The sequence below is a fragment of the Corynebacterium sp. HMSC056F09 genome (genome assembly GCF_001815785.1).
Lineage (GTDB): Bacteria > Actinomycetota > Actinomycetes > Mycobacteriales > Mycobacteriaceae > Corynebacterium > Corynebacterium hiratae.
In genome coordinates this window covers 116212-164910 of record NZ_KV821930.1, presented here as the reverse complement: position 1 = coordinate 164910, position 48699 = coordinate 116212, and the positions used below count along the sequence as shown (strand labels likewise).

43 protein-coding genes (1 of these 43 only partly in view) are annotated in these 48699 nt (G+C 63.0%); 20 read left to right on the top strand and 23 right to left on the bottom strand.

Going from position 1 to position 48699, the window contains the following annotated elements:
• Both HMPREF3056_RS13470 and HMPREF3056_RS06695 read left to right on the top strand, forming a co-directional pair.
• Positions 1-442 (top strand): hypothetical protein (locus HMPREF3056_RS13470; protein ID WP_210401780.1); only part of this gene is annotated, 442 nt, incomplete at its 5' end.
• Between the two features lie 209 nt (positions 443-651).
• Positions 652-1512, top strand: a complete 861-nt coding sequence (locus HMPREF3056_RS06695) for a class F sortase (protein WP_070754376.1) — start codon at positions 652-654, stop codon at positions 1510-1512.
• A gap of 47 nt (positions 1513-1559) precedes the next feature.
• Here HMPREF3056_RS06695 and HMPREF3056_RS06690 read toward each other — a convergent pair whose 3' ends face one another.
• Both HMPREF3056_RS06690 and HMPREF3056_RS06685 read right to left on the bottom strand, forming a co-directional pair.
• Complete coding sequence (locus tag HMPREF3056_RS06690; protein WP_070754375.1) at positions 1560-2387, bottom strand: PRD domain-containing protein; 828 nt, start codon at positions 2385-2387, stop codon at positions 1560-1562.
• Positions 2388-2502: 115 nt separating this feature from the next.
• Positions 2503-4608, bottom strand: coding sequence for a glucose PTS transporter subunit IIA (locus HMPREF3056_RS06685; RefSeq protein WP_070754374.1), 2106 nt, complete (start codon positions 4606-4608; stop codon positions 2503-2505).
• A gap of 353 nt (positions 4609-4961) precedes the next feature.
• Here HMPREF3056_RS06685 and pta point away from each other — a divergent pair, with 353 nt between their 5' ends.
• On the top strand, positions 4962-6326 hold the full coding sequence (gene pta / locus HMPREF3056_RS06680) for a phosphate acetyltransferase (protein ID WP_070754373.1): 1365 nt from the start codon (positions 4962-4964) through the stop codon (positions 6324-6326).
• The gene (locus tag HMPREF3056_RS06675) at positions 6327-7547 is read left to right on the top strand and encodes an acetate kinase (RefSeq protein WP_070680012.1); all 1221 of its coding nucleotides are present in this window, start codon (positions 6327-6329) and stop codon (positions 7545-7547) included.
• A gap of 40 nt (positions 7548-7587) precedes the next feature.
• On the opposite strand, the gene HMPREF3056_RS06670 is transcribed toward HMPREF3056_RS06675, so the two are convergent.
• From HMPREF3056_RS06670 to HMPREF3056_RS06660, 3 genes are read right to left on the bottom strand one after another with little or no spacing between them, the layout of a single operon-like run.
• Entirely contained in the window at positions 7588-10236 is a 2649-nt protein-coding gene (locus tag HMPREF3056_RS06670; protein ID WP_070754372.1) for a serine/threonine protein kinase, read from the bottom strand.
• Entirely contained in the window at positions 10236-11327 is a 1092-nt protein-coding gene (locus HMPREF3056_RS06665; RefSeq protein WP_070754371.1) for a glutamate ABC transporter substrate-binding protein, read from the bottom strand. Before HMPREF3056_RS06665 ends, HMPREF3056_RS06670 begins: the two co-directional genes overlap by 1 nt.
• Positions 11327-12763: a hypothetical protein gene (locus tag HMPREF3056_RS06660; protein WP_046647166.1), complete on the bottom strand. Its 1437-nt coding sequence runs from the start codon at positions 12761-12763 to the stop codon at positions 11327-11329. Before HMPREF3056_RS06660 ends, HMPREF3056_RS06665 begins: the two co-directional genes overlap by 1 nt.
• Positions 12764-12847: 84 nt before the next feature.
• Between HMPREF3056_RS06660 and HMPREF3056_RS06655 the strand changes: the two genes are divergently transcribed.
• From HMPREF3056_RS06655 to HMPREF3056_RS06630, 6 genes are read left to right on the top strand one after another with little or no spacing between them, the layout of a single operon-like run.
• Positions 12848-13336 carry an NUDIX domain-containing protein gene (locus HMPREF3056_RS06655; protein ID WP_070511178.1) on the top strand — a complete coding sequence of 163 codons (489 nt, stop codon included), beginning with the start codon at positions 12848-12850 and terminating at the stop codon, positions 13334-13336.
• A gap of 39 nt (positions 13337-13375) precedes the next feature.
• Positions 13376-14314, top strand: a complete 939-nt coding sequence (locus HMPREF3056_RS06650; RefSeq protein WP_070511176.1) for an ABC transporter ATP-binding protein — start codon at positions 13376-13378, stop codon at positions 14312-14314.
• Positions 14314-15078, top strand: coding sequence for an ABC transporter permease (locus tag HMPREF3056_RS06645; protein ID WP_070511174.1), 765 nt, complete (start codon positions 14314-14316; stop codon positions 15076-15078). The genes HMPREF3056_RS06650 and HMPREF3056_RS06645 overlap by 1 nt, the downstream gene beginning before the upstream one ends.
• Positions 15075-16250: a multidrug effflux MFS transporter gene (locus HMPREF3056_RS06640; RefSeq protein ID WP_070511172.1), complete on the top strand. Its 1176-nt coding sequence runs from the start codon at positions 15075-15077 to the stop codon at positions 16248-16250. The genes HMPREF3056_RS06645 and HMPREF3056_RS06640 overlap by 4 nt, the downstream gene beginning before the upstream one ends.
• Before the next feature lie 34 nt (positions 16251-16284).
• Positions 16285-17652, top strand: a complete 1368-nt coding sequence (locus HMPREF3056_RS06635; protein ID WP_168167373.1) for an AAA family ATPase — start codon at positions 16285-16287, stop codon at positions 17650-17652.
• Positions 17652-18116 (top strand): hypothetical protein, encoded by a 465-nt coding sequence (locus HMPREF3056_RS06630; protein WP_070754370.1) that lies wholly within the window; start codon positions 17652-17654, stop codon positions 18114-18116. Before HMPREF3056_RS06635 ends, HMPREF3056_RS06630 begins: the two co-directional genes overlap by 1 nt.
• 47 nt (positions 18117-18163) lie before the next feature.
• Here HMPREF3056_RS06630 and HMPREF3056_RS06625 read toward each other — a convergent pair whose 3' ends face one another.
• Genes HMPREF3056_RS06625 through HMPREF3056_RS06610 form a run of 4 tightly spaced genes read right to left on the bottom strand, consistent with a single transcriptional unit; the run spans position 18164 to position 22061 of the window.
• Positions 18164-19627 (bottom strand): phospholipase D-like domain-containing protein, encoded by a 1464-nt coding sequence (locus HMPREF3056_RS06625; RefSeq protein ID WP_070754369.1) that lies wholly within the window; start codon positions 19625-19627, stop codon positions 18164-18166.
• Between the two features lie 6 nt (positions 19628-19633).
• Entirely contained in the window at positions 19634-20443 is an 810-nt protein-coding gene (locus HMPREF3056_RS06620) for an exodeoxyribonuclease III (protein ID WP_070754368.1), read from the bottom strand.
• Positions 20444-20448: 5 nt separating this feature from the next.
• Entirely contained in the window at positions 20449-21447 is a 999-nt protein-coding gene (locus tag HMPREF3056_RS06615; protein ID WP_070754367.1) for an N-acetylglutamate synthase, CG3035 family, read from the bottom strand.
• Positions 21447-22061, bottom strand: coding sequence for a peptide deformylase (locus HMPREF3056_RS06610; protein WP_070754366.1), 615 nt, complete (start codon positions 22059-22061; stop codon positions 21447-21449). The genes HMPREF3056_RS06615 and HMPREF3056_RS06610 overlap by 1 nt, the downstream gene beginning before the upstream one ends.
• Positions 22062-22077: 16 nt before the next feature.
• Between HMPREF3056_RS06610 and HMPREF3056_RS06605 the strand changes: the two genes are divergently transcribed.
• The 3 genes from HMPREF3056_RS06605 to HMPREF3056_RS06595 are packed head-to-tail and all read left to right on the top strand — an operon-like array spanning position 22078 to position 24314.
• The gene (locus tag HMPREF3056_RS06605; protein WP_070511158.1) at positions 22078-22332 is read left to right on the top strand and encodes a DUF3263 domain-containing protein; all 255 of its coding nucleotides are present in this window, start codon (positions 22078-22080) and stop codon (positions 22330-22332) included.
• A gap of 26 nt (positions 22333-22358) precedes the next feature.
• Positions 22359-23129, top strand: coding sequence for a LytR C-terminal domain-containing protein (locus HMPREF3056_RS06600; RefSeq protein ID WP_141759849.1), 771 nt, complete (start codon positions 22359-22361; stop codon positions 23127-23129).
• Positions 23130-23177: 48 nt separating this feature from the next.
• Positions 23178-24314 (top strand): glutamate--cysteine ligase, encoded by a 1137-nt coding sequence (locus HMPREF3056_RS06595; RefSeq protein ID WP_070754364.1) that lies wholly within the window; start codon positions 23178-23180, stop codon positions 24312-24314.
• 163 nt (positions 24315-24477) lie between these two features.
• On the opposite strand, the gene HMPREF3056_RS06590 is transcribed toward HMPREF3056_RS06595, so the two are convergent.
• The 8 genes from HMPREF3056_RS06590 to HMPREF3056_RS06555 form a co-directional block, all read right to left on the bottom strand.
• The gene (locus HMPREF3056_RS06590) at positions 24478-25701 is read right to left on the bottom strand and encodes a glycosyltransferase 87 family protein (RefSeq protein WP_070754363.1); all 1224 of its coding nucleotides are present in this window, start codon (positions 25699-25701) and stop codon (positions 24478-24480) included.
• A gap of 88 nt (positions 25702-25789) precedes the next feature.
• A complete protein-coding gene (locus HMPREF3056_RS06585; protein ID WP_070754362.1) occupies positions 25790-26170 on the bottom strand; it encodes a monovalent cation/H(+) antiporter subunit G in 381 nt (126 codons plus the stop codon).
• Positions 26167-26439: a monovalent cation/H+ antiporter complex subunit F gene (locus HMPREF3056_RS06580; protein WP_046647179.1), complete on the bottom strand. Its 273-nt coding sequence runs from the start codon at positions 26437-26439 to the stop codon at positions 26167-26169. The genes HMPREF3056_RS06585 and HMPREF3056_RS06580 overlap by 4 nt, the downstream gene beginning before the upstream one ends.
• Entirely contained in the window at positions 26439-26957 is a 519-nt protein-coding gene (locus tag HMPREF3056_RS06575) for a Na+/H+ antiporter subunit E (protein ID WP_070754361.1), read from the bottom strand. The genes HMPREF3056_RS06580 and HMPREF3056_RS06575 overlap by 1 nt, the downstream gene beginning before the upstream one ends.
• Positions 26954-28750 carry a Na+/H+ antiporter subunit D gene (locus HMPREF3056_RS06570; protein ID WP_070754360.1) on the bottom strand — a complete coding sequence of 599 codons (1797 nt, stop codon included), beginning with the start codon at positions 28748-28750 and terminating at the stop codon, positions 26954-26956. The genes HMPREF3056_RS06575 and HMPREF3056_RS06570 overlap by 4 nt, the downstream gene beginning before the upstream one ends.
• Positions 28743-29243, bottom strand: a complete 501-nt coding sequence (locus HMPREF3056_RS06565; RefSeq protein ID WP_046647182.1) for a Na(+)/H(+) antiporter subunit C — start codon at positions 29241-29243, stop codon at positions 28743-28745. Before HMPREF3056_RS06565 ends, HMPREF3056_RS06570 begins: the two co-directional genes overlap by 8 nt.
• On the bottom strand, positions 29243-32158 hold the full coding sequence (locus HMPREF3056_RS06560) for a Na+/H+ antiporter subunit A (protein ID WP_070754359.1): 2916 nt from the start codon (positions 32156-32158) through the stop codon (positions 29243-29245). Before HMPREF3056_RS06560 ends, HMPREF3056_RS06565 begins: the two co-directional genes overlap by 1 nt.
• Positions 32159-32397: 239 nt before the next feature.
• Positions 32398-33765 carry a dipeptidase gene (locus HMPREF3056_RS06555; RefSeq protein ID WP_070516186.1) on the bottom strand — a complete coding sequence of 456 codons (1368 nt, stop codon included), beginning with the start codon at positions 33763-33765 and terminating at the stop codon, positions 32398-32400.
• A gap of 109 nt (positions 33766-33874) precedes the next feature.
• Here HMPREF3056_RS06555 and HMPREF3056_RS06550 point away from each other — a divergent pair, with 109 nt between their 5' ends.
• The 4 genes from HMPREF3056_RS06550 (at position 33875) to ppk2 (ending at position 39884) form a co-directional block, all read left to right on the top strand.
• Entirely contained in the window at positions 33875-35848 is a 1974-nt protein-coding gene (locus HMPREF3056_RS06550) for an OPT family oligopeptide transporter (protein WP_049154698.1), read from the top strand.
• A gap of 292 nt (positions 35849-36140) precedes the next feature.
• Positions 36141-37787, top strand: a complete 1647-nt coding sequence (groL, locus tag HMPREF3056_RS06545) for a chaperonin GroEL (protein ID WP_046647185.1) — start codon at positions 36141-36143, stop codon at positions 37785-37787.
• A gap of 495 nt (positions 37788-38282) precedes the next feature.
• The gene (locus tag HMPREF3056_RS06540) at positions 38283-38462 is read left to right on the top strand and encodes a PorH family porin (RefSeq protein WP_046647186.1); all 180 of its coding nucleotides are present in this window, start codon (positions 38283-38285) and stop codon (positions 38460-38462) included.
• A 522-nt stretch (positions 38463-38984) separates the two neighbouring features.
• Entirely contained in the window at positions 38985-39884 is a 900-nt protein-coding gene (ppk2, locus tag HMPREF3056_RS06535; protein ID WP_046647187.1) for a polyphosphate kinase 2, read from the top strand.
• Between the two features lie 98 nt (positions 39885-39982).
• Here the strand turns inward: ppk2 and HMPREF3056_RS06530 are convergent, their stop codons facing one another.
• The 4 genes from HMPREF3056_RS06530 to HMPREF3056_RS06515 all read right to left on the bottom strand — a co-directional run bounded on the left by HMPREF3056_RS06530 (position 39983) and on the right by HMPREF3056_RS06515 (position 45256).
• A complete protein-coding gene (locus HMPREF3056_RS06530; RefSeq protein ID WP_070754358.1) occupies positions 39983-43951 on the bottom strand; it encodes a Pls/PosA family non-ribosomal peptide synthetase in 3969 nt (1322 codons plus the stop codon).
• A complete protein-coding gene (locus HMPREF3056_RS06525; RefSeq protein ID WP_049154701.1) occupies positions 43952-44428 on the bottom strand; it encodes a MarR family winged helix-turn-helix transcriptional regulator in 477 nt (158 codons plus the stop codon).
• 60 nt (positions 44429-44488) lie between these two features.
• Positions 44489-44818 (bottom strand): type II toxin-antitoxin system HicB family antitoxin, encoded by a 330-nt coding sequence (locus HMPREF3056_RS06520; protein WP_070511139.1) that lies wholly within the window; start codon positions 44816-44818, stop codon positions 44489-44491.
• Between the two features lie 135 nt (positions 44819-44953).
• Entirely contained in the window at positions 44954-45256 is a 303-nt protein-coding gene (locus HMPREF3056_RS06515) for a rhodanese-like domain-containing protein (protein ID WP_070511137.1), read from the bottom strand.
• 92 nt (positions 45257-45348) lie between these two features.
• Between HMPREF3056_RS06515 and HMPREF3056_RS06510 the strand changes: the two genes are divergently transcribed.
• A complete protein-coding gene (locus tag HMPREF3056_RS06510) occupies positions 45349-46161 on the top strand; it encodes an endonuclease domain-containing protein (protein WP_070511135.1) in 813 nt (270 codons plus the stop codon).
• A 149-nt stretch (positions 46162-46310) separates the two neighbouring features.
• Here HMPREF3056_RS06510 and HMPREF3056_RS06505 read toward each other — a convergent pair whose 3' ends face one another.
• A complete protein-coding gene (locus HMPREF3056_RS06505; protein ID WP_070754357.1) occupies positions 46311-46967 on the bottom strand; it encodes a LuxR C-terminal-related transcriptional regulator in 657 nt (218 codons plus the stop codon).
• 4 nt (positions 46968-46971) lie between these two features.
• Positions 46972-47664, bottom strand: a complete 693-nt coding sequence (locus HMPREF3056_RS06500) for a sensor histidine kinase (protein WP_070754356.1) — start codon at positions 47662-47664, stop codon at positions 46972-46974.
• A gap of 109 nt (positions 47665-47773) precedes the next feature.
• On the opposite strand from HMPREF3056_RS06500, the gene HMPREF3056_RS06495 reads away from it, so the two are divergent.
• Positions 47774-48460, top strand: coding sequence for an ABC transporter ATP-binding protein (locus HMPREF3056_RS06495; RefSeq protein ID WP_070754355.1), 687 nt, complete (start codon positions 47774-47776; stop codon positions 48458-48460).
• Positions 48457-48699 carry the start of an FtsX-like permease family protein gene (locus HMPREF3056_RS06490; protein ID WP_070511129.1) on the top strand. Its footprint extends 1158 nt past the window's final position, so 243 of the gene's 1401 nt are visible here — the first part of the coding sequence; its start codon is at positions 48457-48459; the stop codon falls past the right edge of the window. The genes HMPREF3056_RS06495 and HMPREF3056_RS06490 overlap by 4 nt, the downstream gene beginning before the upstream one ends.

Sequence of the window (48699 nt, the reverse complement as noted above, 5' to 3'; positions counted from 1 at the left end):
GACTGAGCCGACCAAGCCGACTGAGCCGACCAAGCCGACTGAGACTCCGGATGATGGCGACGGTAAGGACGAGGACGACAACGATGGCAGCTCGAAGAAGTCTGACCTTCCGTGGTGGCTGCTGCTCATCCCGGGTCTGGGCCTCATCAAGCTCATCATCGATGGTGGCAACGGCGGTGACGGTGGACATGATGGTGGCCACGATGGCGACCACAACACTGAGGTCACCGAGGATGGCGGCCGTGGCAACAACCACGGTGAGCCGACCGAGGAGACCGGTGACAACACCGGCCGCGATGACCGCGAGGTCACTGTCCTGGACGCAACTCCGCCGGAGGACTCCGGTCAGCCGCTGCCGTCCAACGCAGAGCGCGTGGAGATCAAGCACGTACCTTCTGGTGCGACGAAGCTTGACCCAGGCATGAAGGACTTCATCAAGTAGTCCAGACCGCAACACCATCCCAGCCCTCACGGGTTGGGATTGGTAGGGGCAGAGAACAATGAGGACAATCCCCTCCAGGGTGTAAAACGCTGGAGGGGATTCGTCGTCTGATTTTTAGTCTATTGTTTAGAACGAATAACTAGAGCCAATATTTTTATAAGCTAAATCTCAGAAGCTAGAACGTAGAAGCTAGGAGCGAGGAATAGAAAATGACTGATGATGGTGAAAAGAACGGTATCCCGGAGTATCCCGGTGAGTCCTCTGCACCTGAACACCGCGCCAGCGAAGCGCAGCCGGTAGGTGAAGAGAGGAAGAGCAACAAGAAGCTGCTCATCGGTATTGCAGCGCTCATCGCGATTATCTTGGTTGTCGTACAGCTAGTGCTCTATGCGGGCCGCAGTGAAGACGATTCCGCGGAGACGAATGCGGCTGAGGAACAGACGTCAACCTCGCAGAGCGTTGAAGCTGAAGCGCCGACAACGAACAATGATCCCTTCGTGGATGACTCTGGCGAGCAGGAACACGAGGTAGAACCGGCGCCGGGTGAGTTTCGGGGTTTTGGCGCGATGTCCTTGGGCATTAACGATGAGTTCGCGGCCGTGGACCCGATTCAGGTCACTGATACCGGCATGCTGATTCCCCCGCACGATGTACAGCGCTTGGGCTGGTACTCCGCGTCGGCAGTGCCGGGCGAGGCTGGTCCGGTGGGCTCCAGTGTTATTACCGGCCACATCAACTACCAAGGTCAGGGCACGGGCTTCGCGGAGAAGTTCACCACTATGGAGTTAGGCCAGGAATTTACCGTCTTCATCGATGGTGGGGAGCGTCGATTCCGCGTGACCGAGGCGCCGTACCGACTGCAGAAGGGGGCGGGTTTCCCGGACGTGGTCAATGACACGCAGGGAGACAACCGCTTGGTCCTGATTACCTGTGGCGGCAAGTTTGTGGGTGGTCAGCTTGGCTACGAAGACAACATCATCACCGTGGCGGAGCCGGTGGCACCGGTGGAGGGTGCTGAGGCACCGGTAGATGGTGGCGTCGAGGCGCCTGCTGAGGCACCGGCGGCTTAAGCTGTCCCAGCGGCCTAAGCAGGTGTACTGCTTACGCCGCAGACTGCTTAGGTGGAGGCCTCCTGCAGGCGGGCGATATGCAGCGTCAGATAGGAGATCTCATCGGGGGTTAGGGCGCTGTCGAGGCGCAGCTCAATAAGGTTGGCCACCATCTGGGCGGTCTCGACGGCATCGGGGTAGCGCGCGGAGATGGCGGTGGCTACTTGGCGGTCGTCAGAGTCGAGCTGCTGGTGCTCCGCCATGCGTACAAACAGGTAGCGCAGGTGCGTGATGAAGCGGGCGACGGAGATGTCCTCGCTGTTGAGTTCCGTGCCGTTGTGGGAGCCGATGACGGCCAGGATCTGTTGAATCAACCCCGTCATGCGGTAGGTGCCGGAAAGGTCTCCTACCGCGAAGCCGGCGTTGACCAGGTGCAGGGTAATGGCCACGGCTTCGTCGGCAGCCAGTGGTGTGTGTAGGCCACTGTTGATGGCGGTGAGTAACTTCTGCGCGAGGCTAAAGTCCTCGGCGTAGAGGTGGCGGACCTCAGCCTCGAGGGGATAAGACACCGTGTTGCCACGGCTGACAGCGCCGTGGATGTGGTCCGCAATCGCCACGACCAGCGTGAGCTTGCTGCGTAGAGCCTCAGACATGTCCACGGAGTGCATGGCGTCGATGATCAGTTGCACGTACTCGCCGGGGATGCCGGCGATCATGGCGGCGAGGTGATCCGGGTCGCGGCCAGAGTCAGGAACGAAGACCTTCACTACCTTGGTCGGGTCAACCTCAGTGCCAGGCTTTGCCTGGAAGCCGATGCCACGGCCGGTGACAATGACGTCCTCCGCGCCGCGCCGTGCGAGCACGACGTTGTTATTGAACACTCGCAACAGTTGCACAAGGCACCTTTCTGGTTGAGGTTAAAACGACTAAAGCCGGCCACGATGGTGGATACATCGAGCCAGCTTAGTCAGGGTGTGTTAAACGGGGGCTAAAGGTTCCCTAGCGGGTGCTTTAGCGGGTCGTGGTGATGACCGTATCGCCGGCGGAGGCGTGGTTGAGGCCAGCCGGGGTGACGGCGGACAGCGCCTTGGTGTTGGTTACGGCCAGGACGATGGTGGTGTCGTAGCCAGCTTCCTTGACCTTGTCGAAGTCAACGGTGGCCAGCAGCTCACCCTGCTTGACGGTGTCGCCCTTCTTGACGGCCGGAGCGAAACCTTCGCCCTTCATCTTCACGGTGTTGATGCCGATGTGGACGAGGACCTCCACGCCGTCTTCGGTCTTGATGCCGTAGGCGTGGCCGGACTTCATGGCGCTGACGATCGTGCCGCTTACCGGGGAGTAGACGTCGTTGCCCTCAGGGACGATGCCGACGCCATCGCCGAGCGTTCCAGCGGAGAAGACCGGGTCATCGATTTCTGCCATCGGGACGACCTTGCCGGCGGCCGGCGAGGCGATGTCGGTGGTGGTGCCAGCAGCAGGCTCAGCGGCCTGGGCCGGTGCGTCTGCCTTGGTGGCGGTTGCGGTGGCAGCGCCAGCGCCGGCGCCGGCAGCAGCGGTGCCTGCGGATGCGGGGGCGTCGGCAAGCGTGGCGTTGTTGGCGTTGTCGAGCTCGGCCTTCTCGGCGGCTTCGCGGGCGGCCTTGGCCTCAGCGCGCTCCTCCGGGGTGCGGTAGTCGGTGAAAAGGATGAGCAGGAATGCCACGAAGAAAGCCACTGCGATGGAAATGGCGTACTTGGCCATCGGGGTGAAGACCGGGATGGTCAGCAGTGAGGTGAAGACGAAGGCATTCGTCGTAATACCGTTGGAGCCCAGGGTCAGCAGGGCGACGGTCAGGCCACCGGCGAAGCAGCCCACCAGCATGCGCGGGTAGATGCGCTTGTAGCGCAGGTGGATACCGTAAAGGGAAGGCTCGGAAATACCGCCCAGCAGGCCAGCCAGAAGTGCAGAGCCGGAGGTCTGGCGCATTACGGTGTCGCGGTCACGGATGGACAGGGCCAGCACACCGGCGGTAGCGCCGAAGCAGGCAAAGTTCCATGCGCCCATCGGGCCCTGGATGAAGTCGTAGCCCAAGGTCTGGATGTTGACCAGCATGAGGGCGTTGAGCGGCCAGTGCAGACCCAGCGGGACCAGGAACGGGTAGAGCATCGGGATGGCCAGAGCGAAGACGAAAGGAGCGTTGTCATTGAGCCAGGACAGGCCAGCGCCAATGCCGTTACCGGCCCATACGCCGAAGGGGCCAATGATGAAGGCCGTTAGCGGGATGAGGAAAATCAGGGTCAGGAAGGGGACGAAGACCATGTGGACCGCGGATGGGATGAGCTTCTGGAAACCCTTGTAGAAGAGCGCTGCGACGGCGGCCATGATGAGCGGGACGAAGACATTTCCGCCGTAGTCCTGCAGCTGCATTGGCAGGCCGAAGATATCGATGGAGCACTGCTCAGCAGACAGCGTCTCGTTGGTCACGCATTGGACGGCTGGGTTGTCGGCGAGGCCGGTGAACTCCGGGGTGAACATCGCGAGCATGACCGCAGCGGGGACCCAGGGGTCGATGCGCAGCTTCTTGCCGGCGTTATAGGCCACCATCACCGGCAGGAAGAAGAAGACGGAACGCCACATGGCGTCGACGAAAAGCCAGGAGGCTGGCTTATCCTCAGCGCGGAAGTCGACGACGCCTAGCGCATCCAGCACTGCGGCGAAGGCAATAACCAGGGAGGCGCCCAGCAGCACGCCCAGGATGGGGCGGAAAGAATCCGAGAGGTACTCGAAGAAGGTATCCATCCACGGCAGCTTGCCCTTGGCCTTGGAACGGGCAGCAGCCTTGACGTCATCGTTGGAGCGGCCGGCAGACGCGCCGGCGTTCTTCATCTGTGGGAGAGCGTTGATCTCGTCATAGACCGTGGCCACGTCGCCGCCGATGACGACCTGGTAGTTGCGGCCACCCTGGGGCACAGCGCCCATGACCTTGGGGATAGATTCGAGTGCTTCCTTATCGGCTTTGGAGGCATCAGCCAGCTCGAAGCGCAGGCGCGTGGCACAGTGCGTGAAAGAGGTGATGTTCTCTGCTCCGCCGATGCCATCCAAGATGGCTTCGGCTGCCGAGCGAGTCTCTGTCGACATGAGAATCCTTTCGAGAGTAGACAGGCACTGTGGCTAAAAACCACAAAAGACCTAGGCCACAATGGTTCATAGCGAACCATCCCCACGCGGCTAAGAGTGGGGAGCCTAGGTCTTGCCCGAAGTAACAATCCTGGTTAGGACCCTACTCCGAAGTGGTCACGAGGGGCAAGTTTCTGTGGGATACCGCACTCTATGGCGGTGTGGGGAGTTGTTGGCCTGCAACGTTGGGGATATGAAGCCTCACTTTGGCGGCGCGAAGGGGTGCGTTCCCGTACTGTGAAAGTGTCGTAGTGTCACTGTGTGCCCAGTTTGTGAGCCCGGGTACACGCTTTCTAAGCAGAGAAAGGTTTCTCATGACCGCCAAGTCCTCACGGAATTCCGCCTTTATTAGCGTCATTGGGCGCGGCTTCGACGGATTGGACGTTGCTGCTGTGGCTCAGGAACTGGGGGCCACCTTCGCCCAGGTCGATGACCTGGGTACCACGCTCAGCGAGGTCCTGGAAAATGCCCCCGCGGGCAACCTGGTCCTTCAGGGCACAGGCGTTATGGATTTTGATGCCAAGGCCGCGGCCGCCCTGGGCCTGCCCTTTGTCCTGATTTCTAACGCGCCCGCCCGCGCGGCGGAGTTGGCGCTGGGCCACGCGCGCTCTGTGGGCGCTACGGTGGTCGGTGCGTTGACCGACGTTTCCTCGGTTCCCGGTGCGATTTCTTCCCTGGAGGAGATCGAGCCCTATATGTCCGCCGAGCTCTTCCAGAAGCAGCTGCTGGACCAGGCCCGCGAGGTCGGAGCGCACATCGTTTTGCCGGAGGGCGAGGATGACCGCATCCTTCAGGCTGCGGGTGAGCTCATCAAGGGCAAGGTGGCGAAGCTGACGATTCTGGGTGATGGGAACGTCGAGAAGCGCGCCCAGGAGCTCGGGATCGACCTGTCCGGTGTGGAAATCATCAACCACCTGGAATCCCCACTGGTGGAGGAGTTCGCCGCGGACTTCGCGGAGCTGCGCAAGAAGAAGGGCGTGACGCTGGAGCAGGCGCGCGAGACCATGCAGGACGTGTCCTACTTCGCCACGATGATGGTGCACAAGGGCTTGGCTGATGGCATGGTCTCCGGCGCGGCGCACACCACGGCGCACACCATTAAGCCTTCCTTCCAGATCATTAAGACCAAGCCGGAAGCCTCCGTGGTTTCCTCCATCTTCCTCATGGTGATGCCGGGCCGCTTGTGGGCCTTCGGCGACTGCGCGGTGAACCCGAACCCCACCCCGGAGCAGCTCGGCGAGATCGCTATTGTCTCCGCGCAGACCGCCGCGCAGTTTGGGCTGGACCCGCGCGTGGCGCTGCTGTCCTACTCCACGGGTACGTCGGGCGCTGGGCCGGATGTGGAGAAGGTGGCGCAGGCCGTTGAGGTGGCCCGCGGTATCGATTCTTCCGTGGCGGTGGATGGTCCGCTGCAGTTCGACGCTGCCTGCGACCCAGGCGTGGCCGCCAAGAAGGCGCCTGACTCCGACGTTGCGGGTAAGGCCACGGTCTTCGTCTTCCCGGACTTGGAGGCCGGCAACATTGGCTACAAGACGGCGCAGCGCACCGGTGGTGCATTGGCGGTGGGCCCGATTCTGCAGGGCCTGAACAAGCCGGTCAATGATCTTTCGCGTGGCGCGACCGTTCCGGACATCATCAACACGGTGGCTATTACCGCAATTCAGGCAGGGGTGAAGTAGATGGCGTACGTACTCGTTCTCAACTCGGGTTCCTCCTCGGTTAAATTCCAGCTGGTGGACCCGGAAAGCTCGGCCACGGATACCCCGCTGGTCTCCGGCTTGGTGGAGCAGGTCGGCGAGCCGCAGGGTGCGGTGACCGTCAAGACGGGCGGTGAGGAATACAAGGAAGAGCTGGAGATTCCTACCCACTCCTTCGGCCTTGACCGCGCCTTCGGCATCATGCACGAGCACGGCGTAGGCCCGACGGATGTCGAGGTCATCGCCGTGGGCCACCGCGTTGTGCACGGCGGGCGCTTGTTCAGCGAGCCGCAGCTCATCGTGGACCAGATTGAGTCCATGATCGAGGACCTCATCCCGCTCGCACCGCTGCACAACCCGGCGAACCTGGACGGCATCCGCGTGGCGCGCAAGCTGCTGCCGGACATCCCGCACGTGGCGGTCTTCGATACGGCCTTCTTCAACCACATGCCGCCGGCGGCAGCACTGTACGCCATCAACAACGATGTGGCCTCGCAGTATGACATCCGCCGTTACGGTTTCCACGGAACCTCCCACGAGTTCGTCTCGCAGCAGGTGCCGAAGCTGCTGGACATGGACCCGGGGCACGTCCACCAGATCACGCTGCACTTGGGCAACGGTGCTTCGGCGGCGGCGATTCGCAACGGCCGCCCGATCGATACCTCGATGGGCCTGACCCCGCTGGCAGGTCTGGCCATGGGCACGCGATCGGGCGATATTGACCCGGGAATCATCTTCCACCTCTCGCGTGAGGCAGGGATGTCCATCGATGAGATTGATGACTTGCTGAACAAGCGCTCCGGTGTGAAGGGCATTGCGGGTGTGAACGATTTCCGCGTGCTGCGCGAGCGCATTAACAACGAGGACCAGGACGCCTGGCTGGCCTACAACATCTACATTCACCAGCTGCGCCGCTTCATTGGTGCGTACATGATTGCGCTGGGCCGTGTGGATGCGATTACGTTTACCGCCGGCGTGGGTGAGAACGATACCGAGGTCCGCCAGGATTCGCTGTACAACCTGGACATGTACGGCATTGACTTCGACAAGGAAGCCAACCTGGTGCGCTCCAAGGAGCCGCGCATGATTTCGACCGCGGATTCCCAGGTCAAGGTCTTCGTGGTGCCGACGAATGAGGAGCTGGCCATCGCGCAGAAGTCCGCGGAGGTTGCCGCCATGGCCCGGGAGGCGGGGCTGTACTAAGCCGAGCGTCGGCTATGCCGCCGGCCGGTAGCGCTGGCGGCTAGAACATCGTGACTGGGCGGACCTTGTTGGCTAGGTCCACCAGTGCATAGCGGTGGCGGGCGAACGGCGCCTGGCGCGCCAGTGCCCGCAGGGTATCCGCCAGGCCGTAGCGCAGGCCGCGCTGGGTGAAGGGGAACTCGAAGAGATCGTTGGGGGAGGCCGCAGCATTGAGGTCTGATTCGCGCAGGAAGGTCAGCCCGGCGGAGATGACCGCAATCTTGATCTGCAAGAAGCGCGGCTCGTTCTGCGGAATCTCCTCCAAACGGCGGGCGGCACGCCGGATGCGGGACTCGGAAAGATCGTGGACGATGAGCTGTAAAACCGTGGTCAAGCGGGCCATGCGGTGGTGGCGCGAGGCGTTGGGGACTTTATCCAAGGTGGCCACGGCGAGCTCAACTTGGTGCTCAGCGCGCAGCTGGCGGGCCAAGCCGAAGGCGGAGGAGACAGTCGTCGGGTTCGTCGCCCACACGATGCCGTAGAGGCGCAGCGAGTTGAAACGCAGGTGGGCGGGGTCATCGGTGACGTGGTCCCAGATGCCGGGCTGATCCTCAAAAGCGTCGTTGGGCAGATCCGCGAGCGAGGTGGTGAGGTTGGCGCAGGCGCGGGCAACGGAGGCGTCGATCAGCGCGGCCTCCGAAAAACCTAGCTGCTGCAGGATGAGCTCATTGACCGCGCCGATGGCCAGCTTGGGGGCGGCCTCACCAGGCAGCACGTCGAGGACGTGGGCGAAGTGGGCTTGGGCCTCGCAGTACTTATCCAAAAGCAGCTCGGTCACGCCCGAGTACCAGTGGAAACGCCAGTCCCTCCCCAGGCGGTCTTCGATTGAATTCAGCCACTCGCGGGCCTGGCCGATGTAGCCCAAGTCAATCATGGCGCGCACTACGCCGAGTGGAATCTCCGCGGATTCCTCATACTCCGGGGCCTGCATGGCCTGGCGCAGGGTTTCCAGCGCTTCTTGTGGCTCGGTATAGGAGGAACCTTGCAGCAGTGGGGCGCCGATGTCGGAGCGGACGATCAGCGGGATGGGCAGCGCGGAAACTACCTCGGGGGCGGTGATGCGGACGGTGCGGTCGATGCCGTCGATGAGCTGATCCGTGCGGAAGACCAGGTGCTTCGTGCCGAAGGTCGTACGCTGCGGGGAGAACACCGAGTGCTGGGCCGGGTGCTGGATGCCATCGCGCAGCGCGATGACCTCGCGCAGGACGCCGAAGAGCTGGTCGCGCAGCTCGGAGACCGACGCAAAGCGCTGCTGTGGGTCCGGATCTGTGGCGCGCAAGAGCAGGCGGTAGAAGGAGAGGTAGCGGCGCAGCAGCGGCTCCTCCGTGGGGGAAGGCAGGCCGGGCTTGTAGACGCCATCCTCCACCGGCAGCTTCAGCGTCAGGCAGGCCAGTGTGCGGCCGATGGTGTAAATATCACTGGCCACCGAGGGGCCCTGCGTGGCGATCTCGGGGGCCTGGAAACCCTGCGTGCCGTAGATGTGGCCGAAGGCGCCGATGCCGGAGACCGCGCCTAGGTCGATGAGCTTGACCTGGTCCTCGGTGACGATGATGTTGGAGGGCTTCAAATCGTTGTAGACCACGCCGCGGGCATGGAGGTAGTCCAGGGCGGGCAGGATTTCGAGGATATAGGCAATCGCCGTGTCGACCGGGAAGCGGTCAGTGGCCTGGTCGTTGCGGCGCTGCTTGAGTGAGGGGCCGCCGACGTACTCCATGACGATGAAGCCACCGGGCACGCGGGGGTCATCGATGAAGTTGAAAATCTTCACGATATTCGGGTGCGTGATGTCCGCGAGGAACTCACGCTCCGCCTCCGCGGTGGCGGTCTCCTCGGCGGAGTTGGTGGATTGCATGCCCTTGAGCACCACGATGCGCCCGGAGACGAAGTGGTCGTTGGCCAGGTAAATCCAGCCCAGCCCGCCATGCGCGAGCACGCCCAAGATCTCGTACTGGCCGGCCATCATGTCGCCCGGCTTGAGCTGCGGTGGGGCGGCGCGGGGCGCATCCTTGGGATCGATGAGCGCGTCGCGCGGGTTGCCCGGGACAACGAAGGGCAAGGTGGCCATGCCATCGGCCACTTCGCGGTCGGTGCGCTTGGTGCTGCGGCGCTGGCGGAAGGTATCGAGCGCGCGGCGCCGCGAGGCTTGCGAGGGGTCCTCTGCTTTGCGGCGATCACGCAGCTGCCCCAGCTCCTCGATGAGCGCGGCGATATTGTCCGAGTCGACGTATTCGCCATCGTCGGGTTGGCCCGTCGCCGTGCCGCTCGTGCCCACGCGATTCGCGGGGGAGAGGCGGGCGCCGGTGGCGGCCTCGTAGTCATCGTCATCGTCGTCCGCGAAGGGATCAAAGGGCACGGCGGCGGTGCGGTCGGAGGCTTCGGCGTCGGCGGCGCCGGCAGCTGTTGTTCCCGCGCTGTGCGAATCTGTTGGGGAGACGCTGAGGTGGTGGTCCTCCGAATAGTCGTCATCGTCATCCGCGAAGGGATCGAAGCGCACGGCTTGGGTGGCGTCGTTAGTGGCGTCGGTGGCGGCGTCGTTAGTGACGTCGTGGGCGGCGGGGTGGTTAGCGGTCGTGGCGGCGTCGGGCTGAGCGTCCTCGTGCTCTTCGGGCGTGAGGTGATCGAGCTCATCCTCGGTGAAGCGGTGCGACATTACTGGCCCTCCTTCTTCTCGCCGGGCTGGTCCTTGGCTGTGGAGCTCGGCTGTGATTCCTCGGCAGGCGGAGTCTCGTTGAGGTACTTCGGTTCCGGGAGCACGGGCTGCTCCATGTAATTCCCCAGCCAGGTGTTAAAGAGCTCCTGCCAGGTGCCGTCGCGGCGGATGCGCTCCAGCGTGGAGTTGATCTGGCGGATGAGGGGGCGCGAGTCATAGGAGGCATCGGGTTTGCGCACGGCCACGCCGTAGCTCTGGCTTTCCAAGGGATCGCCGACGATCTCGGTGTATTTATCCTGCGCCAGCATGCCGGACAGCAGGGCGTCATCCACGACGATGCCATCCGTCTGTCCCAGCTGCAGCGCCATGAGGCAATCGCCCCAGGCGCGGGTCTCCAAAATATCGGAAGACGGCGAGTGTTTGCGTATCGCGTCCACCATGGTGGATCCTTTCGCCGCGCACAACGTTAGCCCGGCGGCCTCCGCGATGGAATGGATGCCCGAATTCTTCAGCACCAGCAACCGCGCATCCGTCTGCATATACGGAATGGAGAAGGCCACTTCGCGTTGGCGCTCGGGGCTAATCGTCATGGTGCGGATGACCATGTCCACCGTGCGGTCATTCAGTGCACGAGCGCGGTCGGAGGCCTCCACGAAGCGGAAGTCCACCTTGTCGGGATCCCCGAAGATATCGCGGGCGATTTCGCGGGCGATATCGACCTCGAATCCGCGGACCTCGCCGCTGGCGGTATCGCGGTAGCTGAGCAGGTTATTAGAGCGGTCCACACCCACGATGAGCCGGCCGCGCGCCAGGATGTTGGGCACGCGCTCCTCCGGCTTCTTATCGTCCGGGCGGTAGGAGCCGTAAACGTCCGCGGTGCTTTGCTTGGACACCTCTCCCGTGCCGGCGGGTTCGATGATGGCGTCCTCCGGCAGCGGCGGCCCCGGGGTGGAGTTGAGATCCGCGCTGGAGGGCAGGATCGGATCCGGCGTGCTGGGCGGCTCTGGCTCGCAGGCGCTGAGTGCCACGGCGGCGCTGAGCAGCAGCACGGCCGCAGTGGCGTGCTGGCGGTGGTCGGTTCGGCGGCGCATCACAGGTACTCCTGCAGGCGGGGGCGAATACCCAGCCACACGGCGATAATCGCGCCGAACGTGGCTAGGAGGACGCCGGTGGACACCATGGTCATGGCGTTGAGTCCCTGAACCAGGTAGGTGCGCATGGCGTCGCGGGCTTGGTCGATGAGCGCGGCCAGGGAGTTATCCACGGCATTGAAGGCGCTAGCGGCGGTCGGGTCACCATCCGGATCGATGGCGGTGGCTTGGTAGAGCGCGGCATCGTAGTGGCCCATGGAGAGATCCTCCATGAAAGCATCGTGGGTGGTTTCCCAATCCTCCAAGGCCTCCTTGGCACGAGGAATCAAGGAAGGATCGGAGGAGGGGAAGTCGTCGTCGTCAAGCGCCTGCTCATAGTCCCGCAGGGCCCGGTCCACCGAGTACACCGTGGAGTTAAAGTGCACGGACATGTCCTGTTGGGAGGAGCGCAGGACCAGCGCCAGGGTCTCGGAGGTGCGCATCTGCTGGGCCTCAATGCGCGAGGCGGTCAGCGAATCCCAGGGGCGCGACACCGTCTCGAAGCCTTGGTGGCCGGAGGCCCACGTGGCGAAGTTGGAGCCAGCGGCCCACACCAGCGCCAGGAACAACAGTCCCGTGGCCACCACGAAACCCCGGTTGAAGCGGCGGCGGGTCAGCCGCCACAGCCACCACTGCGCCAAGCCGAGGAAAATGATCGCCGCGACCAGGCCCGAAAGCGGCACCCACTGCGGGCGGGTTAGGCGCTGCTGTTGCTGGGTCACCTTCGCCGAGGTCAGCGTGAACAGCTCCGCGGCGGCGGGAAGAATCTGGGTGCGCATGAGCGCCGAGGCATTGGACATGTAGGAGTTCGCCACGGCGTGGCCGGCACGGTGATTGACGCGGGCCTTTTCCACCAGGGCGGTGTACACCGGCAGCTTGCGCTGGATAAACGTGACGAGCTCGCGCACGCGTTCATCTTCGGCGGAGGTGCCGACGATGGCCTGCGTGGCGGCGACGGAGGCGGCGTCGATGGCCTCGTTATAGCGGTCGCGGTTATCCTCCGGCTCCACGCCTGCCTGGACGAAGCCGGTGGTGGCGACAGTATCGGCTAAAGACAGGTTGGTGTAGAGGTGGTGCGCCGCGTTGGACATCGGCTCGGTGGAGGCTAGCAGCGTGTCCAGATCATCGTGGCGCGCGGCCGAGGAGGAGGACATGGAAAAGCCGGCCGCCGCGAGCGCTACGGTGAGAATCAAGGTAACCGTAAACAGCTTGCCGGGAGTGGTGATGGCGAAGCTATAGAGGCGCCGGATGACGCGCGCGGGGCCGGCGAAGGAGCTCATCGCCAGCTGCGTGGGGCGGCTAAAAACCGGCGCGGAGGGCTCGGTGACGTCATCGAGCCAATGATCGCCCCATGATTCGGGGGAGTGCTCGCGCAGTTCGGTGGCCGGGCCGGTCATTCCCTTAGGATAGCGCTCTCGTGCGCTTCGCGCGATGATTTCGGGGGCGTTGGCGCGGGGAGTTTGTCGCGTATCGTGTAAGGCATGTGTGCACGCGTTAACCCAGAACTTTCCGGTGATGGCTGGTCGAAGGGCCCGGGCGGGGTGCCGGTGTGGGGCAAGTTTGGAGCAGCTGGTCTCTTCCTCGTGGCGGGGGATGAGGTACTGCTCCAGCATCGCGCGACGTGGACGAATAACGGCGGGACCTGGGGAATCCCGGGCGGGGCGCGGGATAAGCCGGAGTCGCCGGAGCAGGCCGCGCTGCGGGAGACGGAGGAGGAAACCGGAATCTCGCCGGCAGACGTTGAGGTGCTGGATGCCATCGTCACTGCCGGGCCCTTCGAGGAAGGCTGGACCTATACCACGGTGTTGGCGCGGACGGTCTCGGGGCAGCGCTTGGCCACGACCGCTAACGAAGAATCCGCCGAGCTGCGCTGGGTCCCGTTTAACCAGGTAGAAGAGCTAGAACTCTTAGCGCCCTTCCGGGAAGCGCTGCCGCGGTTGTTGAAGTACTGGGAAGACATCACCAGGTGATACAGGCGCGCGGCAGGAACCTGTGGCACGCTGTAGGACATGATTGAAGTAGCCGGACTGACCAAACAGTACAAGTCTGTCCGCGCCGTCGATGACCTCACCTTCCAGGTGGAGCCGGGCCAAGTGACCGGCTTTCTGGGGCCCAACGGCGCTGGAAAATCAACGACGATGCGCATGATCCTGGGCTTGGACAAGCCCACCGCTGGCACCGCTCTGGTGCACGGCAAGCGCTACCGCGAGCTGAAGAACCCGCTGCGTGAGGTGGGCGCGCTTCTCGACGCCAAAGCGGTCCACGCCAACCGCACCGCTGCCAACCACCTGTTGTGGATGGCGCAGGCCAACGGTATCCCTACCTCCCGCGTCGATGAGGTGCTGGGCCTGGTGGGGCTGGCTGATGTTGCTGGCAAGAAGGCCGGCGGCTTCTCCCTCGGTATGGGCCAGCGCCTCGGCCTGGCTGCCGCACTGCTGGGGGATCCGGGCGTGCTGATCCTGGACGAGCCGGTCAACGGCTTGGATCCGGAAGGTATTCGCTGGGTGCGCTCGCTCGTGCGGGCGCTGGCGGCAGAAGGCCGCACGGTGCTCATCTCCTCCCACCTGCTGGCGGAGATGGCGCAGACGGCGGACCACTTGGTGGTCATTGGCCGCGGCAGGCTCTTGGCCAATCAGCGCACCTATGACTTTGTGAAGGAAAACTCCAGCGCTTCGGTTGTGGTGCGTTCGGAGCACCTGCGCGAGTTCGGCTCGGCGCTCAAGGAGGCTGGAGTGACCTTCCGCGAGTCGGTCGATGAAGAGCAGCGCCCGACGCTGGTGATCCCTCACCAGACCACAGACTACGTGGGCAAGCTGGCCTATTCCACGGGAGTGCCGCTGACGGAATTGACCCTCCACCGCGCCTCACTGGAGGAGGCTTATGTGGCCATGACGGATCGCGCGGTGCAGTACCAAGCGGAGGCACCGCAGAAAGGGGCCCAGTTCTAATGTTTTTCAACACTGTTCACGCGGAGTGGACGAAGCTGCGCACGACGAAGTCCTTCTGGTGGACCACCGCGCTCATCTTCCTCATCGTGACCGGCTGGACGCTGCTGAACTCGCTCAACGCGGGGGAGGCGGTGCTCGGCATTAGCCCGCTGCAGCCGATGAGCCTGGCCTCCGTCCTCCTGCTCATGGGCGTGCCGATCATGATGATCCAGGGCGCGATGATGGTGACCACGGAGTACCGCTACAAGACGCAATCCCTCACCTTCTTGGCCAACCCGAATCGCTGGAGCGTGGCCTGCGCCAAACTGGTGGTGTACGGCGTGATTGCGGCTGTCATCGCCTTCTTGGGATTGGTGTACATCTTCGTGTTGGCGGATCTCACGGCAAACGAATCCGCGGCGGAGGCCTTCCAGCCTTTCTCCAGCGACGACGGCAAGCACATGCTGTGGGCCTTCCCCATCGCGGCCTTTGGCGCGGTGCTCTTCGTGCAGGGGCTGGGTCTGCTGCTACGGCAGACCGCCGGCACGGTGGCGATTTCCCTCATCTTGTACATGGGCCTGGAAAACTTGGTGCGTTTGCTCCCGGTAGTGGGAGATAAGATCATCCACTTCATGCCGTTTACTGCTTTCCAGAACTGGGCGTTGGACTACGTGGATGAGAACGCCCCGTGGAGCTCGATTGGCTTTGAGGCCCTCGTCTTCTTCGGCTGGGCTGGTGTGCTGTGGATCCTGGGCGTTATCGTGCTGGAGCAGCGCGACGCGTGATCCCTTTTCCGCTTCTGGCGACGTTGGCGCTGTTGTCCGCAACAGCGCCCTTCGCTACTGATATGTACCTGCCGGTGATGCCGGAGATCGTCGCCGATCTGGGCACCACCCGGGCCATGGTGCAGCTGACCATTTCGGGCTTCTTCGTCGGCATGGGCATGGGCCAACTCGTCATGGGCCCGCTGTCTGATGCCATCGGGCGCAAGCGCCTCCTTGTCGCCGGCGCCTTTCTCGCTCTGCTGGCTTCCGTGTTAGCGGCGATGGCCCCGACGGCCTCGGTGCTCGTCGTGGCCCGCGTGCTGCAGGGCCTCGGCGGCGGTGCGTGCGTGGTGCTCTCCCGCGCGGTGGTCCCGGACCTCGTGCATGGTGCCGCGGCGGCGAAAGCCTATTCACTGCTCATGGCGCTCCAAGGTATCGCTCCTGCGGTAGCCCCGGTACTGGGCGGCATCCTGGCGGAGCCGCTGGGCTGGCGCGGCATTTTTTGGGTGCTTGCCGGGCTGCATGCGGTGCAGTTGGTCCTGGCCATCGCTATCGTCCCGGAAACTGCGGGCGGCCGCTCTCGCGATGGGTTGCTGCGCACGGTGGCGGGCAATTACTGGGCGGTGCTGACTAACGCCCGGGTCTGGGGCTACCTGGTGACCATGGCCTTCGGCTTCTGCTCGATGTTTTGTTACATCTCCGCCTCGGCCTTCGTGGTGCAAGAACAGTGGGGCTTTTCACCGCTGGGCTATTCGCTGATCTTCGGCATCAACTCCGTGGGCCTCTTTGCGGCCACGCTGGTGAATTCGCGGGCGATGGATTCGGTCTCCCCGGCGGTCATGTTGCGCATCGGCGTGACCGGTGTCTTTGTCTGCGGGGTGCTCCTCCTGCTGGCGGTACTGCTCGGCGCCCCGGTGTGGGTCTGCCTCATTGTGCTTTTTGCTTGCGTGGCACCGACCGGCTTCATTATGGGCAACGCCACCGCCTTGGCCACGGGTTTGATGCGCCCGCGGGCGGGCAGCGTGTCCGCGATCATGGGCTTTGGGCAGTCCATGCTAGCCAGTGCCATCAGCCCGCTCATGGGCTGGGGCTCGAACGCCGCGCTGACCATGGCCATCGGCATGGTGTGCTGCAGCTTCATCTCGCTGTGCGGCCTCGTGGTGTCCACGCGTCTGGCTCGTGGAGCTGCGTGAAGTTCAACAGATGTGCACAACGCAGAGAGCGTTCATGCGTATTATTGGCCGCATGGCTACCCCACGTCTCGCTGAGCTTCGCCTGAGCAAGTTCAAGTCCTTCCAAGATGCTGTATTGACTCTGCATCCAGTCACTTTTCTGACTGGCCTAAACAGTTCTGGAAAGTCGAATGCTTTGGATGGGCTGGAGGTTTTGTCCCGCTTGGCATCGGGGGCAGAACTAGGAGACGCACTTGATGGGCGCATGACCCAAACCGGCCCGATCCGAGGTGGCTCTCGTGGTTGCGCCCCGCATGGCACCGAGAGCTTTGAACTGGGCTGTACCGTTGAATCTGGGACAGATACGTACCGCTATGACGTCGAGGTTCAGGTATATCCGGAGTTGCGTGTTGTCAAAGAAAGCCTCGTGGGTACCGGATATTCCGTAAAGAGCGGCACCCGCACTAGCGATGCAGAGTTGTTTAAGACCCAGCCGGCAGCAGACAACCGAGCTGGGATCTACACGTTAATTTTTAGCGGAAAGCGTGGGGCAAACCCCACCACACTCTTGCGTGACTCTCGCCTTATCTTGGGACAGATTAAAGCGGTGCTTGCGGGAAAGAACCGTGCAGAGAATTCAGTGTTGAAAGGGGCGTCGATTGTGTCCATGGCGCTTCGATCAGTGTTTCACCTCGATCCAGTCCCCAGCCTTATGCGGGATTACGTTCCAAGGAAGAGCACGCAGCTGAAGCGTAGCGGTGAGAACCTCTCGGCGGTGCTGTGGCAGTTGCACAAGGATTCCCCCAAGACTTTCCAAGAGCTAGGGCAGCTGGCCGCTCACGTGACTGGAGTGGATTCCACACTGGACTTTATTGACTCCCCGTTGGACGAAGTCATGCTGACCCTCGTGGAACACTTCGAAGATGGAAAGCAAGAAAGAACGCCTGCTCGTGAAATGAGCGATGGTCTCCTCCGATTCCTCGCAATTGCAACGGCGCTTAAAACTGCGCCCAAGGACTTGGATATCGAACAGCCACTTGAACTTGGTGATGACGTAGAGAACCCAGTAGCTCAAATTGTCGTCGAAGAAATGGAAAACGGGCTCCACCCTTCGCAGGCGCAAAGAGTTATGCAGATGCTTAGCGAATCCGCACGCAAACATGACTCGCAGGTTCTTGTCACGACCCACAGTCCTGCCATCTTGGACCAGATTTCTGGGGAGAAAAACGGTCAGGTAGCAGTGTGCTACCGGGATAGCAGAACCGGGCAAAGCGAGCTCTCGCCTTTGGTGGAGTTACCGGATTTCGTGGAATCCATTTCCAAGCACAGCTTGGGTGCTGCGGTCACCGCTGGTGAATTAGTCGATGACACCGAAACGCAGATTAGTTTCGAGAACATGAATCGGCTTTTTGGGATCGGCTGATGCGCGTTTACTTCATCGATACCTCTGTGCTGGATAACCTGCTTGCGATTCCTCACAAATGCCAAGCTAAAGAACAAGCCAAAATCGATTTTGCGGAACGCCAAAGTGAGAACGCGAAGTTCATCCTGCCGATTACCGCGGTGATTGAAACCGGAAATCACATTGCGCAGCTTCCGCAGGGCGACGTGAGGCGCAATATTGCGGAAAAATTTTCCCAGATGCTAGAGCTGACCGCCCATCAACAAGCCCCATGGATCCTGCATGACTTTCAGTGGAACAAGGAGTTCATCACCGAGCTCGTCTCAAGGCACCGTGCGGGTCTATCAATGGTGGATATGATGACTCAGCAGGTTGGTGGCGGCGACCTTTGTGTTCTGACTGAGCGCGAGCTGTATAAGCGCGCCACCGGAATTACCGCAGAAGTGTGGACATACGATGCGGCGCTGGGTGCATATTCTGGATAGGTCATGCCCAATCAAGGGCGAGGCACATCGAGCTCGCGGGCGTGCTCCTACTGCAGCGCTGAAGTCAGGCGCATGACGTTGTCCACGTAGCGGCGCAGCACGCCGCGCTCGTTCCACTCTTCGAGGGTGAGCTCGTGGCAGACCTTCTTGTAATTGGTGGCCAGCTGGGTGAAATCCTCGATGAGGTCGCCCTTGGCCACCAGCATGGTCGATTCATAGTTGAGGCCGAAGGAACGCATATCCATGTTGGAAGACCCGAACATGCACAGCGGTTCGCGCTCCGGCAGGCCCGGGTCCGCCAGGATGAACTTGGAGTGCAGCACGAAGGGCTCGGGGAATTGGAAGATCCGTACGCCGGCCTCTAGGAGCGCCTGGTAGTAGGAGGACTGCGCGTGGTGGACCATGAACTGGTCCGCCTTCGCGGACACTAGGAGCTCCACCTCGACGTCGCGGTAGCAGGCGGTGGTCACCGCCTCCAAGAGGGACTCATCCGGGATGAAGTAGGGCGAGCAGAGAATGAGCTTTTCCTTGGCATGGTGCACCACCGAGTTGAACATGCGCAGGTTAGGTTCCGTGGTGTAGCCGGGGCCGGAGGGGACCAACTGGAGGTGGTTGGAGTCCGCCGTCATAGCGTCGTCATAGGGCTGCATGTCCAAGGACAGCTGCTCCTCCGATTCCAGGTACCAATCCACCGCGAACACCGAGGCCAAAGACGTCACCACAGGACCGGTCATCTCGACCATGTAGTCGATCCATGCGCGGTCCTTGGTCTTGTATTCGCGCTTGATCATGTTCATCGAGCCCAAGAAGCCCGTGTGGCCGTCGATGACCACGATCTTGCGGTGATTGCGCAGGTCCGGGCGGCGGAAGCGGCCCTTGTGCAGCTGCAGCGGAAGCATGAGCCGCCAGTCGACGTCAATCTCGGTGAGGCGCTTGCCCAGCGTGAAGTAGCCCTTGTATTTCAGGCTGCCGATCTGGTCCAGCAGCAATTTGACCTCCACGCCGCGCGCGCGGGCGCGCGCCAAGGACTGGAAGAAAACATCGGTCACCTCATCCCAAGACTGGATGTAGATCTCAATGAGCACGTATTTCTCAGCACGGTCCACGGCCCGCGCCATGGCCAAGATGGCCTCCTCATAGGAGGCGTGGAGGCCCTTGTTGTGCCCGATGAGGGCCGGGTGCCCGGTGAGGTTGCGGTTGAGCTGGATGAGGGATTCCACCTCCGGGGAAAGCCGCCCGGAGGGATGGTTGGGGGTGGAGGCGGTGACGTCGTTCAGCAGCGCATTGGCTTCTTGCTGGATGCGGTGGCGGCGGCGGTTGATGTAGGGCGAACCCATGAGCAAGAACAGCGGCAGCCCCACGATAGGAAGCACAAGAATGGCCAGCAGCCAGGCGGTAGAGCTGGAGGGGCGGCGGCCTTCGGGGACCACGCCGATGGCGATGATCTTGATGCCATAGTCAATAACCAGCAGCACGAGCTGCCAGACGGAGAGATCGATGTTCACGTTCATGGCAGGTTAGCGCACCGACGCGAAATCAGGGACATCGAAATCCGCGATCAGCGGCACATGGTCGGAGGTCTTGTCACCGGCGCGCTCTACCATGTCCACTTGGGCGCCCTGTACGAGGCGCGCTAGTGGCTCGCTGGCCAGTTGGAAGTCGATGCGCATGCCCTCGTTCTTCTGGAAGCGCAGGGATTTGTAATCAAAGTAGGTCCAGCGCTCCTTTTCTGTGAAGCGGCGCGTAACCTCCTGCAGCCCGGCCTCTTCGAGCATCTGGAAGGCCGCGCGCTCGGGTTCGGTGACGTGGGTCTTGCCGCGGAAAAGCGAGATATCCCAGACGTCCTCATCCCGCGGAGCGATGTTGAAATCGCCCGTGAGCAGTAGTTTCGATTGCGCGCGGGTTTCCACATAGCGAGCCAAGGAGTAGAGAAAATCCAGCTTGTAATCGAAGTGCCTGTCCGTAATCTCACGGCCATTGGGAACATAGAGGGACCAGATCTCAACCCCGCGAATGCGGGCTGAGACCGCCCGGGCCTCGCGCTTTTGCTCCTTGGCGGGGTCCTTGTGGAAACCCGGCTGGGCAGGGAAGAAGGTCTGGACCTCCTCCGGCTCGTCTTTGGACAGGATGGCCACGCCATTCCACTGGTTCAGACCGTGGCAGGTGACGTGGTAGCCGGCCTCCTCGAAAGGCTCGCGGGGGAACTTCGCATCCGCCACCTTGGTTTCTTGCAGACAGAGCACGTCGATGTCGTGTTTGGCCAGCAAGTCCACCGCGCGCTGGGCGCGGGTGCGGACGGAGTTGATGTTCCAGGTAGCGATGCGCATGTGGTTTAGGGTACTTGAGGCAGGCGGCGGGCGTAACGGTGGCGGTGCTGCTCGAGGAACCCGAGCTTCTCATAGAGCCGAATCCCGGCCGTGTTACCTGCCACGACCTGCAGGTAGGCCTTCTCAGCACCCTGGGCTTTGCCCCAGGCCAGCATGTGCGCGCCCAGCGCGGTTCCCAGTCCCTTGCGGCGCCAACCTTCGGCGACCTCCACGGCGGAATAGCCCAGCCACACGGTGCCGTCACCGGATTCGGTCAGCGTGCCCCGCGTAATCGCGATGGTCTCACCCGTCGGGGCGAGCAGGCGCCCAAAGCCCATCGTCCCGTCGATGCGGCTGCGCAGGTACTCCAGGGCCAACGGCGGCAGGGCCTGACCGCGGAAGTGGTAGAGGTCGAGCCACTCGGAATCGGGCTGCTTGTCGATACGGAAGCTGACGTCCCCCGGGGCAGGGAGATCTGCCAAATCGCGCACCATCACGAGGATCTCCGGTTCGAGCTCCCAGGCTTCGGGTTCGGCCGCCAGCAGCTTCTCCGCGGAGGCACCGATGCGCTCCGGAATGGCCAGGCACACGGGCAGATCGTGGCGGGCATAAAACGCTTCGATCTCTTCCATCGGCACCGGGAGGAAACCCGCGGAAGGGCCGAGCGGCACCGCCGAATTGGAGCGGCCCGTCACGCCATCGCCAGCGCGCATGAGCCACTGCCCATCGGAGGTCCACGTGTGCTCCTTGCCGGGGAAGGCAGCCGCGGTGGCCACCTCGACGGCGCGGATATCGGAGTTGCGCACCGTGCGCGGGGAGAGGCGCTTAATAATCTTGAGTTGCTCCGGCGGAATCTCCACCGCGTCGAGCGAAGACGGGTAGCCGCCGACCTCCTGCGGGCGGATGAGCAGCGGATCCAGGCTGAGCACGTGGCCGATGACATCGCTGTGCACGCCGCCGAAATCGCGCCGGGCTACCACGCGCTCGCCCACGGAGACGTCATCGGAGCGGAAGATGCGGGACATTAGTCGTCGTGCCCGAAGGGGTCCTCGTCCTCGCCCGGCAGCCAGGTAAGCCCGGCCTCGGTCCAGCCGTTGCGCTTAATGGCTTTTTTGGCCTGGCGCTTGTAGCGGCCGGTGAGCACGTCGGTGTAGACGAAGCCGTCGAGGTGGCCGGTTTCGTGCTGCAGCATGCGCGCGAAGAAGCCGTAGCCCTCGATGGAGATGTCCTCGCCCTTCTCGTTCTTGCCGGTCACGCGGGCCCAGTCGGCGCGGCCGGTGGGGAAACCCTCGCCGGGGACGGAGAGGCAGCCTTCGTCCTCGGAGCCGTCGTCAGCCGGCATGGTCTCCGGGATCTCGGAGGTTTCCAGCACCGGGTTGATAACGCAGCCGCGGCGCATGCCGCCGTCGGGAAGCTCGGTGCCATTGGGACCGTCGGTGTCGGGGCAATGGTAGACAAAGAGGCGCTTGTTCACGCCGATCTGGTTAGCGGCCAGCCCAACTCCGTGCGCGGCGTCCATGGTTTCGTGCATGTCCGCGATGAGCTCCTGTAGCTCAGGAGAGTCGATGGCTTCGGTGACCGGCTCGGTGGGATTGTGGAGGACCGGGTCGCCGTGGATAACGATGGGACGAATAGTCATGGCATACAGTCTAAGCATGCACTCCCTGTCAGACCTAGACGCCGCGATTTTGGAGTTCGAGTCCCACGCCCCGCGCGATATCGGCGCCAAGGAGGAGGCCATCCGCACGCAGCTGGACATCACTCCGGTGCGCTATCACCAGCGCCTCAACGTGCTCCTGGATGACCCCGCAGCGCACGCCTCCTACCCGCTGTTGGTCACCCGCCTGCGCCGGCTTCGCGACGTCCGCGACGACGTCCGGCGCGCCGCACGCGATAATGCCCCAGACTGAGCGAATCAGATACTAAAGTTGCCAATGTGACTAATGTGAATCCGGAAAACTCTGCCTCGTCCGCTGACCACGCGCGCCACGCCGCCGATTCTGACGCGGCTGCCGCCCCGGCCGCCGCTGCCGCTCCTGCGAGCAAGCTCCCCCTGCGCGGGCTCGCCATGGTGCTCATCGCCGTTGCCGTCATGCTCGGCATGTGGGCGCTCTATGCCATGACCTCTGATGATTCCGAGGACACCGCGCAGAACGCGCCGGCAGGCAACGATGCTGTCGTGTCCGGCCCCGCGACTGGCGGCGCCGAGGGCGACGCTGCTGCCGCCGGTGGCGCGGAAGGAGAGGCGGACAAGAACCGCGAGGAGTCGGATGCTGCCGGTGCTGACGCCGAGGCTGGCGCAGACGGCGATGCTGAAGCCGAGCGTGACGCTGCCCGCGACGACAACGCTGAGGAGGGCGCTGCCGCAGGTAGCCCCGACCGTGCCCAGGCGGAGATCCCCGTCAACGTCTACAACAACTCCGGTCGCGCCAACTTCGCTGCCGATGAGGCCGAGCGCCTGAAGTCCCAGCACTTCCACATCGCCGAGGTAGGCAATATCAGCGGCGACGTCCTCGTGGCTCCGAAGACCACCGTCTACTTCCCTGAGGGCGATGCGGCCGCCGAGAGCCTGGCCAAGGAGGTTGCCGCCCAGTACTACGGTGCCAACGTGCCGGCGGAAGCGATTGCTCCGTACCCGGCCGAGCTGACCGGGGACTACACCAAGGGCGATGCCGTCGTGGTTGTCCTCGCGGTTCCCCAAGCCTAGGGAATAAAATCTTATTAAATTCATCCGCCCGACGGATAGGATGAATGGGTGAATATTCCGGAAGAGAACTTCGCCCGCTCGCCCGAGCCCACGCTGGGTGTTGAGTGGGAAGTTGCCCTCGTTGATCCAGCGACCTGGGATCTCGTGCCACGCGGCGCTGAACTCATCGACCGCGTGCGCGCTGCTCATCCCGACATCCACCTGGAAAAGGAATTCCTCCAAAACACGGTGGAGCTGGTAACCGGGGTGTGCCGGACGGTGCCGGAGGCGATGGGGGACCTGCGGGCGTCGCTCAGCGCCGTGCGTGAGGCGGCCGACCCCTTGGGCGTGCGCCTGTGGGCCTCGGGCGGGCACCCCTTCACGGACTTCCGGCAAAACCCCGTCTCCAACAAGGAGAGTTACTCCGAAATCATCAACCGCACCCAGTATTGGGGGCAGCAGATGCTGCTGTGGGGCACGCACGTGCACGTCGGCATCAGCCACGAGGACCGCGTGTGGCCCATCATTAATGCGCTGATGACGAAGTACCCTCATCTGCTGGCTATTTCCGCCTGCTCGCCGGGGTGGGAGGGGCTCGATACCGGCTATGCCTCCAACCGCACGATGCTCTACCAGCAGCTGCCCACCGCGGGCATGCCCTACCAGTTTGAGAACTGGGAGCAGTGGAAGTCCTATATGCGGGACCAGGCTATTTCGGGAGTCATCAACCACACTGGCTCGATGCACTTCGACGTCCGCCCGGCCTCCAAGTGGGGCACGGTGGAGGTGCGGATTTCCGACGCCGCCTCCAACCTCCGCGAGCTCTCCGCCATCGTGGCGCTGACACACTGCCTCGTGGTGCACTACGACCGCATGATCGACACCGGCGAGACGCTGCCCACGCTGCAGCCGTGGCACGTGGCGGAGAACAAGTGGCGCGGCGCGCGCTATGGCATGGACGCGCTGGTCATCACCTCGCGCGAGACCGATGAGCGCTGGATCAAGGATGAGCTGGCGGATCTCTTGGTGGAGCTGGCTCCGCTCTCGGAAGAGCTGGGCTGCGCCCGAGAGCTGCAGCTAGTGCAGGAGATCATCGATGGCGGGGCGGGCTATGAGCGCCAGCGCCGCTTGTACCAGGAGACCGGCAGCTGGCAGAAGGTGGTTGAGGCCACCGCGGATGAGATGGAGCGGCTCTTGCCGCTTTAGAGTAAGTGCCGAACGATCAATTAAGGCCAGAAAATTGGTGGTTTTCAGGGGCTTAGTTGATCGATTCGTACTTTTGGAAAGCTGTCTCGCCCAAAGATGACGTTTCGATCAAATAGTGCCGCAAAACCGCCTTGATTTTGCCCCTTAATTGATCGAACCGACCCTAGCTCTTCTCCGCTGCGCGCTTGCGCGGCGCGATGAAGCCCCACACGGCGTAGACCACGATGAAGGCTAGGCAGGACAGCGTCCACAGCGAGGTTGCCCACGGTTGGAAGGACTCGATGGCGTCGAGGTTGGCTGAGGACATAGTGAACCACACGGGCACCGACATGAAGGGCAGCGAGAGCACGAACAAGGCCGCCACGGAGGCGAGGCCCGCGAGCTGCTCGCCGCCCTTGCCGGACACACGTGAGCTCACCGCCTGGTTAACCGAGACGAAGACCATGACGATGAAGGGGATGGTCCACACGAAGTGGTGGTACCACGAGAAGGGGGAGACCAAGCAGGTGCTCAGGCCCGTCAGCGCGAAGGCTGCCGAGCGGTTGCCGCGCAGGTAGGCAGTGCGCAGCGCCAGGCAGGTCAGCGCGAAGACCAGGATGACCGCTAGGATCCACCAGATACCGCCGTCGATGCCGAGCTCGCGGAACATGAGCGAGCGCAGCGACTTCGCCCCGGGGTTGGCATGCTCGCCCACACGCGAGGAGTTGAACATGGCATCGGTCCAGAACACCATCGCATCAGGAACGAAGAGGAATCCGAGCAGCACCGTGACCAGGAAGGTGATCACCGCGCCCGCGGCGGCCCACCAGCGCTTCTCAAAGAGCAGGGCCAGGCCCATGTAGGCCGGGGTCAGCTTGATTCCGGCCGCCAGGCCAATGCCCACGCCCGGCAGGCGGCGCTTGATAGGCAGGAAGTCAAAGGCCACGAGCAGCATGAGGAAGACGTTGACCTGCCCGTAGTACAGCGACCCGTGCATCGTCTCATTCGCCGGGGTCAGCGCGGTCAGCAGCACCGCGATGAGGACGGCCGCCGGGGTCATCTTCACGCCCCGCTCGCGGAAGACCATGACGATGATGGTCAGCACAGCCAAGAACATGAGCGAAGGCCAGATAATGGTCAGCGCGTCCTTGCTAAAGAACGGCAAGACTTTGAACAGCAGGCCCGCAAAGGGTGGGTAAGTGAAGGGGAATTCAAAGATATAGGGGGCGTCGTAGAGCAGGCCACCGGCGTTGAGATCTTCGCCAGCCATGCGGTAGATGGCGAGGTCAAAGGGGAGGATGAAGGTGAAGGCCTTGTGGCCATCGAACTGGATGATCTTGTACACCATCACCGCGATGCCCAGTGCGAGGACAGCACACATCGTTGGTACGCCTTGCAACTTCTTCACGTCGACTCTCCTCGCCTGACCACCTATTAGTGCCTTTTGCAGCCTATATTATTGTCCCCTCATTTCCCGGCAGAAAGGTGCCGTGTCCTTACTTTCGGCGCATCGAACGCGCGGCCGGGCTCTCGTTGCGCGTCATCGAATCCGGCGTGCCGTACAGACCCTCGCGGCGAGCGATACGCGTGGTTCTTTGTGCGGTCACCGGGCTGGTGATCATGGCGAAAAGGACAAGCAGCACCAAGATGCCCAAGTCGCCGCGCTCAGCCACGCTGAAGCTCTCCGAACCCGTCACCTTGATGATCGCGCCCACGATGGTGAAGATGAGCCCTGTGGTCTGTGGTTTGGCGATGGCATGCACGCGCGCCATCGTGTCCTGAAAGCGCGCCACGCCAATTGCGGCAGCCAAGATGAGGATGGAGCCGACGAGGATGAGGATGATGGAGAGGACATCGGCAATCAGTGCGTAACTCATGAATCCCTCTTCCTAAAGCGGGTGACAGAGACCGTCGAAATGAACCCGAGGAGCGCCACGACGATCATCGCGTTGGAGACCGTCGTGTCCAGTGTCCAGCAGATATAGGTGGCCAGGGCGCATTGGAACATGGCCACGAGTCCGTCCATGGCGATGAGGCGGTCGAGCGAGTTGGGGCCGATGACGATGCGCCACGTGGTGATGAGGAATGCCACCACGAGGAAGCCGGCGGCCACGGTGAGCAGGATGTTATACAGGTCCGTATCCATCAGGGGTGGCTCCTTTCAAAGATGGCAATCATATCGGCCTCGAGCTTGCGTACGGCCGCGATTTCGCGCTCCAGATCCTCCTCGGAATCGGCGTTCAGCAGGTGGATGGTCAACATGCGGTTGGCAATGTCGATGTCGGAGACCGTGCCGCCGGGCTGCAGGTTGTAGAGGCTGACCGCCAGCGAGAGAATGAACTCGTTCTCCACGCGCATCGGCAGCTTCACAATTGCCGTCTTTGGCACCGGCTGTGGGCGCACCGCCAGCCAGCCGACCATGATGGAGGCCTCCAGCAGCTCCACAAACCACTGCGCCATGAAGACGATCAGTTTGCCCCAGCTCACCGAAATCCCCGCCACGGGCATGGCCGGCAGGGGCAGCGCAAAGACGATGAACAGGCTGACGAGCAGGCCGCCCACCAAGTTCGCTACGGTGACTTCGCCCATGAGCATGCACCACATGACGACGATCCACACCATGAACCACGGCCGGAAGCGGTGCTTAATACCGGAGAACCTCATCGCGACACCTCCTTTTCATCGTCGTCCACGGTCGTGGGGAGTGTAGCCGTAGTGCTTGGCGACGTCCTCGTGGTCGGTGCCACCGGTTCCGGATCCGGGAGGGGCTGGCTCCGGTTCTTTCGCGAATCCGCGCCCTCCTCGTAGCGCTCAGCGGGGTCTAAGTGGCGCGTCGGGTCCTCGGCGGAATCACCCAGGACGGCATAACGGTAGATGGAATCATCCTGCGCCGAGGTGGCCGCGCGGGTGGTGACACCAGAGATGGGGCCCGCCAGGAAGGACATCGATACCGAGGCGATGACGAGCAGGGAGGTCGACGCCAGCATGCCAAAGGGCACGCGGCCGACGTCATCGCGCTCCTCCAATTCGACGTACTCGGTGACTTCTCCCAGTGGGGAAGGCCGCACCATGGCGAGGTTGCCCTCGGGCGCATCGCCGCGGTCGCGCAGGAATCCCTTGGCCCACACGAGGATCATGACGTAGAGGGTCAGCAGGGAGGTGACCACCGCGCCGCCGATGAGAACCCAGGACAGCCAGGAACCTTCATTCGCGCCGGCTTGGAGCAGCATGATCTTGCCCAGGAAGCCGGAGAAGGGCGGGATACCGCCCAGGTTCATGGCCGGGATGAAGTACAGGATGGCGATGATCGGCGCGGTGTAGATCAACGAGCCCAAGCGCCGCAGCGAGGAGGTGCCGGCTTGGCGCTCGATGAGGCCCACCACCAGGAACAGCGCGGTCTGCACCAGAATGTGGTGCACCGCGTAGAAGATGGCGCCCGACAAGCCCTGCGCGGTTCCGAGGGCGACGCCGAAGATCATATAGCCGATGTGGCTGACCAGTGTGAAGGACAGCAATCGCTTGATATCCGATTGGGCGATAGCGCCCAAAATACCCACGAGCATCGTGGCCAGTGCGACCCACATGAGAAGGACGTCCAGCCCGCCATCAGTAAAGATCGAGGTGCGCGCGCGGATGATGGCGTAGACACCAACCTTGGTGAGCAGGCCCGCGAAGACGGCGGTGACCAGCGAGGGGGCGGTGGGGTAGGAGTCCGGCAGCCAGGCATCCAGCGGGAAGACGGCCGCCTTAATTCCGAAGGCGATGAGCAGCACGGAGAACACCGCGGTGCGGGTACCCGCGGGGATATCTTCCATCCGGATGCCAATTTGGGCCATGTTCATCGTGCCCACAGTGGCGTAGACATAGGCCAAAGCCAGCACGAAGATGAGCGAGGACGCCATGGAGACCATGACGTAGCCCACGCCGGCCCGCACGCGCGCCGGTGAGGCGCCGAGGGTGAGCAAAACGTAGGAGGCCACGAGGAAGATCTCGAAGCCCACGTAGAGGTTGAACAAGTCACCGGCCAGGAAGGACACGTTCACGCCCATGGTCAGCAGCATGTAGGTGGGCAGGAAAGCCGCCACCGGCTCGTCCTTCGTGCCGTCGCGCACGCCCTGTGCGATCGCGTACCACATGACGGAGAAGAGGACGATGGAGGAGGTAAAGAGCATGACCGTGGACAAACGGTCCGCCACCAACGTGATGCCCACCGGCGCGTCCCAGCCGCCCACCTGAAGGGTTTGAATGCCGGTGGTATCCGCGATGGCAATCAGAGCGGCATTCACCACGGCGAGCGTGAGTAGCGAGAAGAAAGCGATGCGGCGCTGCGCATTGGTATTGCGAGCAAAGAGCATCGCCAGCGCAGCAGCCAAGGCCGGGATGATGATCGGCAGGGGGATCAGGTAGCTGATATACGGCAGCAACAGATCCACTAGGGGCGAGATGGTCTCACTCATCGGTCGCCTCCTTCACGGGAGCCTCGAAGAACTCGGGGCCAAACTTATCGCCTTCCTTGGTGGTGCGTCCGGTGGTCGGGTCATTAGACGCGTCGTGGTCAGGGGCGGCTGAGGCATTGCCCGGGCGCGAGGCAATCGCCGCGATGGCAGCGTCCTCGGTGTCGTCCTCAATCACGTCCGCGGAGCGGTAGCGGTATTGGCGGTAAGCCAAGGTGAGGATGAAGCCGGTCAGCGCCATCGAAATGACGATGGCCGTGAGGATCATCGCCTGGGCCAGCGGATCGGCGATCTGATCGCCGTAGGGGAGGGAGTTCCGGCCGTCGATAGGCGGCGAGCCCGCCTGGCCGCCCGCCATGAGCATGAAGAGGTTTGCGCCGTTGCCCAGCAGCAAGATGCCGAGCAGCATCTTGGTCATCGCGCGGTCGAGCAACAGGTAGACTCCGGTGCCGCAGAGCACGCCCGCAGCGAGCAGGAGCATGAGATTGGCATCCATTAGGCGTGTCCTTTCTCTGCCGTGGCAGCGGTTTCTTTTGCTTGTGTGCGGCGCGCCAGGGAGCGTGCGCGATCGCGGGCGCGTTGCTTACGCATCTCTTCTTCCTCATCGAGCTTCGCGCCCAAGGAGGACAGCACGTAGAGCGTGAGGCCAATGACGATGAGGTAGACGCCGGCGTCGAAAATCAGCGCGGACGGCAGCGACACATCACCGATGAGCGGTATGCCTACCTTCGTGTACCCAGAGGTCAGCGGCGGGTAGCCCAAGAGCATCGGGGTAATGACGGCGCTGAGGGAGAACAGCAGGCCCACCGCCATGGTGCGGCCGCCGTCGAGTGGCAGCGCCTCCTCGAGCTCATCGCGGCCGCCAGCCAGGTAGCGCAGGATCAGCGCGAGAGCGGCGACGAGGCCACCGGCAAAACCGCCGCCAGGGGCGTTGTGGCCACCGAAGAAGAAGTACAGGGACAGCACCATCATCGAGGGGAAGAGGATGCGGGTGCTCACGTCCACCATGAGCGAGCGGTTGAGCGCCTTTTCGGATTCCACGCCCGCGGCCAGCCAGCGGCGGCCGGTGACCTTCAAGGTCGGGCGGCGGGAGGCACGGGTGAAGCTCTGCGTGCGGAAAATCAGCGAGGCAATACCTGTTGCGGCAATGACGAGCACCGTGATCTCGCCGAAGGTATCCCACGCACGCAGGTCCACGAGCAGGACGTTGACCGTGTTGGCGCCGTGGCCGATCTCCTTGGCCAATTCCGGCATGTACTGCGAGATGGGCTCCTCGCGCCGAGCGTTGATGGCAAACATACCCACCACGGTGACGGCGAGGCCTACGCCTACCGCCAGCCAGGCGCGCAGGCGGCCGGTCTTGGGATCTTGCTTCCACTCGGTATTAGCCGGCATACGGCGCAGCACCAGCATGAAGAGCACCATGATGATGGTTTCCACGAGGAGCTGCGTCAGCGCCAAGTCCGGAGCGCCCTGCAGCGCAAAGATGAAGGACAAGGCGTAGCCGGTCACGCCCACCAGGATGACCCCGGAGAGGCGGTTATCCAGCACCGTGGCGGCCACGGCGGCGATGATGATGATCACCGCGGCGATGGCCTGCCAGGGGTTTTCGGCCACGATCATGCGCACGTTGGTGAGATCGCCGCGGATGAGCATGACGATGGGCAGCACCATGAGCGTGGCGAAGATGACCGTGAGGTTGTACTGCAGCGAGCCGCGCTGCGTGGAGGCGGTAATGCGCAGGGAGAGCTGGCGCAGGGAGTTGATAATGGCGTCGTAAGCATCGTCGGCAGAGCCCAATGCGGGGTAGGTGAATTGGGCCTTGGTGAGCGCCTGGCGCTGCCAGTGGAGGAGGGAACCCGCAGCGATAATGATCACGGAGAGCAGCAGCGGGATGGTCCAGCCATGCCACAGGGCGAGCTCGGAGGCGTCCTGCGCCCCAAAGGTGTTGTCCAAGTGCTGCGTGATGCCGTGGGAGAGCGGCAGCGGCAGCAGACCGAAGAAGATGGTGAGCAAGGTCAGTACCGTCGGCGGGATCCACAGGAAGGGGCCAATGTGGTGCATGTTTGCTACCGCCTCAGAGGGCTCGTCCTGGCCCTTGGAGGAGAAGGCTCCCCACAAGAAGCGCAGCGCGTAGGCCATCGTCAGCGCGGAACCGACGACGACGGTGACAAGCAGCATGTTGCGCGGCATGCCGACCAGAAGCTCCTCGCCCATGATGGCCTCGAGCGTGGCTTCCTTGGACACGAAGCCCAGCAGGGGCGGGATACCGGCCATGGACATCGCGGGGAGGATGGCCAGGACGTACAGCGCGGGATTCTTCTTGCCCAGGCCCGCAAGCTTGTCGATGTCCCTGGTTCCCGTCGAATGGTCGATAGCGCCGACGATCATGAAGAGCGCGGCCTTGAAGAGGGAGTGCGCGACGGTCAGCGCCAGTCCTGCCTGCATCGCCTCGCGGGAGCCAATGGCGATGATGGCGGTAATAAAGCCCAGCTGCGAGACGGTGCCGTAGGCCAGGATGAGCTTCAGGTCACGCTGCTTGAGCGCCATCCAGCCGCCGAGCAGCATGGTGAAAGCACCCAAGGGGAGGACCACGAGGTGCCAAGTGGGGATGTCATGCACCGAGGGGGCAAGGCGTGCGACGAGATAGATGCCGGCCTTCACCATGGCCGCGGAGTGCAGGTAGGCCGAGACCGGGGTCGGTGCGGCCATGGCACCGGGCAGCCAGAAGTGGGCTGGGGCGATGGCGGACTTGGAAAGCGCACCACAGAGAATGAGCACGATAGCCACGGTGAGGTAGGGCGTGTTGGCGAGGTCCTCGGTGGCGGCGATGCTGCTGAAAGACCACGCGCCGGTCTGGCGGCCGAGGAGCGTAATGCCCACCAGCATGGCGAGACCGCCCAGGACGGTGACCATGAGCGCCTGCTGCGCTGATCGACGCGACGAGGCTCGCTCGCCGTAATAGCTCACCAAGAGGAAAGACAGCAGGGAGGTGATTTCCCAGAAGACGTAGAGCAGCAGGAAATTATCGGAAATCACCAGGCCATACATGGCCGTGGCAAAGCCCACCATTTGGCTGCTGAAGAGGGCGAGGCGCCGCCGGGAGTGGTCGAAATAGCCCCAGCAATAGAGCAGGACCAGCGCGCCTACGCCCAAGATGATGAGGCTGAATAACGCGGAAAGCGCATCCATGCGGAAGCTGACATCGAGGTGCGCTGCTGGCATCCAGTTGAGGTCATAGGCCAGCTGGTTGCCGTCGCGCAGCGTGCCATCGGTCAGCCGTTGGAGCACCCAGAAGAACCCAACCGCGGGCACTATTGCCAAGAGGCCGAAGGCACGGCGGCCGAGATAGAAAATCAGGAAGGGAGCGGCGATGGTGGTTAGAACCAAGGCACAAAAGAGAGTGAGCACGAGGTTGCGGTGGCGTCCTTTCCTTGTCGGGGGACTGGGCTAAACCCACCGCACTGGCGGGCGTCTACTAGTGCTCACGATACAGTCTGAAATCCCAATTTTCACATTTTCATTTCATACAGTTATATATGCGTCTACTGTTGGCGTTCTTCCACGTCGCTAGCGGCTCAGGTTGGAGGGGTACTGCGCCGCCCGCCCGGGATACCTGGGCCACGGGGGGGGGCAGCGCTGCGGTGCGCTTAGACGAAGCGCTGCAGGAAGAGCGCCTCGGCGATGGCGATCTTTTCAATCTCGGTCGGGTCGACCGATTCGTTAGCAGAGTGGATGGTGCACTGCGGCTCCTCGACGCCGAAGAGTGCGATCTCCGCGTTTGGGTGCTTCTCCTGCAACTCCACGGTCAGCGGGATGGATCCGCCCATGCCCTGGGTGATGGTCTCCCCGCCGAAGGCCTCGCCGAGGCACTCGCCGAGCAGAGCCACCGCGGGCTTTGCCGGGTCGGTCTCGAATCCCAGGTTGGCCTCCAGGATGGTGACCTCGATGTGTGCGCCCCACGGGACGTGCTTCTTCAGGTGCTCGGCCACGGCCTCCGCGGTGGCGCGGGGATCCATGGTGGCGGGGGTGCGCAGGTTGATGTTGGCTTCTGCGGTGGCGGGCACGGCATTGACGGCCTCGGCCACCGGGGTGGAAGTAAAGCCGGTGATGGTCACTGCCGGGCGGGCCCAAATCATATCCGCGATAGCGGTGGCACCGGCCGGGTCCTGCGCGCCCATGACCTCGGTGCCCTCGAGCATTTGCGCGTCGGCGCGGAAGTTCTCCTCGCTGTAGGCGGTGTCCTGGCCCTCGGCCAGCGGCCAGGTGCCTTCGCAATCGACGCCGTCGATAGTCGTGCGGCCATACTCATCCGTCAGGGAATCCAGCGCGCGCATGAGCGCCTTGACGGCGTCGGGAGCCGCGCCGCCGAACTGGCCGGAGTGCACGGCCGAGTGGAGGGTGGAGACCTTGACGTTGATCTGCGAGCCGCCGCGCAGGGAGGTCGTCAGCGTCGGGACACCTACCTTGGCGTTGCCGGCATCGGCGATGAGAATCGCGTCGGCCGCGAAGAGCTCAGGGCGCTCCTCGATGAGTGCGGACAGGCCCTCGCCGCCGCGTTCCTCGGAGCCCTCAATAAGCACGGTGAGGTTGAGGTCGGTTCCACCGTTGGCGTCGAGCGCGCGCAGGGCTGCCAGGTGCATGGCGACGTTGCCCTTGCAGTCAGCCGCACCGCGGCCGTACCAGCGGCCATCGCGCTCAGTCAGGGTGAAGGGATCCGACTCCCACGCGTCGGGGTTTCCGGCAGGAACCACGTCGTAGTGCGAGTACAGCAGCACCGTCTTCGCGTCCTCCTTGCCGGGGCGCTTGGCGACGATCGCCGTGGAACCGTCAGCGGTAGTGATGGCCTCGGGGGTGAAGTTGGCGTCGACAAGCGCGGCGTGGACCCACTCCGCCGCCTTCGCGGTCTGGTCCTCTAGACCCGGCTCATTGTGGACGGAATTGAAGGAGACGAGCTCCTTGAGCTGGTTGAAAATAGTGTCGCGGTCATTGTTCACAAACTCAGAAATCTTGGTCATGCACTCCAACCTACTCGGATCCTCAACTCGGCCTACCGGCCGCTAGGTAGTAACATATGCACGGTTCTAGTCCATATTGTTTATAAGTTCTTTTTAGAAAGGACCTGACATGGCGTCTACCACCGCCGAAGGTTCCCAGTCCACGCTCCGCGAGCTCACGCTGCGCGGCATCATCATTGGTGGGCTCATCACTCTTATCTTTACCGCCGCCAACGTGTATCTGGGCCTCAAGGTGGGCCTGACGTTCGCTACGTCCATTCCCGCCGCCGTGATCTCCATGGCGGTGCTGCGCCGTTTTGCCGGGCACAACATCAAGGAAAACAACATCGTGCAGACCATCGCCTCTGCGGCCGGCACGTTGTCCGCGATCATCTTCGTGCTCCCGGGCTTGGTCATGGTGGGCTACTGGCAGGGCTTTTCCTTTATCGATACCGCCGCGGTCTGCGCCATCGGCGGTGTGCTCGGCGTGATGTACTCCATTCCGCTGCGCCGTGCGCTGGTGACGGGCTCGGACCTGCCCTATCCGGAAGGCGTGGCCGCGGCGGAGGTCCTCAAGGTGGGCGATAGCACCGGTGAGGAGGGCGAGGCCGCCCACGAAGAGAACACGAAGGGCCTGCACGTCATCCTCTTTGGCGGCATCCTTTCTGCCGTCATGGCACTGCTGGCGGCTATGAAGGCAGCCGCCTCCGAGGTGGCCACCTACTTCAAGCTGGGCCCTGGCGCGACGACGCTGGGTAGCTCCCTCTCGCTGGCGCTGGTCGGCGTGGGCCACCTCGTGGGCTTGGCCGTGGGTATTGCCATGCTCGTCGGCGTGGTCATCTCCTACCTCATCCTGCTGCCCATCCTCACCGGTGGTGAGGGGCTGGGTGATCCGGCCACGCTCATGGACACTGTTGATTCCGTCTTCTCCGGCCGGATTCGCTTCATCGGCGTGGGCACCATGGCTATCGCCGCGATCTGGACGCTGATCAAGATCACCGGTCCGATTGCCAAGGGCATGGCTGAGTCCTTCGCCTCCTCCCGTGACCGCAAGGGCGGCCAGCAGGTAGCGGTGGAGGAGCGCGATATTCCGGCGCCCTATGTCATTGGCACCATCCTGGTCCTGATGATTCCGATTGGTCTGCTGCTGTGGAACTTCGTGCGCGGCACCGATATCCACGACCACATGGCCGTCCTCATCACGGTCTCCGTACTCTTCACCTTGCTCGTGGGCCTGATCATCGCGTCGGTGTGTGGCTACATGGCTGGCCTCATCGGTGCCTCCAACTCGCCGATTTCCTCCATCGGCATCATCGCGGTCATCGCCGCCGCGCTGATCATTGCCGCCGTGACCCGCGGGACGGACGCGGAGCCGCTGTCGCTGGTGGCCTACACGCTGTTTACTGCGGCCATTGTTTTCGGTATCGCGACTATTTCCAATGACAACCTGCAGGACCTCAAGACCGGTCAGCTGGTCGGCGCGACGCCGTGGAAACAGCAGGTAGCGCTCATCATCGGTGTCCTCTTCGGCTCCCTGGTGATTCCGCCGATTCTGCAGGTCATGCTCACCGGCTTTGGTTTCCAGGGCATGGAGGGCGCCGGTGAGGACGCGCTGGCTGCCCCGCAGGCTGCTCTGATGTCCTCGGTGGCATCTGGCATTTTTGATAACTCGCTGCCGTGGGATCTCATCGGTCTGGGCGCGGCGATTGGTGCCGTCATCATCATCGTGGACGAGTGCCTGCGCCACTTCACCGACAAGTACTCCCTGTCCCCGCTGGCCGTGGGCATGGGCATGTACCTGCCGGCAGCCATCACCATTGTGGTGCCGATCGGTGCGTTCTTGGGCTACTTCTACAACCGGTGGGCGGCCCGCCAGTCCAAGCCGGACTTTGCCAAGCGCATGGGCACGCTGTTGGCCACTGGCCTCATCGTGGGTGAGTCGCTCTTCGGCGTGGTCAATGCGGGCATCATCGCGGCGTCGGGCGGCGATTCCCCGCTGGAGATCTTCGAGGGCGGCACGGCAGCCAAGTTCGTGGGCGTCATCCTCTTCGTTGCCGGCATTGCCGCGGCGTATAAGTGGACGGCGAAGAAGGCTGCGTCCTAAGAGCGACAGGGACTTCGTTGTGACGGGCGGTTCGATCTAGCGGGCAGTTTACTTTGATGGGCGGTGCTTTCGCACCGCCCGTTCGCTTATAGCGTTCGTGTTGAATCTTGCAGTCGGTAGGTCTGAGTGCCAGAATGGTCGCTAGCACTTCCACATGGCAAGTGCCAGAAATGAATCAAAATCATCTATGTGGTTGGGGCTGGAGAACACTCGCCAGCCGTGCCGTCGCGGGCGTCCGTCATAGATCCAGACGTGAGTGTCGTCCTCAACAAAGCTTAAGGAGCACAAACACATGGCAAAGATCATTGCCTTCGATGAAGAGGCACGTCGCGGCCTCGAGCGTGGTCTCAACACGCTTGCCGACGCCGTCAAGGTCACCCTCGGCCCCAAGGGCCGCAACGTCGTCCTGGAGAAGTCCTGGGGCGCCCCGACCATTACCAACGACGGTGTCTCCATCGCGCGCGAGATCGAGCTCGAGGACCCGTACGAGAAGATCGGCGCAGAGCTGGTCAAGGAAGTAGCTAAGAAGACTGACGACGTTGCCGGTGACGGCACCACCACCGCTACCGTTCTGGCACAGGCACTCGTGCGTGAGGGCCTGCGCAACGTAGCCGCTGGTTCCAACCCGATGGGCATCAAGCGCGGCATTGAGGCCGCCACCAAGAAGGTTGTTGACTCCCTGCTCTCCTCTGCAAAGGAAGTAGAGACCCAGGAAGAGATCGCCACCACCGCTGGTATTTCTGCCGCTGACCCGGCAATCGGCGAGAAGATCGCCGAGGCTATGTACACCGTGGGCAACGGCTCCGTAAACAAGGACTCCGTTATTACCGTTGAGGAGTCCAACACCTTCGGCGTTGACCTTGAGGTCACCGAAGGCATGCGCTTCGACAAGGGCTACATCTCTGGCTACTTCGCTACCGACATGGAGCGCCAGGAGGCTGTCCTCGAGGATCCGTACATCCTGCTGGTTTCCTCCAAGGTCTCCAACATCAAGGACCTCGTTCCGCTGCTGGAGAAGGTCATGCAGACCGGCAAGCCGCTGCTGATTATCGCTGAGGATGTTGAGGGCGAGGCCCTGTCCACCCTCGTGGTCAACAAGATCCGCGGCACCTTCAAGTCCGTTGCCGTGAAGGCTCCGGGCTTCGGCGACCGCCGCAAGGCCACCCTGCAGGACATGGCTATCCTCACCGGCGGCCAGGTCATCTCCGAGGAGGTCGGCCTGTCCCTGGAGACCGCTGAGATCGAGTACCTCGGCCAGGCACGCAAGGTTGTCGTGACCAAGGACGAGACCACCATCGTTCAGGGCGCTGGCTCCCAGGAGCAGATCGACGGCCGCATCAAGCAGATCCGCGCCGAGATCGAGAACTCCGATTCTGATTACGACCGCGAGAAGCTGCAGGAGCGCTTGGCCAAGCTGGCCGGCGGCGTGGCAGTCCTCAAGGTCGGTGCCGCTACGGAGGTTGAGCTCAAGGAGCGCAAGCACCGCATCGAGGACGCCGTGCGCAACGCTAAGGCAGCCGTCGAAGAGGGCATCGTCGCCGGCGGTGGCGTGGCCCTGCTGCAGGCAGCTGATGTCCTGGATTCCCTCTCTGACCTCACCGGTGACGAGGCAACCGGCGTCAAGATCGTCCGTGAGGCACTGTCTGCTCCGCTGAAGCAGATTGCTCAGAACGCTGGCCTGGAGCCGGGCGTTGTTGCGGACAAGGTTGCGTCCCTGCCGGCTGGTCAGGGCCTTAACGCTGCTACTGGCGAGTACGTGGACCTCATGGCCGCTGGCATCAATGACCCGGTCAAGGTCACCCGTTCCGCACTGCAGAACGCTGCGTCCATCGCGGCCCTGTTCCTGACCACCGAGGCAGTTGTGGCTGATAAGCCGGAGCCGGCCGGTGCAGGCGCTGGCATGCCGGACCCCGACGCAATGGGCGGCATGGGCTTCTAATGCTTAGCTCCCCGGACTGAGGCGTCTCGTCGCCGCAGCCCGTAGCAAAACGAACGCTCCCCACGGTCAACCGTGGGGAGCGTTCTCTGTTCTGAGTCCTTTTGGTGTCCTTATCTCACCCCGGATGGGGGTAGACGAGCATGTTCTTGCGGAAAATATCTCGCGCTTTTACTTTGTTTGTCAGGCCTATGAATCGCTAGTGAAGCGGCTAGCGTTACGTTCTGCAGAAAATTTCTTGTCGCCTCGCGCCTGATGCTGTTTATTTCCGCAGTTAGGGGCGTTGTTGCTGGTTAGGTTAAGGTCGGGTGAATAAATAACGCTCGTTGCATGCTTGATCCGCAATAATCTTCACCCGAAAAATTAACTAGCCTAAACGCTTGCAAAGTCGGGGAGGTGTGCCAAAATAGTTTCCTGTGACGCCCGTTGAGGGTGTCTGCAAAACCGCAAACCCCCTCCGGGCACTTCTGAGTCCGGACTTCACAAAAGGAGACCATAATGGATCTTTCTTTCGTTGCTGATCAGCTGGGCAACTTCGCTGACTTCGCTTCCGGCATCAAGAACCTCTTCCAGGGCTTCGCTAAGGCTTTCGACATCATCGCTGGTGCTGCTACCGCTGACTCCGTTGAGGTAACCCCGGACACCTCCAAGCTGGACGCCCTGTCCTCCACGAAGTAATCTTGTGCCCTTCTGAAGGGCGCACTTAATACACACACTTTCAATCCCAAGGAGATTTTAAAATGGAAACCCTGTCTTCCACCGGCATCTTCGGCCTCATCCTGCCGCTTCTCTACGCTCTGGGCGACGCTGCTTCCGGCGCCAAGAAGCTGATCGGCCTGCTCTAAGCAGCACGCTGTTCACGCAGAACTAAGCGTTAACCCCGCTGTCCCACTTTGGGCAGCGGGGTTTCTCATTTCCAGAACCCTTGGGCTAGCGCAGTGCCGCGGTACGTTTTCGCAAACATGCCCTTGGGATCATGCGCTTTCCGGACCTTGCATGCGAAAACGTACCATCGCGTAAGCGGGGCGGGTACGGATCGATCATTTAAGGCCCCCGATCTTCGAGTTTTGGGGGCACTATTTGTGAGAAACGTACATTCTGGGCTGCTGCTGACGCCCGTTTGCCACTACGGGGGTAAATTGGGCGGCGGCAACCAGTTTTATCGCGCCGGATGCCTGTTTCATAGATAGAATTATTGGCATGGCTGACATTAAAGACGACGAACTCCCCGAGATCGACCTTGCGCAGACCGACGGCTACGTCGTCGATGACTCCGATGAAGACGATCCCACGCTCATCATGCCGGATGGCTCGCCGGTTGAGACCTGGCGCGAGAACTACCCATACGAAGAGCGCATGACGCGCGATGAGTACGAGTCCATCAAGCGCTCCCTGCAGATCGAGCTGCTGAAGTGGCAGAACTGGACCAAGGAAACCGGCCAGCGCCACATCATCCTCTTTGAGGGCCGCGATGCCGCAGGTAAGGGCGGCACCATCAAGCGTTTCAACGAGCACCTCAACCCGCGTGGTGCCCGCACCGTAGCGCTGGAGAAGCCGTCCCCGCGCGAATCCACGTCGTGGTACTTCCAGCGCTATATTCAGCACTTCCCGTGCGGCGGTGAAATCGTCTTCTTTGACCGCTCCTGGTACAACCGCTCCGGCGTGGAGCGCGTCATGGGCTTCTGTACGGAATCCCAGCACGCAGAGTTCCTGCGCGAGGTTCCGATGCTGGAGAACATGATTCTCGGCTCCGGCATTTCGCTGACTAAGCTGTGGTTCTCCGTGACCCGCAAGGAGCAGCGCACCCGCTTCGCCATCCGCCAGATCGACCCGGTTCGTCAGTGGAAGCTTTCGCCCATGGACTTGGCCTCTCTGGATAAGTGGGATGATTACACCCGCGCCAAAGAGGAGCAGTTCCGTTACACCGATACTGAAGAGTCTCCGTGGATCACCATCAAGTCCAACGACAAGAAGCGCGCCCGCATTAACGCGATGCGCTACGTGCTCTCCAAGTTTGAGTACACCAACAAGGACCACGAGCTCGTTGACCAGGTGGATGACAAGATCGTCAAGCGTGGTCGCGACCAGATCGGTGACTAGTCACCACGCACGGGCCGCTCATTAGCGGCTCGCGAATTTGCACCAGGCATAAAGAGAAGAGGCGGCAGGAAATCCTGCCGCCTCCTTTCTTTGCCTACCTAGTGTTTCCAGGGCTCAATCGGGTTGCCCTGCCACTCGGAGTTGCTCGGGACTTGGTCGCCGCGCATGACCAGCGAGCCGGGGCCGACGGTTGCCACGCTGCCGATGACCGAGGCAGGCAGCGCCACCGAATGCGAGCCCAGGGTGGCGCCGGCCTTGATGGTGACGGTATCCAGGCTCATGACGCGGTCCTGGAAGAGGTGCGTTTGCACCACGGTGCCGGGGCCAACGGACGCGCCTTCGCCCACGAAGCACAAGTCCGTCTCCGGGAACCAATAAGAATCAATCCACGCGCCGCGGCCAATCGTCACGCCCAGCGCGCGCAGGCCCTGGTTGATTTCACCCATGCCATAGGTGTGGGTGAAGAACCACGGGGCGGCAACCGCCTCCACGAAGGTGTCCTGCAGCTCGTTGAGCCACACGAAGGCGGACCACAGCGGGTGGTCGCCGGCGGTCTGCGTGCCCACGCAGATCCACTTGACCGCCACGGTGATCGCCATCGCGATGGCGCCCGCCACCATGAGGATGACACCGCCGAGGGCCCAGGCGGCGGCGATGCTGAGGGCGTCGGCAAGCGCGTAGAGCGTTGCCAACGTGCCCGCCAGCAGCATGGCCGAGGCCATCGGCGCCAGCAGGCGCATTGTCTCAATCGCACCACGCGCGGCCTTGACCCCAAAGCCCGGGTTGTAGGTGAGGGACTCGCCCTCCACACCGTCCACGTGGGCCTCCACGCGGCGCATGCGCTCCGGCGGGGAACCCCACCAGTTGGCACCGGACTTGGTCTTCTTCGGCGTCGAGGACAGCACAGCCACCAGCGAGTTCTTCGACAGCTTGCGGCCCGGACCGGTGATTCCGGAGTTGCCCACGAAGGACCGCTTGCCCACCTTGGTCTCACCCGTAAGCATCCAGCCGCCGCCGAGCTCATAGCCGCCGATCATGGTGTCATCCGCCAAGAATGCGCCGTCCTTGACCTCAGTGAGCTTGGGCACCATAACGGCCGTGGAAATCTCCACGTTCTTGCCAATTGTGGCGCCCAGGGAGCGCAGCCAGGCCGGGGTGATCTGGGAAGCATAAATGGGGAAGAGCTGCGTGCGGGCATCATCCATGAGGCGCTCGATGGCCCACAGGCGCCAGCCCTTGGCGGAGCGCACCGGTGCCACACCGGGCTTGATACCCAGCGAGAGGATGCGCACGCCCAGCCAGGTTTGCAGCATGAAGGTGGCAAACGCCGCCAGGGCACCGAGCGGAGCGAAGAAGATAGATCCGACGTAAGGGGAACCATCGGTCACCGCGATGAGCCCCACGACGACAGCAGCGCCCACGGCCAGCGCCACGATGGGCTGGAAGGCCAGCAAGATAGAGGTAGCGCCGTAGATGGCTACCCACCACGGGCGGCGCTTCGGGGCATGCGACGGGAAGCGGTGCTTGGAGCGGCCCACCTTCTTGGCAGGCGAGCCGGACCAGCGCTGGCCGTCCTTGATCTTCTTGCGCCCAGTGACGGTGGAGCCAGCCTCGACGTGGGCATCCTTGCCCACAACGGTTCCTGGGAGCAGCGTCGAGCGCGCGCCCACGCGAGCGCCTTCCTTGACCTCAATGGCGCCGACGTGCAGGATATCGCCGTCGAGCCAGTAGCCGGAGAGATCGACCTCGGGCTCAATCGCGGCGTGCTTGCCCAAGGTCAGCAGACCCGTCACAGGCGGCAGCGAGTGCAGGTCCACTCCGCGGCCCATCTTCACTCCCAGCGCGCGGGCATAGTTGTTGACCCACGTAGCGCCCGCGATCGAGCGCGAACCAGAAGCATCCGCCCAGCGCTCCGCTGCCCAAATGCGCAGGTGCGTGGAGCCGCCGCGCGGGTACTCGCCGGGCTTAATGCCGGCGGTGATCAGCCGCGCGCCGAAACCACCGATGGGGATGCGGCCGATGGGGGTGACAAAGATGACGAGGAGAAGGATGACCAGCCACCACGGGGTGGTCATGGCCCACTCCACGCCCAGCAGGTTCGCCAGGTTGGAGCCCAGTAGCAGCCAGGCCAGCCACGTCGTGGCAGCCAGCGTCATAACGGGGATTTGGATGAGCGTCTGGGCCACGCGTGTACCAGCGCCGACGGGCTTGACCTCGCGGGCAGGCCCGGCGTCTTCGACGGACTCGGCACCAGCAAGCTGCTCTGCCAGCGAACCCAGACGCGGGTGGTCGTAGAGGTCGCGCACGGCCACGGTGGGGAAGCGCTCGCGGATGCGGCCGACCAAGGTCGCCGCGGCCAGCGAGGTGCCGCCGAGAGAGAAGAAGTCTGCGTTGACGTCCTCCACGGAAACACCCAGGGTGTCCACCCACAGCTCCGCCAGCCACTGCTCGGTGGGGTTGAGGCCGTCTGCCTCCACGCCCACTCCCGGCAGCGGCCACGGCAGGGCTTTCTTATCCACCTTGCCGGAGGTTCGAATCGGCAGCTCATCCATGACGCAGATGCGCGGGACGAGCGCTGCCGGCATGGTCTCCGCTAGGCGGGCGTGTGCCGCTTCGTGGTCGAACCCGGCATCCGGGTCATCCAGGGAGACGTAGCCGACGAGCACGGACTCGCCGCCCGGCGTCTTCTGCACGGCCACGGCGGAGTTGTACACGTTCGGGAGCGCGGCGACGTTGGCCTCTACCTCACCGAGCTCGATGCGGCGGCCACCAATCTTGACCTGGTCATCGACGCGGCCCACAAAATACAGGCCGTCCTCTTCCAGGCGCACGTGGTCGCCGGTGCGGTAGGCGCGCTCCCAACCCAGGGACTCCAGCGGCGCGTACTTCTCCGCGTCCTTCACCGGGTCCAGGTAGGCAGCCAGGCCCACGCCACCGATGACGAGCTCGCCCACCTCACCGATGTTCACGGGGACGCCGTGCTTATCGACGACCACCAGATCCCAACCCTTCAGCGGCAACCCAATCGATACGGGCCTGCCCGGCAGCATGCGCTGCGCGCAGGCCACGACGGTGGCCTCGGTGGGACCGTAGGTATTCCACATCTCGCGGTCCTCGGTGGCCAGGCGGTCCGTGAGCTCCTGGGAGCAGGCCTCGCCGCCGACGATGAGAAGGCGGATGTTGTCCAGGGCCTCGGCGGGCCAGAGGCCGGCCAAGGTCGGCACGGTAGAGACCACCGTGATGTCGCGGCGGATGAGCCAGGGGCCTAAGTCCATGCCGGAGCGCACCAGGGAGCGCGGGGCCGGGACCAGGCAGGCGCCGTGGCCCCAGGCCAGCCACATTTCCTCGCAGGAGGCGTCGAAGGCCACGGACAGGCCGGCTAGGACGCGGTCGTCCGGGCCGAGGGGGCCGTGCGGGCTATCCGCCAAAAAGAGGGCAGCTTCGGCGTCCACGAAGGCGGCCGCGGAACGGTGGCTCACGGCCACGCCTTTGGGCTTGCCCGTCGATCCGGAGGTGAAGATGATCCACGCGGTGTCTTCGGGGCGTGGCTCGTCGAAAAGCGCGCCGTCTCCACCGCCCTTGTCATCGGACGTGCGCCGCGCCTCGCGCAGCATGCGGAAGCCCTCATCGGTGAAGACACCGTCGATGTCGGCTTCGCCGAAGACCATCTCGGCGCGCTCATCGGGGTCGTCGGCGTCGACCGGCACGTAGGCCGCGCCGGCGGCGAGCGTGGCCAGGATGGCCAGGTAGAGCTCGCGCTTGCCGGAGGTCATGCGGATGCCGATGCGGTCTCCGCGACGCACGCCGCTGGCGTGGAGCTCGGTGGCCCATGCGGAGACGTCGGCAAGCAGCTCGGCGTAGGTGAGGATTTCACCGTCGTCGAGGGCCGCGGCCTCGGGGTAGTGCTCAGCGGTGGTCTTAACGATGTCCCACAGGGTGCGCGCGGGAGCGGCCTCGTCGCCGAGGAGGTAGTGTTCAGGGACCTCGGGCATCGCTGGGGTCTCGGGCTCATCGGTGCGGAGGGCGTGGCGGCCCCCGGTACTAGGAAGGTTTTCGGGCTCTGTCATTTAAGCATCACCGCTTTCGGTATCAGCGGGTGCGTCCGCCGCGATGATGGCGGCGGCCAGCTTGCGCAGATGCTTGAGCTGCTTGTTGGTGGATTCGTCGAGGGCTTCGTCCTCGGCCTTCGACACCAGGACGGCAAGCTCCTTGTGGGCTTTCACGCCCTTCTTGGTGGAGGCAATGATTTGGCGGCGGCGATCTTTGGCATCGCGCTCGCGCTTGACCCAGCTGCGGGACTCCAGGGAATCGAGCAGGCGCACCATGTCGGAGGCGTCGATGGCCAAGGTCTCCGACAGTGCGGACTGGGAGGACGCGGTCTCCGCAACGAGGCAGGTGAGCACCCAGTACTCGCGCAGGGTGGTTTGCTGCGTTTGCAGCGCGGCCTCGACGCCTTCGCGGGTGCGGCGGCGGAGGCGCTCCAGCTGGAAGGAGGGGGACTCCAAGAGCGCGGTCGGAATGGATACAGAATTCAATGAAGGCATGCCGACGATACTACGCGCCTAAGGTGGCAAACTTAAATCATGGGTTGTGGCCCATTAGTTTCAGGCTGAGGCTAGCTTCTGCACGATGAGTGTGTTGAGAGAAACGCCTTCCCGTTCTGCTTCGATGGTTAGGTCTCGGTGAAGTGACTGAGGTATGCGGAGGTTGAACTTCCCCGAAAAGCTTCGCTGCCCGAATGGTTCCGGGATGCGTTCATTGTTGCGTTGCATATCTTCTAGAGTTTCTTCGACGACGCTGCGCAACTCGGCTTCTGCGGTGGCCGCAGTGGCGTCGAGCCATGAGAGGGAGGGGAACTCTAGGACTGTGGCAACGAATTCTCCATCTTCTTCGGACCAAGCGGTTTGGTAGGTGTATTTGTCTGCGAGGTTCATGATCTGCTCCTAGAAATGGAAGTCGCACACAAGTTGCAGCTCTGAGAAGCGGACGTTTGTCCGTGAAGTCCGCATCTTAATGAGGATCTTTTCTATCTTGGGAGCCACACCTGTATGGTACCGCAAATGGTACCACTAGTGGTTTGGGTAAACCATAGGGCAGCCTTGTGCTTTCCAACCATCCGTGCCGCCCTCGACGTTGATGACGTCCCAGCCCTTGGCGTGCTCCAAGTACTGGCAGACCTGCATGCTGCGCCCGCCTGCATGGCAGATGACGTAGATATCGCGGTCCGGGTCAATCTCGTCGAGACGCTCGACTAGGTCTCCCATCGGGATGTGCGTGGCGCCCTGGGCGTGCTCGGTGTTCCACTCGTGGTCCTCGCGGACGTCGATGAGCTGGGCGTTCTCGGGTACTTCGGTGGGTTGTACGTTCTGCATGCGCACCAGCTTACGCGGGTGCGGTGGTGAGGCTGGTGGGGCACTGTAGTGTGAACAGCAGGGGTGGGGGCTTGCAATCGGAGGGGATTCTCATGGACAAGATTGTCGGTCGCGCGGGTCCATCGGCGGCGGCTAAAGGTGAGGCAACAAAAATCACCCGTGGGCTGTATCTACCACGGGAACCAACTGCTTACGAGCTAGCACAAGTGCTCAGCCGGCATTGGCCAGACAGTGCGTTGGACGGGTATTCCGCGGCGATGGTGCTTCTTGAGCGGAAACCTGAGTTTCCACTGCAGCTCATTCGTGAAAAAGGGCTGGAGGATACGCGCTTCTATGTCGCTCGCCGCGCTCGACCAAAGGGGGTATTCCCTTATGACGGGATTAACGTGTGCAATCCACTACAGGCGGTGGAGGCGATGGAGGAAAAGCACGCGGTGGTGTTCTTAGAAACGTTTCTGTCTGGTAGGGACGCGGAAAAGCGGCTGAAACTGCTCTCCATGGACTTTCGAAGGTTCCCGCAGCACACTCGGCGGGTGTTAGAGAAAGCAGTCATCGGTGCCGATAGTGTGCCCGAGCGGGCTCTTACCCGGGCTTTGGAGCCCTTCTTTAAGGTGCGCAACAATGCGAAAATTGGGCCCTACCGGTGGGATCTCCTTCTAGAGGAATACAAGATTGCCATCGAGGTCGACGGCTACGCCTATCACCGAGGGGAAAACCGCCGCCAGTTCGAGCTCGACCGCCAAAAACTGAATGACGCCGTACATCGCGGCTACACGCCCCTCCACTTCACCGCGACCACGATTGAGCACCACCTCGATAAGGTGGTGGAACAAGTGCGTGGGGTGGCAAAAGGAACGAAGCGGTATCTGGACCCGCCGTGGATGTGGCACCGGTTCTTTGTGTGAGGTGTTAAGCGGACGATTGATGCCGTTCACGGTAGATAAGGGGTGAAAAATCACGAAAATCTGGGCCTTATTTACCGTGAATGTAGGTAGTGAGGCATGAACGTAGGGCGGCATGATCGTAGAAACGTCGCGTGAACGTGGCGCTGGCTTTAGCGGTGCGCTGAGAGGTACTCCAGAATGGCTTTCACGCGGCGGTTGTCTTCGCTGGGGTCCAAGCGCAGCTTGGTGAAGATGTTGGAGACGTGCTTGGCCACCGCGGCGGAAGACAAGACGAGATCCGTGGCGATGTCCTTGTTGGATTTGCCGCGGGACATCAACTCAAGGACCTCGCGCTCGCGCGGGGTGAGCTCGCCCAGGCCGCTGCGCCCAGAGCTCATGAGAGCCTGCGCCACGGTGGGGTCGATGACGGTGCCGCCCTGGGCCACCACGTCCAGGCTCGAGAGGAAGTCCCGCACCTCGGAGACGCGGTCCTTCAACAGGTAGCCGGTGCCGGCATCGGGGGAATCGAAGAGCTCCACCGCGTATGCGGGGGCCACATACTGAGAGAGCACCATAACGGGCAGACCCGGGTATGCGTTTCTTAAGTTCACGGCGGCCTTCAAACCGTCGTCGCCCATGCCTGGCGGCATGCGCACATCTGTGATGACGATGTCCGGAAGCTCGTCGCGGAGTGTATCCACCACGGCCTCGAGCGAAGGGGCAGAGTCCGCCTGGCCCACAATTGAATGCCCGCGGCGCTCCAGAAGGCCGGCGAGGCCCTCGCGCAGAATGGCGGAATCATCCGCCACCACAATTCTCAAACTCATTTCTTTAAACTCCTGACTGTCCGCGATTGAGAAGAAGAGGTATCGAGGCTGCTACCCGGGTCGGCCCGCCCGGGGGAGAAGATAAAGTCATCTCCCCGCCAAAAGCGGCGAGGCGCTCGGCCATCCCCGCCAAGCCGTGGCCCGGCATCACCTGCGCGCCGCCGGGGCCCTCATCCACCACCGCAATCTTCAAGGAGGCATCTGCGGTCACCAAAACAGAAACCGGGGCACCCGGTGCGTACTTCGCCGCGTTGGTCAACGCCTCCGCACCGAAGAAATAGCCGCAGGCCAGCACGGAGGCGGAGAGCTCCGGCAGCGGATGCGGGGCGAAGACGCTGACGTGGGGGCCATGGGAAGAGGAGACGTCGGCAAGCGCGGCCACCAAACCGTGGTCCTGCAGGACCTGTGGGTGGATGCCGTGCACCGTGGCGCGCAGGGAGTGCAGGCCGCGGTCCACGTCCTGCTTGGCAGCGGTGAGAAGCTCGGCGAGGTCAGAGGGGGCGTCGAGAAGAGCCTCCCCCAACTTCATGCTCGCGGCCACGAGGTATTGCTGCGCGCCGTCGTGCAAATCGCGCTCGATGCGGGCGCGCTCCACCTCGTAGGCATCCGCGATGGCGCGGCGCGAGGCCGTGAGCTGCGCAATCTTCTGTGCTTGCTGTTGCTCATGGTTGGTGGGCTGGGGCTTTCTTCGGAACACAGGCCCAGCATAGTGGCCCGCCCCTGCGGAAGGGGTAGTGCTGGCACTACCTTAAAGAGCAACGCTAGGACTGTTCTTTAAGAGGGCCCGAGACGGTGAAATGAGAGACATGGCACAGACACTTTCCCTGACAGACATCACCAAGGATTTCGGCGGCGGCCCGGTGCTCGCCGGAATCTCCCTCGACGTTGAACCGGGCGAGCTCGTGGCCGTCATGGGACCGTCTGGTTCCGGCAAGTCCACGCTGCTGCACTGCATGTCCGGCGTGCTGACCCCCACGCACGGCAGCGTGCGCTACGGGGATGAGGAGCTCTCCGCGCTTGGCGACGGCCCCCGCTCCCGCCTCCGCCTGCGCAACTTCGGCTTCGTCTTCCAGGACGGCCAGTTGCTGCCGGAGCTGAGCAACGTGGACAACGTAGCGCTTCCCGCGATGCTCAACGGGGTCTCGCGCGGTGCTGCGCGCAAGCGCGCGATGCAGCTGCTGGACCAGCTGGGATTGGGCGGTTTGGCGGAGCGTCGCCCGGCGCAGGTCTCCGGCGGCCAGGCGCAGCGCGTGACCATTGCGCGTGCGCTGGTGGCGAACCCGGGTGTGGTCTTCGCCGACGAGCCCACCGGTGCGCTGGATCAGTCCACCGGTCACGAGGTCATGCAGATGCTGACTACCATCGTGCGCCAGTCCGGTGCCAGCCTGGTCATGGTCACGCACGACCCGAAGGTGGCCGACTGGATGCAGCGCCGCGTGGAGATTCGCGATGGCATCATCCACGACGACCGCCGCCTCGAGGTGATCCGATGAACACCGCGACTTTAGTCTTTGACCTGCAGCGCGAATCGATTCGCGCGCGCTCCGGAACGGGTATCGTTTCTTTGCTGGCGATTGTGAGCCTGACCATCGGTTCCGCCATCGCCTTCCTGGTTGCGGGCGGTACCTGGATGTTCTGGGAGCGCGCTCAGCACGTCGAGGAGGCCGCGCCCGCTCTGCAGGAGGCTTTCGGCGACGAGATGGAGGCCTTCCTCTACCCGTGGTTTGCCCTG

What these genes read in the sequence shown, in the direction of transcription:
- HMPREF3056_RS06695 (WP_070754376.1), top strand. Translation starts at nt 652, where the DNA reads ATGACTGATGATGGTGAAAAGAACGGTATCCCGGAGTATCCCGGTGAG.
- HMPREF3056_RS06685 (WP_070754374.1), bottom strand. Translation starts at nt 4,608, where the DNA reads ATGTCGACAGAGACTCGCTCGGCAGCCGAAGCCATCTTGGATGGCATC.
- pta (WP_070754373.1), top strand. Translation starts at nt 4,962, where the DNA reads ATGACCGCCAAGTCCTCACGGAATTCCGCCTTTATTAGCGTCATTGGG.
- HMPREF3056_RS06675 (WP_070680012.1), top strand. Translation starts at nt 6,327, where the DNA reads ATGGCGTACGTACTCGTTCTCAACTCGGGTTCCTCCTCGGTTAAATTC.
- HMPREF3056_RS06670 (WP_070754372.1), bottom strand. Translation starts at nt 10,236, where the DNA reads ATGTCGCACCGCTTCACCGAGGATGAGCTCGATCACCTCACGCCCGAA.
- HMPREF3056_RS06665 (WP_070754371.1), bottom strand. Translation starts at nt 11,327, where the DNA reads ATGCGCCGCCGAACCGACCACCGCCAGCACGCCACTGCGGCCGTGCTG.
- HMPREF3056_RS06660 (WP_046647166.1), bottom strand. Translation starts at nt 12,763, where the DNA reads ATGACCGGCCCGGCCACCGAACTGCGCGAGCACTCCCCCGAATCATGG.
- HMPREF3056_RS06655 (WP_070511178.1), top strand. Translation starts at nt 12,848, where the DNA reads ATGTGTGCACGCGTTAACCCAGAACTTTCCGGTGATGGCTGGTCGAAG.
- HMPREF3056_RS06650 (WP_070511176.1), top strand. Translation starts at nt 13,376, where the DNA reads ATGATTGAAGTAGCCGGACTGACCAAACAGTACAAGTCTGTCCGCGCC.
- HMPREF3056_RS06645 (WP_070511174.1), top strand. Translation starts at nt 14,314, where the DNA reads ATGTTTTTCAACACTGTTCACGCGGAGTGGACGAAGCTGCGCACGACG.
- HMPREF3056_RS06635 (WP_168167373.1), top strand. Translation starts at nt 16,285, where the DNA reads ATGCGTATTATTGGCCGCATGGCTACCCCACGTCTCGCTGAGCTTCGC.
- HMPREF3056_RS06630 (WP_070754370.1), top strand. Translation starts at nt 17,652, where the DNA reads ATGCGCGTTTACTTCATCGATACCTCTGTGCTGGATAACCTGCTTGCG.
- HMPREF3056_RS06625 (WP_070754369.1), bottom strand. Translation starts at nt 19,627, where the DNA reads ATGAACGTGAACATCGATCTCTCCGTCTGGCAGCTCGTGCTGCTGGTT.
- HMPREF3056_RS06620 (WP_070754368.1), bottom strand. Translation starts at nt 20,443, where the DNA reads ATGCGCATCGCTACCTGGAACATCAACTCCGTCCGCACCCGCGCCCAG.
- HMPREF3056_RS06615 (WP_070754367.1), bottom strand. Translation starts at nt 21,447, where the DNA reads ATGTCCCGCATCTTCCGCTCCGATGACGTCTCCGTGGGCGAGCGCGTG.
- HMPREF3056_RS06610 (WP_070754366.1), bottom strand. Translation starts at nt 22,061, where the DNA reads ATGACTATTCGTCCCATCGTTATCCACGGCGACCCGGTCCTCCACAAT.
- HMPREF3056_RS06605 (WP_070511158.1), top strand. Translation starts at nt 22,078, where the DNA reads ATGCACTCCCTGTCAGACCTAGACGCCGCGATTTTGGAGTTCGAGTCC.
- HMPREF3056_RS06585 (WP_070754362.1), bottom strand. Translation starts at nt 26,170, where the DNA reads ATGAGTTACGCACTGATTGCCGATGTCCTCTCCATCATCCTCATCCTC.
- HMPREF3056_RS06580 (WP_046647179.1), bottom strand. Translation starts at nt 26,439, where the DNA reads ATGGATACGGACCTGTATAACATCCTGCTCACCGTGGCCGCCGGCTTC.
- HMPREF3056_RS06575 (WP_070754361.1), bottom strand. Translation starts at nt 26,957, where the DNA reads ATGAGGTTCTCCGGTATTAAGCACCGCTTCCGGCCGTGGTTCATGGTG.
- HMPREF3056_RS06570 (WP_070754360.1), bottom strand. Translation starts at nt 28,750, where the DNA reads ATGAGTGAGACCATCTCGCCCCTAGTGGATCTGTTGCTGCCGTATATC.
- HMPREF3056_RS06565 (WP_046647182.1), bottom strand. Translation starts at nt 29,243, where the DNA reads ATGGATGCCAATCTCATGCTCCTGCTCGCTGCGGGCGTGCTCTGCGGC.
- HMPREF3056_RS06555 (WP_070516186.1), bottom strand. Translation starts at nt 33,765, where the DNA reads ATGACCAAGATTTCTGAGTTTGTGAACAATGACCGCGACACTATTTTC.
- HMPREF3056_RS06550 (WP_049154698.1), top strand. Translation starts at nt 33,875, where the DNA reads ATGGCGTCTACCACCGCCGAAGGTTCCCAGTCCACGCTCCGCGAGCTC.
- groL (WP_046647185.1), top strand. Translation starts at nt 36,141, where the DNA reads ATGGCAAAGATCATTGCCTTCGATGAAGAGGCACGTCGCGGCCTCGAG.
- HMPREF3056_RS06540 (WP_046647186.1), top strand. Translation starts at nt 38,283, where the DNA reads ATGGATCTTTCTTTCGTTGCTGATCAGCTGGGCAACTTCGCTGACTTC.
- ppk2 (WP_046647187.1), top strand. Translation starts at nt 38,985, where the DNA reads ATGGCTGACATTAAAGACGACGAACTCCCCGAGATCGACCTTGCGCAG.
- HMPREF3056_RS06530 (WP_070754358.1), bottom strand. Translation starts at nt 43,951, where the DNA reads ATGACAGAGCCCGAAAACCTTCCTAGTACCGGGGGCCGCCACGCCCTC.
- HMPREF3056_RS06525 (WP_049154701.1), bottom strand. Translation starts at nt 44,428, where the DNA reads ATGCCTTCATTGAATTCTGTATCCATTCCGACCGCGCTCTTGGAGTCC.
- HMPREF3056_RS06520 (WP_070511139.1), bottom strand. Translation starts at nt 44,818, where the DNA reads ATGAACCTCGCAGACAAATACACCTACCAAACCGCTTGGTCCGAAGAA.
- HMPREF3056_RS06515 (WP_070511137.1), bottom strand. Translation starts at nt 45,256, where the DNA reads ATGCAGAACGTACAACCCACCGAAGTACCCGAGAACGCCCAGCTCATC.
- HMPREF3056_RS06510 (WP_070511135.1), top strand. Translation starts at nt 45,349, where the DNA reads ATGGACAAGATTGTCGGTCGCGCGGGTCCATCGGCGGCGGCTAAAGGT.
- HMPREF3056_RS06505 (WP_070754357.1), bottom strand. Translation starts at nt 46,967, where the DNA reads ATGAGTTTGAGAATTGTGGTGGCGGATGATTCCGCCATTCTGCGCGAG.
- HMPREF3056_RS06495 (WP_070754355.1), top strand. Translation starts at nt 47,774, where the DNA reads ATGGCACAGACACTTTCCCTGACAGACATCACCAAGGATTTCGGCGGC.